This window comes from [Flexibacter] sp. ATCC 35208, from assembly GCF_001975825.1.
Classification (GTDB): domain Bacteria; phylum Bacteroidota; class Bacteroidia; order Chitinophagales; family Chitinophagaceae; genus Chitinophaga.
Genome location: NZ_MTKN01000062.1, coordinates 1 through 49,337, shown reverse-complemented (window position 1 = coordinate 49,337; position 49,337 = coordinate 1). Strand labels below are relative to the sequence as shown.

Here is a 49,337-nt window from a genome sequence, read left to right as displayed (position 1 = left end):
AGTGTAAACAACTTCATCATAAAGACGATCGTCTCGTTCTCCTTGGCCGTTCTTCCGGTTTTATCATCTTCAACAACTCCTGCCCTATCCCTGCTATCCTATTCAATGTACTATTCGTCACCTCCTTATACTTCGCCCTAAAAATACTCTCCGTAAACGGCTCATTCCTCCTCGCTGAAAAGTACTTCGGCAATAACCGAAACACTTCCTCTGCATGCTTATGCGACAGCTGCCCCATCGCTCTTAGCAACCTTACTATCAGCGCCATCATCGACACGGACATATTCGTCCGGATCTTCTCTGGTATTATCAATCCCCCCGGCTCCTCCTGCATTTTCCGTTCCAGAAAATTGATCTCTACAAACAGCCATTCCTGCAATAGATCCCTGATAGCCGGTGCATCCGGACAATAAGCCTGCCCTGAGCGAAGCTGCAACTGCTGCATATCACTATACGTCTCTTTCAACAGCTTCATCTGCTCTTCGAATGAATTCGCCAGATGCATTTGCCTTGTCAACCAGGTCGTACAATAGTGATAAAAATCAGTGGTATTACAGTTCAGGCAAAATAACACATACTGCAACTGGTGATGTTGTAAATTATAATTCTCCTGTTCCAGTAGGCGTAGTAAATGCTGGTGTAGCTGTACTAAAAAATGCAGTTTCGCATCATTCAATTGATAAGGCAATGCCGGATCCAATTGATCAAACAACTGCATAATCAAATTCTGCAGGTCATGGCAGCTATCATCCGTTATCTCAAACCACCTTTTAATCAGCGGTATCCCGGGTAGCAATTGTTGTCTGATGATTTCCCTGTGAATATTCGGTAACGGTAGCAACCGGTTGAAATATTGAGGAAACGTATCCCTCAGGTAAACCAGGAATTCATCCAGCTGAAAACAAATATCCGCACGTAACAGGGCCGTGTTTTCCTGTATGGTATGTGATGATGATAGTTCTGTATTCAACCAGGATGTCGGCAATTCAGCAATCACGGTACACAGCCTTTGCTGACAAATGAGGATGTAACGTTGCATGGCCTGTTCATGCAGCCCGTTTAACCGGCATGTTTCGAGTGCTGCTTTCAGATGACTGATGGCATTGATGGTACCCTGGTGTATGGTAGCGATCAGTTCATACGGTGTAATATTGTCCTCGGGCTGTTTAAGGAATTGCAGGCTTTCTACCAGCTGATTCAGCGGGTTCAAGGGAGTTTTCATAATGTGCTAGTGCTAATGGTTAACAATAGTAAATTTTATTCATAGTTATTTGGAGGTTATCAGGTATAGGTGATCCTGATAGTAAATGCAATATATGAAAATATCAATCATACGGCCTGTTCATTTCGTTCATTTTTTCCTAAGTAGCAGTAGAGAGATGGCGTGCTGGTAAGGATTCGTATGAACAACAATTATTTACGAATAATAAATAATATGAGTAAAAGGGAAAAATATGAGATCATTAACTCCGCATTAACCGAATTCTGAGAACAAAAGTCTAGCATTGCACATTGATTGAATTTTTTAGTCTATATCCATATGGCCGGGCATTCTTGCCCGGCTAATTTAATTATATTCATTGATCAGATTTACGACGACCTGGGCCATGATATCTTTTTCATCCGGTTTGCTTTCTGCTATCATTAGTGTGAGTGCAACCAGGGCATTGTCTGCAATTCTTTTAGAACCGTCAGTCCGGTAAAGGATGCCGTTTTTTTCTAAGAACCATACAAAGAGAAAGGCTGCAATACGTTTATTTCCATCGGAAAATGAATGGTTTTTTACGACGAAATAAAGCAAATGCGCGGCTTTTTCTTCTATACTGGGGTAGAGGTCGTTTCCTCCGAAAGATTGGTAAATATTGGCGATAGAGCCTTTAAAAGAGTCGTCTTTTTCATTGCCAAAGAGGCTGCTGCCGCCGAATTTGTCACGCAGGCCTTTGATGGCGTTCATGGCGGAGTCGTAGGTGGCCACAAAAGAAGCGGTGGTATGTATACCACTTATAGTAAGGGTACGGTGATCGTATTGATCAAGAATATCGAGTGCGTAAGTGTAGTCGGTGATCACTTTGTGCAATCCATCGGCTTCGTCACCCACTGGGGGATTAACAAATTTTATTAAGATCTGACTGGCCCAGCTGCGGAATGCCGGGTCGTTGGCGAGCTTTGTTTCTATATCAATGATCTCCATTTTGGCTTGTTTATTCTATAAAATTAGAAGAAATGAATAAGCAAACCAAAAAATCATCATACGATCAATCTGATAAAACCCAATACCATCAAGCATCTCCTACTGCTCTCTTCGCATCAGCATCACATTACACTCATAGTACGCATCCACCTCTTTCAACATATCTATTGCATTCCTATACCCCGTCGACGCCGCTATCATCCCCAAGGTAAGCGACTTCTGCATGATACTATCATATATATGCATCATCCTCACCATATTAATAAACGGCGTGATCCCTATACAAAAATTATGTCTGAACCCCTGTGCCAACTGCGCCCCCGGCATATTAAACATATTCGCCAGTTCCGCTACACTATGCCTCATATGCGGGTTCGTGGTCACATAATTAAACACCTGGTGCAACATCACCGTCTGTATCGGCGTAAACAACTGTAACGATGGCGGTGGCGTGGCATCCTGCAAGGCGAAGTTTAAAAACAAATCCACACAACACCTATGCATATAATACTGCGCCATCTCCTCTACATACTTACAAGATAATATATGCTGAACAAGATAGTTACACACGGCATTTATCCGGTAAGGCCTGTCATTAATCACGCCACTGATCTTCTCCAACCGCTTATTCGCCAGATTATACAACCCCGGATACTGCTGCACCAGCTTCGGGATATTCGCCGGCATGATATTGATATGAAACGATAATACCTTCTGCCCCGCTTTCATGGGCACCCGGTGCATCTCTGAGTAAAGATTGAATAAATTACACTGCCGCTCTTCCAACATAAACTCCGGTATAGTGATCGTTTCCGCCCGCAATGTATCCTCATACATAAAATGCAACGCCCACAAATGATAGGGAGAATATGGACAAAGAACAATATCTTTCTTCGCAAATATATCATGTAACCACACTGAAAAATAACCCAGCTGCATATGCTGAGATAACATATCAAAGTCATTATCCGACTCAAAATACAGCCCTCCGCTCGGAATTACCAATTGTAAATACTCCGTCGGCACATGACCAGCATGAACATATTCGGTAATGAACCGGTCAATTAAAAGCAGCTTATTTTCGTCGTGCAATACTGGGTACATAATCGTGTTTTTTTAACGGCGATTTTGTTTACACCTTAAATGGTAGTTAACACTTTCACATGAAACATGAAATATGAAACATGAATATGATGATCAAATTGCCAGGTAGTGTGTCAGCCGGGTTTGAACAATGCCAGGTATTCAAACTGTTGGGGGTTTAAGACGCTCCATTACAGCAAATAGTATGTTCCAATACCGGAATAGTTAGTTATCTATGCCTTCTAATGACTACCTTTCTTACATGCATTGACCAGCATTTTGCTAAACTAACAAAATGATTGGGGTAAGTGGTTAATGACTTGTTAATGAAACAAAAAAGATAAAAATGATAACTTAAGACTGCTTGGTGAGTAAGGGGGGGCCGATGTAAAAGTAGATGTTAATTAGTTGATTATTATTAAGATAAGCCGGGCACTGTCACCTTGTGTACCTGTGCCTGAACACACAATGTATGTAAAAAATCGTATACCTGTTGAAGTGTATCCACCATCTTATCGTGTTGATCTCCCCCAATAGTCGCTACCCGCAATACCGTCTTCTGCATGGCGATCACAGGCTCAAAAGTAGTATACTCCTGCAGCAGCTTGTCTTCGTAATGATTCCACGCCTTTATACCGGTTGTGGTTACATTGATGACAAACTCTCCCGCAGGTTGTGTACGCGTAACTATGAACCCTGCTTCTATGTTGATAGAAGGTACGTCCGGCCTGGTAAACTGATAACAAATATCCAATCCGTCAATATCCGTCCAGCCATGATCGGCTGTGCGCTGGCGAATACCTTTTTTGATTTCACGAATACGGTGTATCTGTTGACGGGTGTTTTCCAGGTTCCACGCATCGTACTGCTGAATCAGCTGGTCTATGGCGATGGCATTGTCGTAAAAGAAATGAGATAATTCGTTGGGGGCCTGGGCTTCAAATATCCGAATAAGGTCTTTGTGCATGCTGGCAAGTTTAATTTCTTACACTAAACTAATTTTGATTTCTACACTAAACTAATAAAGTAAAATTTGGGTTTCGTTAAGAATTGGTTAAAGGTGCGTTTTATTTTTTTAATGATTGTGCAACGCGCTTTTGCGGGATCTCCTAACTTTATATTGAATCAAATGATTAAATTCCTGCCGTATGATGAGAATGCGATACCATTACTGTTTCTTAGCAGGAGTTACAATGGTCCTGCAATTTATTTTGATCAAATACCTGTATCCGTATCCTAACTTTATGCAGGACTCCTACAATTACCTGCGGAGTGCGGTTACCAATATCGATGCTAATTTATGGCCGGTAGGGTATGCTAAACTGATCCGTTTTGCCGGGTTCTTTTCCCATAGTGATACTTTGCTGGTTTTTATTCAGTTCTTCATCTATCACATCTGTGGTCTGTACTATTTTTATACCTTACTGGAACTGCGACCCTGTAGCAAATGGCTGCAATGGACCATGTTCGCCGTTATCTTTTTAAACCCCGCTATTCTTTACTTAAGTAATTATGTGACCAGCGATGTGTATTTTATCGGGATCAGTCTGGTGTGGATGGCGCAGTTATTCCGGTTGACTTATAAACCTACCTTCCTGTTATTGTGCGTGCATCTCGTTGTGCTGTTACTGGCATTTACGGTGCGTTATCATGCGTTGATTTATCCCGTGATCAGTATGACGGTGATTGTGTTTTGTCAGTATTCAAAGTGGGTCAAAGTGTGGGCGGTCGGAATGGCGGTTTTCCTTGTAGGCGCGTTTATTTTGTATACCACGAGACAGACGGAGACTCATATGGGCAGGCGACAATTCTCTGTTTTTAGTGGTTGGCAAATGGCGAATAATGCGGTGTATGCATATGTACATATGCCGGTAAGATCCAAAGATACGGTGCCTAAACAGTTCTCTGACATTCAGGCACGCGTGGATCAATGGCTGGATTCTGTGCCTATGGCTGATAGACCCAATCGCCCTATTATGGCTTATTTTATCTGGGATCCGGGTTCGCCACTACAGCCAGAACCCGGTGCACTACACATCTCTGACAATGCAGGACATCTGCGCAAAATGGCGGAGATCGCACCATTGCTGAATGATTATGGTAAGTACCTGATTGCACGGTATCCTGTGCCTTATATCCAGTATTATATCTGCCCGAATTTATTGCAGTATGTTTTTCCACCTGCGGAGAATCTGAGTGTGTATAATGATGATGTGGATACTATTCTGCCGGTGGCCAAGGAGTGGTTTCAATATAAGGATACGCATGTGTTTAAGCGTGCGGGTGAAGAACTGCGGCTGTTTAATTTTTATCCTTATCTGATGGTGATCACCATGCTTGTTTTTCTCATCGGCTGGATCCGGTATTTATACCAGGAAGGCCGTGCTATTGCGAATGAACATTTCAGGTATGCGTTGACAATTGTTACTTATTACTGGTTGGTCAATGTTGGATTTAGTGTGCTGGCTTCGCCGGTGGTGCTGCGGTACCAGTTATTTAACCTGATTGTAGGGGCTACGTTCGGTGGAATGCTGTGGGATATGAAGGTGTATGGAAAGTGATGGGTAATTACCCCACTCATCCCAAATGTTTGGAAATACAGGATATTCCCACTACCTTATTGTCGTAATGAAAAACTAACGCGCCAATGCTTGTATCCAGACGAACCGTTTTAAAACAGGTCCTGTTCGTATCTGCCGGTCTGGCTATTTTACCCTCATGTTTCAATGAGAAAAAGCCACCGGGAAAAAAACTCAATAATTTTGTACTTAGCGCTGAGGAAACAGGTTCTCTTGCAGCACTTGCTGACACCCTGATCCCCGGCGGAGATAAGCCCGGAGCTATCCAGGTAAAGGCTGATCAGTATGCGCTCACGCTGGTCGATGATTGTTTCACAAAAACAGACAGGGAAAAATTCCTTACCGGTATGAAAGCCTTCCAGAAAGACTGGAAAAAGGGAGATGTCGCTTACCTGAAAAAGATGGAAGAGACTACTGCTGAGTCAGGAGATGCTTCCGCTTTCTATCACACTTACAAAGGCTTATTAATCCAGGGTTATACCGGCTCTGAATATTATCTCACAAAGGTATTCCCCTACGAGCTTGTGCCAGGGCGATTCCACGGAAGTGTATTGGTCAATAAAGGATAAATTGTATGCCAAATATAAATACTGGCGATACCAGCCACAACTTTGATGCGATTGTGATCGGATCGGGTATCAGCGGCGGCTGGGCAGCCAAAGAGTTCACGGAAAAAGGATTGAAGACTTTAGTACTCGAAAGAGGTAGAGACGTTAAACACCTGAAAGATTACCCCACCACCAGCATGATGCCATGGGAATTTGCGCATCGTGGGCAACTCACCGCACAGCAAAAAGAAGATAATCCGGTGGTGAGCAAATGTTATGCATTCAAGGAAGATGCCCTTCACTTCTTTGTAAAAGATAAGGAACATCCATATGTACAGGATAAGCCATTTGACTGGATCCGCGGTTACCAGGTGGGTGGTAAATCACTCCTGTGGGCAAGGCAGACCCAGCGATGGAGTAACTACGATTTTGAAGGTCCTGCAAGAGATGGTTTTGCGGTTGACTGGCCTATCAGGTATGAAGATATTGCACCCTGGTATAGTTATGTGGAAAAGTTCGCCGGCATTTCCGGGAACAAAGATAACTTACCCGGACTACCGGATGGGGAGTTCCTCCCTCCCATGGATTTGACGAAAGTAGAGCAGTACTTCAAGGACTTTGTCGGCAAAAACTATACAGACAGGCATGTGATTTATGGACGTTGTGCGCACGTGACTGAGCCACAGGAAATCCATAAACAGCAAGGTAGAATGCAGTGTCAGAAGCGTGACCTGTGTCAGCGAGGCTGTCCGTTTGGTGGATATTTTAGTAGCAATGCTTCTACTATTCCATGGGCGGAGAGGACAGGAAATCTTACTTTGAAACCTGATACTGTCGTACATTCTATCATCTACGATGCACAGAAAGGCAAGGCCACTGGTGTACGTGTGATTGATGCAAAGACGCATGCTGCTACTGAATACTTTGCACCGGTGATATTTGTAAATGCCGCTGCGGTGAATACAAATATTATCCTGCTCAATTCTACTTCTGATCGTTTTCCGAATGGTATTGGTAATGACAGTGGTTTGTTAGGAAAGTATTTTGCTTTTCACAATTACCGCGCTGTGATCACTGGTAAGTATGAAGGCTTGCTGGAATATACGACTGATGGCAAACGACCTACCAGTGCATATATACCGAGGTTCAGGAATCTTGTGAAACAGGAGACTGACTTCCTGAGAGGTTATGCTGCCGGCTTCCATGCCATGCGTCCTTCGTTTTCAAAACCAGATGGATTTGGTACAGCGCTGAAAGATAATTTGTTCAAAAAGGAGTTAGGTCCGTGGAGTGTGGGTTCTCATATGATGGGAGAGACGATTCCTAAAGAGCAGAGCCGTTTATACCTGGATAAGGATCAAAAAGATGAATGGGGTATTCCATTGTTACATACTGATATTGGGTATGATGATAATGATGAGAAAATGGTGAAGGATTTCTTTGAGCAGATGACGGATATGTATACTAAAGCAGGTTTTACTGATTTGAAAACACGTGATTCCAAACAGGCGCCGGGATTGGATATTCATGAAATGGGCGGTGTGAGAATGGGGCATGATCCAAAGACGTCTTTACTGAATAAGTGGAACCAGATGCACCTGGTGAAGAATGTGTTTGTGACAGATGGGGCGTGTATGACATCGACCAGTACGCAGAATCCGAGTCTGACGTATATGGCGCTCACGGCAAGAGCGGTGGATTATGCGGTGAAGGAAATGAAGAAAGGAACGATATAATGATACAAGGCCTGTGAGCATTGCTCACAGGCTATCATCTTCTATCTCGCCATGTAGTAATTCTATATCTTGTTGGGTAAAGTCCATTGATTTAACACCATCACCCAGCCATCTTAATTTAAATAACCCAAGGGCAATGATCCCCGCCTTTCCATGCATTTCTAATCCCATTTCTTTTGAGGTATTTACATTGATATTTGCTGCGCCTAAATTCAAGGCTTTCAGTGCTTTTACATCACCACTAAAAGTGAGGTCGGTATCTGCTGCGATGGTAGAGAAGATGGCTGCATCTTGTGCGTTGTATAGCTGGTGTACGACTTTCCATTTTCTCTTCCAGCCTTCAGTCGCTTTGAGCTGTATGCCTATCTGGTGAATGTTCTGCATTACTTTTACCTGTATCACGGGGGATTTTACAAAGAAGGAACCTTTCCGGCCGAATTTCATGGTCACTTTTGCATCGATGGCTGTGGGCGGGATCACATCTACCTGTGCGTCTCCTGAAAAGTTGATTACACTGGTTTCGGAAGAGGTGAAGTTGATACTGCTATCCGGGCCTTCGGCGGTTTCATACGTAATACCAAATTCTTTGATATTGCCTAGTTGCATAAATACACCGTTGGAGAAGATGCCGTAGTCACCTAGTTGAAAGGTGTTTGTAATCGGTAGCCAGGCGGCATTGACATTGAGGTGGTCTTTGATGATGTCGTTGAATGCTTCAGGGATCTTCATGGGTTAAAATTTTATTGAGATAAATATAGAACTATTCCGGGGGATATTAATTGTTGGTGATAATTTATGTGGACACAACATACTATCTTCGAATCGATGATCCGTTGAGGTGATCTGTTTTGTAATCCTTATGGAAGGTGGAAATTGGTGAGGGTGGAAGAATGAGATAATTTTATTTCTCTATGTCTACATATTTAAAGATTAGTCTTATCATTGTTTGTATGGCTGCCGCTGTTGGTTGGCGGTCGTACCATATGTCTACAACTTTTGTCGCTTACCAACCGCTTGGATTGGATGCCAGAAGAACGACACATGTCATATATTCACCGATAGCAGATTTTAGAAAATGTCTGCTGCTGGTATTAGATAACTATCACATCAAATACAAGATTGATGATTGGGATTGGATCAATATCCCTCTGAAGGTGGATCGCGATACAGCGCTGGTCAGGGAGTTGACTCAAAAAGCGGATGACATTGCGTGGGTGTATGATCACACCAAACATCCTAATGCTTCATTTCTTTGTAAGGGAGCAGGATATGTCGCTGTGGTATTTCAGGATTCTATTAATGTTACCTGCGAAGATGTACAAATTGCAGAGCAGATTTTGCAGGGGGCAAATACTAAGCATCAGTTATCTAAATTTTACCGTCAGTATTTTGGGTATTTGAATGAGAAAGGTGAGCGATGTGTCGATATCGATTTATATAGTAAAACAGATTGTGATTATTTCCGATTTCTAAAAGGTAGGTTAATAATGGAGGATGGGGGAAATGGTTTTCTTCATGCAGGTATCAACCTCACCCGTAAGCACTTTGAAGAGATTATCCCGAGTAGTAAGGGTTGAAATTTATTCCCTACTTTTATACCATGAATTCCATCCTTCATCAACATACACAAAACAACAAACTCCCTATCCGTATCATCTCCCCTACTTTCGGGAGCCTTCCTCCGGAAATTCTGGGGCCCCACTCGCCTGCTCATCGCAAAACACATTACCTGTTCCTCTTTGTGCTGGAAGGCACTACCCGCCATGGCGTAGACTTACAGCATTTCGATATACAGGCAAACGAGCTCCTCTTTGTGTTGCCGCACCAAATTCACCATGTACCTGATTCAAAAAAAGGGATTAACTTTTTCAAACTGGGCTTTGAGGAAAGTAGTCTGTCGCTCTTACCAAGACAATACCCTTTCCTCATCAATCCTCTCAACAACCAGAAAATCTACTTCACCCCTCCCGCAGCTGCCAGACTGAAATCCATCTTTGAAATGCTACTCGGATTGCTCAGTACTATGGATACCGATCCCGACCTGATACTGGCGCATCTCAATAGTTTATTAACAGAAATCAATTCTGCGTATTTCGCTGTGGATAAACAGCCTGCGGATGACAAACTCGCCAAGTACATCAATTTTAAATTATTGATAGAGAACAATCTCACGGATCATCCCAGTATTATTGAGATTGCAGAAGAACTTGCTTTGAATACAAACAGTTTGTATAGCATTGTAAAGCAATATTCAGGTTTGAGTCCGAAAGAGTTCATTACCAACCGGCTCATACTGGAAGCAAAGCGTAGGTTGTTTTATGCAAGAAACTCTTCTATTAAGGAATTGGCTTATGACCTGGGGTTTAATGATCCCGAATACTTCTCCCGCTTATTTAAGAAGGTCACTGGTCAGACGATCGCAATGTTCATTCAGGATTTGTGATGGGCTGCTGGGTGAAGACCGTTATCACTTTTATGCAGGATTTTTGAGAGGATTGTTCCGGTAGTTACTGTCCTTCTTCTATGTTCAGGATTTGTCAGGGAACTGTGGTGGGCTGCTGGGTGAAGACCGTTATCACTTTTATGCAGGATTTTTGAGAGGATTGTTCCGGTAGTTACTGTCCTTCTTCTATGTTCAGGATTTGTCAGGGAACTGTGGTGGGCTGTTGGGTGAAGACCGTTATCACTTTTATGCAGGATTTTTGAGAGGATTTTTCCGGTAGTTCCTATCCTTCTTCTTTATTCAGGATTTGTCAGGGAACTAATACGTTTTGTCCGGGCCCTCTCATGTGGTTCTTCTGAAATTTGTACCATGAATAGAAAACTTGGAACAAACGGACCACTCGTATCATCCATCGGTCTTGGATGTATGAGTTTATCAGGCGCCTACGGCGTAGCCGATGACCAGGAATCAATTAAAGTGATTGAAAGAGCACTTGAGCTGGGACATAACTTTTTAGATACCGCTGATTATTACCGTACCGGTCACAATGAAGAATTGATCGGCAAAGCGATCAAAGGCAAGCGCGACAAAGCGTTTCTCTCAGTAAAGACAGGGCAAATGTTCGCCCCTGCAGCGAATAAAGGATTTGGTTTTGGCCCTGTCAATGCGCATCCTGATTATTTAAAGAATGCTATTCTCTACAGTTTACAAAGATTAAAAACAGATTACATCGACCTATATACACCGGGGCGTGTAGATCCGAATGTACCTATTGAAGATACGGTGGGTGCACTGGCGGATATGGTGGATAAAGGCGTTATCCGGTACATTGGTCTTTCTGAAGCATCTGCGTCTACCATCAGAAAAGCGGCGACGGTAGCGCCTATTACAGCGTTACAAATTGAATATTCTCTTTGGAGTAGAGAGATTGAAGCAGAAGTGCTACCTGTTACCCGTGAATTGGGAATTGGTATTGTCGCTTATTCGCCTTTGAGCAGAGGATTTTTGACTGGTGATATAAAATCACCTGAAGATCTGAAAGATAACCGGCCAAATATGCCACGTTTTCAAGCGGAGAATTTCTATAAGAATCTGGAACTGGTGGAGCAAATCAAAATATTGGCTGCGCAGAAAGGGTGTACACCTACACAGTTAGCACTGGCATGGGTGTTGGCGCAGGGGGAGCATATTATTGCTATTCCGGGGACGAAGCGGATACATAAACTGGAAGAAAATATTGCAGCAGAACAAGTGCAGCTTACGCAGGAGGATTTGCAAAGTATAGAAGCGATTATGCCGGCGGGAATTGCGGCGGGGACGAGGTATCCTGAGTTTTTGATGAAAGCGTTGAATGGGTAACCTGTGTGACTGGTGAAAGTCTTGAATGGGTGATCTGGGTATCTGATGGAAGCGTTAAATGGGTAACCTGGGTGATTGGTGAAAGTCTTGAATGGGTGATCTGGGTATCTGATGAAAGCATTGAATAGATAATCTGAGTGACTGATGAAAGTCTTGAATGGATAACCTGATTCCCTGATGAAGCCCTGATCCCGCTAATTCAATCTTCTAAACTCACTCGGCGCATAACCAGTTTTCTGCTTAAACAACCGCGTAAAATGCGAAGCATGTTCAAAACCCAGTGAATACGCTATTTCACTAATATTCTTCTCCGTACTCCACAGTAGCGATTTTGCCATATCTACCACCTGTAGATGAATATGCTCCTGTGTCGTCTTACCTGTAAACCGTTGCAATAAATCAGATAAGTAATTCGGCGAAAGGTGCAGCTGCTTTGCAAAGTAAGCAACCCCTGGCAGCGCTGTATGCTCCTGAGCAAAATAATCTTTGAGCAGTTTTTCAAATTGCTGTACCATATCGGTATTGACCTTTTCATGCGTATAGAACTGCCTGTCATAAAACCGGGTACAGTAGTCTAACAGCAAGGCGATATTCGACTGAATCAAACTATTGGTATGCTTATCGATACGTTGTGAATATTCTTTCCGGATGTTGTCAAAACAGGTCGTGAGAATTTGTTTCTCCTCTTCTGTCACGAACAGCGCCTCATTGGTTGCATAATGAAAGAAGGAGCAATCAATGATCTTACGTCCCAACGGACTATTATTAATCAGGTCAGGATGAAAAAATAATCCCCAGCCTTGCTCGACATAATCACCAGGGCTGGGGGTCATTACCTGGCCAGGAGCGGTGAACATCAATGAACCTTCACCGAAGTCGTAATAGGACTGACCATATTTTAACTGGCCAATGTATTGTTTACATAGAATACTATAGCAACCCAACCTGTAGGAGGAGTTGGATGGGGTAGGTTGTCTTACACCCGTCATTTCAATGGCAGCCACAAGCGGGTGCGTCGGCTTCCCAAGACCTGCAATCTCGTGCAGGTCAGCAATAGATTTTATATCTATGATTGCCATGTTGTTGTTTTTATATTGCTATAAAATTCAGCATCTTCTTCAATACATCTGTGATTGCCATGTTATTTGCTGGTTGTTGTTTATATTGCTATAAAATCCAGCATCATCTTCAATACATCTGTGATTGCTATGTTATTTGGTTGTTGCTTTTATATTGATGTAAAATTCAGCATCTTCTCCAATACATCTATGATTGCCATGGTATTTGGTTGTTGTTTTTATATTGATATAAAATTCAGCATCATCTCCAATACATCTGTGATTGCCATGTTATTTGGTTGTTGCTTTTATATTGCTATAAAATTCAGCATCTTCTTCAATATATCTATGATTGCCATGGTATTTGGTTGTTGTTTTTAAATTGCTATAAAATTCAGCATCTTCTCCAATCCTTCTATGATTGCCATGGTATTTCCTGGTTATTTTTTTCCCTGATATAAAATTCAGCATCTTCTCCAATCATATATCTCAGCCGGTCTGTATTGTCTGTCGCTGCTTCGTAGATCAATTGCGCTACATCTGCTGCTGTGGTTGGTTTCATAGGCGCTGTCAAAGCTGATAAATTACCCATGAAAGTTGCAAAATGTTCATTGTAAGCCGCAATTTCATTTTTGATCAACTGTACGTTGTTACGGAAATTCGTATCGACAGAGCCCGGTTCGATGAGTTTTACACCAATATTTAAAGGCTTGAGCTCATGATGTAAAGATTCTGAAAATCCTTCTACTGCAAATTTACTACTCACATACGGACTCCCAAAAGGGAAACCAAATACACCTGCAATAGAGGAGAGGTTAATGATCGTACCATGTCCCTGCTCTCTCATATAAGGCAGGATAGCCCGTGTCACGTCCATGAGACCGAATACATTCACCTTGTACATTTGTAGTAACTGCTCGTGGGTAGAAGATTCGAAAGCGCCCATCACACTATATCCTGCATTATTGATGAGCACATCTATTTTGCCAAAGCGGTTCAACCCTTCGTTCACCGCCTGTGTAATAGAAGTCTGGTCCTGTACATCCAACCTGGTAACGAGTACATTTTCCAACTGCTGCAACTCCGCTTCTTTGTCAGGATTGCGCATCGTCGCGATTACATTCCAGCCGTGTTGCTGAAATAATTTAGTCGCCTCACGGCCAAAGCCGGTTGAGGTGCCGGTGATGAAGATTGTTTTTTTCATGCTACAAAGATCATGGCACCGACGTTCTAAGACTTGACGATTTCTTCGAAATGTTTAACACTATTCATTAATCTTGATCAGGGAGGTGAGTGCAAGGGATTTGGAGAAACCGTAGTTGTTCCAGTAATAGATGAATGTGTCAGGTGGTATTAAAGTCACGACTTGTTGGAAGAGGCTTTTCTCTTTGCCATAACTAGTCATGAAGATATAATTCTGGTGGTAGACGTAGGTGAGTTCTGCGTGAATGCTTTGGGTGGGTTTGATAAATGGATGGCCATTTACACCTGATTTATGGGGCGGTTATTTATATTGGAGGTGGTGGGAGGAGTACGCATTATGCACTGAATATTTAAATTTTGAAGAATTTTTTTAAGGAGATCGATATCCTGATGACCAGATTTTTTTATGTAGATGTTTGTTCGTTTTAATAATAAAATCCTGCATTTTAACAATGCAGGATTTTATTATAGATACATCGCTATTCAAATTTATTGCTTTGCAATAAAAGCATTTGTAGATGCAATCATTATATCAATTGCTTCGGATTCCACTTTATAAATGTAAGAGAGAGCTCTGTAGTATCTGTCCATTTTGTTTACCAGCGCGTCTGTTTTTTTAAAACCTCTAGGAACTCTTCTGTTTTTCTTTTTAGAAATTTTCCCGGTCATAATTTTCTTTTGCATATGAAGCCAGTTTGGTTAAAAAAATCGATCTTGATTAAGTTTATATTTTTTAGCCGGATTATCTCCTTTTAGATCAATGCATTCAGGGGCTTCGTTTAGATTAACATCTGTACTAATAGCTCCAAAGCTGCTGAAAAATTCCTGTCCTTTCTCTTTCACTAAGTAATATGTCAGCAGCGGGTCGTTTCCAACCTGATCAAATATATACCCCAGTGGAACATACCTTTTGGTAGTATTAAAACGATGTAATGCCCTGATGGTGGCTTCTCTCCGTTTTAGAGAAACTAATGTTAAGTTGACCTGATAGTCAATTTTAGTCAGCGTTTCGGCGAGTTTAATTATGGATTTTGGATCTGGTCCAACTTTAGGAATTACCAAATTGTTTCCATTTTCAATAGCCCGGTTATATAATGATTGAATTTTTTGTGGATTGTTTTCTCCAAAGCCAAAAACAATTTTATTGGATTCTTCCTGAACAAGGGTTGCCCCGCAGTCATATTCAAATTCAGGCAATTTCCTTTTGGCGAAATCAGAATCTAAGATGATAGCACCTTCATCTTCAGATATAGCATTTGCTATAGAAGATTTTCCTGATGCCGGAGGCCCTATTAGTATGAAGGCTCTTCTTTCTGATCTTACAGGTATGCGAGGTAAGGCACCTCCTGCCCCCAGTGTTGTTTCATCCTCATTCCCCAATCTTTGTAGTGTATACAATTCGGAAATAATACGTTCTCTTAAGTTCCATCTATCTAGTTCACTTACATAATCTCTGTCTCTATGCTTTGTACTAATTAACGTGTTTTCTTCCTCCTTAAAATCCATCAACATTTTCTCACTTGTCACAATTTTCCTGATGATTTTTGGAGTAGTTCTGAATTGAAGAACTTTTTCAATAAAATGTTGTACTAAGTCGTCATCCCGAAGGAGTCGAGAATAATTTGCACTCATAAATCGTGGTGTATTGGCTAATGAACCCTATTACAGGGCCATTACAATATTAAGTTACATCAGGAAATTCAATAAAAAAGGGAATTTTTACTTTTTTATTATGATTAAGAATTGCATGATTAATAATGATGTAAGAGTGAGAAGTCTGACCTTAGTAGTGCACAAATGATAGCTTTGTTAGCTTCCAGATTCATAACCATCGCCCCCATTTTCACATTCCTTGATTATTCCTCTTGTGATGCACTGTTAGTTTTCCCCCGCAAAAGATGAAACTAACATTGTTATTAATCAGGGAGATCGATACTCCATAATATCATTTAAAGTGAGAGGGAAAATGAAGGATTAAAGAACCTGCTATAGATACTTGATCATAAATGGCCGGTTATTTGACAAATCGGATAGCACTTCTCATTGTATTTAAATGATAAGCTATTAAGCAGGTATGGATTTACCCGATTGCATTGAGTAAATAAGTTGCATGTAAAGCAGTATTCTGGGATTGAACTATACAGAGAAGGAGATTCCTGTATCTAAGCATAGAAAGAGTGCGGTAAAAGCAATGCTAAAAACATACACGTGACCCCACCACTAAAAACATAACTCCACTAGAACATTAATTAAAGGGGGGGCTCTCCCCTTTAATTATTCTTGTTCTTTGTCTTCTTTTTTAACTTTCTCACGTTCCTCTGGCGGAACCGTTGTCAGATTGCCATCCTCATCCAGGTAAGCCATCATACTTTCCAGGCCTTGTCCTTTTGCAGAATTCGCTTTCCTCTCCTGTTTCCTGTCCTCTTTCTGCTGCTTTGCAACCTTCTTTTTATTCTCTTTTGTCTTTTTATTCCAGCTTATTGCCATAGTAAAAAAAATTGGTGATAGAATAGATCAAAAGGAATTGATCGATGTTAGTAATAAATTTAATAGAAAATGGCATCCCCATACGAGGCTAACTATCATCTCAATAGATAAGTAATAGCAAGGTGTAGTATTAGTCTGGATCGCTGTTAGTGTTGGATAATTTAGTATTATATAATAGTGCCAGACAGATGCTAAATTATAGCAAAGGTACGTTTTATTTTTGGCTATAAAAAACATAAGCGCTGTTGCCAGCGCTTATATTAACTAAATATCGTTCTTATAGGGAGAACCAGTCGCTGTCTGCCCGATAGTCGTCTACCGGAACTGACAGGTTCGGAATGCCGAGATTGGATACCAGGTGCGCTATTTCTATCCGCACGTTGCCAATACAGTTCTCTACCAGGTCTTTTCTGAACCCTGCATCTTCCATTTCCAGTGTATAATCTGTACAAATGAGTCTGCTGATGATTTTACCCAGATCCACCATTTTACGTTGGGTCAGGGTCGTGGATATATCGCAGGCAAGCTGTTCTTTAAAGTATTCTGATGATCGCTGTGTCAACGGGAAGGTAGACAGGAAGTCGTACAGACTGCTGGTATGATGGCGCTTCATCTTCTTCATCACCACATCCGCGATCTGTGTGTACAACATCTCGTTGGAGCCTTCAAAGATCTGGAAAGGCCGGCTGTCTACTATACCTCTACCCGCAATATGGCTGATCTTATAGCCGTTGGCGCCGGACAACTGCAAACACAGCTGGGCGGACTCGTGCATCAGGTCGGTCACGAGGGCCTTCATACTGTTCGCTTCCAGTCCTTCTGTAGCCAGGTTATTTTCAATACCGCTGATCTTGCTGCTTTTGTAACACATCGCAGAGCAGATGGTAAACGCTGTTTGTATACGTGACAGCTGGAACTTAATGGAGTCCATGGCGTAGAGGTTGCCCGCACCTACCATCCTGTTCTTGGTATGATCCAGAGCTTCGTCCAACATTCGTTTGATAAAGCCCATACCCATACCCGGGAACTGCATCCTACTTCTGTGCAGGATGTCCAGCATCATCTTAATACCAGTACTTTCCGGAATCAATATCTGTTCCTTAGGCACCTGTATGTCGATTTTATTCAGTCCATAGGGAATCATATACAAACCAAGATTATTGTAATATGACTCCACAATGATTTTTTGCTCTTCCTTACAGTTGTCTGCCATGAAGAAATCAACGTCTCTTGACAAACTGCCATCTTCCTGTTCCTTTCTGGCAGCAATCAGCCAGTAGTTTGCCTGGCCGGTCAGACCTTGCCAGTGCTTGGAACCTTTGATGGCGAAAGTGTCACTCAGCTCCTTGTAAGCCGTCATCATATTCAAGGCATCACTCCCAAAATCAGGCTCCGTGATCATGAGGCCCCCCATACTCTGGTGGTGCAGGAAGTTGTCAAATACTTCCTTTTTTATTTTGTCATTACCGTATTTGGCCAGCGGCTCCAGGAACAAAGCGATATTAATCCCAAAGGTCAGCGATAGCGGCAAAGACTCATAAGCCGCGGCAGACAATAATGAAAGACATTCTTTTACAACCGCTCCTCTACCTCCGTATGCCGTTGGTATGGCTACAGAAAGAGGCGCCATGTCCATAATATCCTTCCATATATTATCGGGTAAGCCCCGCTGAAGACTTAACTGATTAATATCGTTTTGTTCATAAAATATTCGTCTAAGCGCCCGCTCAAAATCAGCGATGAACTCCGTTAGACTCCTTGAATTTTCCATATTATCATCCTTTAAAAAAAGCAATCGGGGCCTAAATATAGGATTTTGACCGTTGTCTTGCCAATATTAATCGATGATTATCCGGAGATAATGTCTACTTTTTTGTGGTATTTATAGTGGATTCATAGTGATATTTACCGCTTCCGACTTCCTCTTTCCCTTCTTTTCCAGGTACATAGATTTCGGCAGTGGTGTTAACAGGTATCTCTACATCCATGATAAATTTTGTGTCCTGAATTTTCCAGTCTACGCCAATTTTGCCATATCCACTCTCATAACTGGCCTTTGCATAAGTCAGGTTGCCACCCGGTCTCGGCATAATTCTGATCTTTTTAAAGCCGGTGGTGGATGAGTCCATATTAATCCCTGTGATGTTTTTATACATCCAATCTCCGATGGCGCCATAGGCGTAGTGGTTAAAGGAGTTCATGTCTGTTGTCTGGAAGGTACTGTCCGTTTTCATGCCATCCCAACGCTCCCATATCGTGGTCGCCCCCATTTTTACAGGGTATAACCAGGACGGATAGGTTTCTTGCAATAAGAGCTTATAGGCAACATCTGTATAGCCAAACCTGGTCAACGTATTTGACAATAAATAGGTACCCAGGAAACCGGTGGTCAGGTGATTATTATAGCTGGCAATGTCATCCACAAGATTCTTTGCCGCCATCGCCCTGATGTTTTCTGGTAGCATGTCAAATGCCAGCGCCAGTACATAAGAGGTCTGGGTATTAGACATGATACGACCATTGGGGGTCACATACTCCGCACAAAAGGCGTCTTTGATTTTTTTCAGTAAGGCGGAATATTTTGCCACATCATCCTGTTTGCCGAGCACTTTGGCTGCGTTAATCACGAGTTGGGTGGATAACGCGTAGTAACATTGGGTGGTGATATAAGTATAGGTGTCGGCATAACGGTTCTCTGATTTATAAGATAACCAGTCGCCAAAGTGCGAGCCACTAGCCCACATGTTATTGGGAGATTGCAGTTGGATGAAATCAACCCATCCTTTCATAGAAGGATATTGTTGTTCTAAGAGGCGCTTGTCGCTGTATACCTGGTACATTGTCCAGGGCACTACGGTGGCGGCATCTCCCCAGCCGGCAGAACCAGTGGCGTCATTGCCTAGTACGTTAGGAATCACGTAAGGCACGGAACCATTTTGTAACTGATCAGCTGCCAGGTCACGGAGCCATTTAGTAAAGAAGGTATTGACGTTGTGATTGAAGGTAGCAGTTTGCACAAAGGCCTGTGCATCGCCTGTCCAGCCAAGACGTTCATCACGCTGTGGGCAATCGGTCGGAATGTCTACGAAGTTGTCCACCTGGCTCCATTGAATATTATGCTGGAGTTGGTTGATCATAGCGTTGGAGCACTCGAAATCGCCGGTAGCGGGTGTGTTTGAATAAATGGCTACTGCTTCTATGCCGGTCATTTTAGCTTTGGTCCTGACTCTTACGTACCGGAAACCATGGAAGGTAAAATGTGGTTCGAAGTATTCTTCCCCTTTGCCGCTGAGTACGAAGATGTCTTTAGCAGCAGCGGTGCGGAGGTTGGCATTGTAGAAGTTGCCTTTCTTGTCCAGGATCTCGCCATGTTCGAGGATGATGCTGTCGCCGGGTTGACCGCTAGCTTTGAAGTGAACAAAGCCGGAGAGGTTCTGGCCAAAGTCGATCACGTTTTCACCGGCAGGAGTTTTGATCATCTTGATATTGCTGAAGACCTGGTGTTTGGTAACAGGAGGCGCCACGCTTGCTACTAGGTTGTTCAGGGGAACGTCGATCACTTTCACACCTGTCCATGTGGTTTCTTTGCGGTTATCCTGCCATTCGCCGTTATAGATCTCGGAGTAGGTGATCTTGCCGGTGCCTGATTTCCAGTGTTCGTCGGAGATGATGGTTTCTTTAGTGCCGTCGGTATAGGTGACTTCCATTTGGTATAACACACCCAGTGTCTTACCATATTTATTATCTCCCCAGCCGATGGTGCCTCTGTACCAACCGGAACCTACGGTGATTTCAATATTGTTATCGCCTGATTGCAGGAGGTTGGTAACGTCGTATGCCTGGTATTGCAGGCGTTTGTTATAGCTGGTGAAACCGGGGGTGAGGAAGCCGTCACCTACTTTTTTATCATTGATGCGGGCTTCGTATAAACCATGACTGGTAATGTAAGCGATAGCCGAAGCTACTTTCTTTCCATTACGATAAGTGGTTTTGAAAATAGGACATGGGCGGTTAGTGGCTTGTTCGGTGTAACCGGGTTCTATCCATTTTGCTTTCCAATCTGTGATTCCCATGCGGAAGTAAGCGGGTTCGGTAGAAGCGCTGTTATGACCATGGTTATCCCACACCTTTACTTTCCAGCTATATAGTTTGCCGGGAGTGAGGGCGTCACCTTCATAGGGGGCATGCAAAGACTCGTCGGAGGTGATCTTACCACTAGTCCATGTGGTCTTCTTTCCATCCATCACGGTGATTTCATAGGCCGATTGAAGGGTATTCTTTTGCTCCGTGCTGAGTTTCCAGCTGAAGCGGGGATGAGCATTGTCAATAGTTTGTGGATCTTTTAGCCCTTCCGTGAGCAGTTGTTTAACCTGTACCTGTGCGGAAAGGGAAAGATAGAGTGCCTGGGCTAAGAAAATAAGACTGATATGCTTATTCATAAGAGCATGAGGTGGAATGTGTGAATGAATTTAGACCTGTGGAGATAAATTTATCAAAATGAATTAGAAAATTATAATTTTTTCTGTGTGGTGAACATATTCTTTTTCGAGACGTTAAATATGTTGATTATGGAAGCCCTCATCTGAATAATGATCGATTAAGGTATCATTTTATAACATATTTATAACCACAACTCAATCACCTTCACGACCCTAACTATTTCATTCTATGAGAAGTAGCATGCAGCGACATTTATCATTTCTGCTGGATCAGGCACGTCCTGAAAGAAGGGGTGTTACAGCCCTGAGAGCAGCAGCGTTTATTAGTACGGAAGGTACGGCCGAAGCTGTCTCCGGATTTATTACGGGAGATACCTCTACATTTAGTGCGGAAGGTATTACCGCAGGCCCGCTGATTCCGCCGGAATTCAATCCTAAGGACTGGTTAACTTATATGCTCCATGTGGATGCGGAGTTAGAGCACAGTCTTATGGTGCAATATTTGTATGCCGCCTACAGCCTGGGTGGCGACCATGTGCCTGACGCACAGAAAGACCTGGTGAAGAGTTGGCAGGAAGTCATCATGGGTATTGCGAAGGAAGAGATGGGGCATTTTGTATCTATTCAAAATGTATTGCGGGTGATAGGTGCGCCACTGAACTTTGCCAGGCAGGATTTTCCTTATGATTCATCTTTGTATCCGTTTGATTTTATATTGGAGCCATTGTCTAAAGCATCGCTGGCGAAGTATGTATATGCAGAGTCACCTGCAGGATGGCTGAATGTACAGGATAGTGATGATGCAGAGACCAAGGCGATCAAGCAGGAGATTAAAGCATTGTTGCCTTCGGCGAATATCGGTGATCCGATTAGTGTGTTGTTTGAAAGCATCATTGAATTGTTGGAAAATGAAGAGATGATACCTGATGATGTCTTTGGTGTGGAGACTTATCCTTTTCAGGCGAAGCCGGATGAATGGCAGCGTGGGTATGATCATGGCGCGAGGGGGAATTCAACGCATGCGAGTCCGGCGAATACACCGAATGTGTTGGTAGTGCCATTAACTTGTCGTACAGATACCGTTGCTGCTGTGAAAGCGATTGCAGAGCAGGGGGAGAACCCGGATGCGGATGATGCAGATGAATCGCATTTCCAGCGTTTTTTGAATATTTATAAGGCATGGCGGAAATTGCCTGAAACGTTTAATCCTTCTAAGAATATTCTCACGAACCCTTATGTATCTCCTGAACAGAGTGCTATACCGAGTGATGGGGTGAGTATGATTACGGATTTTCAGACGAAGTTCTGGGCGAATTTATTCGATGTGCGTTATCGGATGTTGTTGAATTTTTTAACGCATAGTTTTTTGTTGGGAGAAGGGTATAATGATATGGTCAATTCACCGAGAGGGATGATTATACATGCGACGTTTGGGGAGATGTATAATTTGCGAACACTGGCGAATGTGTTGATGAATTTGCCTGCGGGTGGGGGAACGGATAAGAAGGCGGGACCGCCGTTTTTGTCACCTTATACGTTGGATCTGCCATTTGGGGAGAAGAATAAGTGGCGGGTGCATAAGGATTTGCTGTATGCTTCGTCGGGGATTATATCAGCGTTGCTGGCGTTTGGGAATCAGCAGTATAGTACTTATTTGTATTCATTGCAGGCGGCGGATAAGAAGTTGATGGAAGTGGCGGATGCGATATTGGCGGGGGATAAGGTGTGTATGAAGTAGGGATGGTGGCGATTAAGGGGCAGTTTAGTTTTTTAGGAAGGAATTGATCTGCGTAACTGTTTGATTTTTTATGATAGGATGGATAGAAGTAGCCGATATCATCACTGGCGTAACTGTTTAAGTTTTTACAGGAAGATTGATGGAAGTAGCCGATATCATCACTGGCGTAACTGTTTAAGTTTTACTGGAAGATGGATGGAAGTAGCCGATATCATCACAGGTGCAACTGTTTAAGTTTTTACTGGAAGATGGATGGAAGTAACCGATATCATCACTGGCGTAACTGTTTAAGTTTTACAGGAAGATTGATGGAAGGAACCGATATCATCACTAACGTAACTGTTTATTTTTTACCGGAAGATTGATCGCATTTCCGAATGTCATCATTCTTGAAACCATTTAATTCACCCACATAAACATATTGTATGCAAATTTCTGGTTTAAGGATTTTGCCTCCTATCGCTATTGGGCGATTGGGTTCCTCTTCATTGCCTATGGATGCTTTTATGCTGGATGTAGACCCGACAAATCCACTTGATTTTAGAAAAATTACAGTAGAGGAATCTTATAAAGTAGATCCTGCCACAGGGATCATGACAAAATTCACACCTGATAAAGTCATCTTCAAAGATGCGATTAACATAGATGTGAAAAATGGTACGGTGCGGCCTGTAGCACCTTTCCTGGAAGTGTTTGCGATTACAACAGACAATCCGGATCAGTTGGTTCCTCTGACGACAGACCTGTTGACAAAAGCGGGTTATAATCTGGATAGTATTTCATGGCATGTACATCTGGCGAATATTAAATTGTATCGTCGTACACAGAGTGAGAAGGATAAGATCAATGCGGAGATCACTTATATACAGTCGCATCAATTGATACCAGTGGAAGGAGAGTGTGCCAACTTTGTTTCGGGTAGAAAATTACCATTGGGCCATGTGCAGTTTATTCAGCCTACGACTGATTTTCCTCAAATTCGATTTAGGTTCACACCCGGGCCTGGAAGGATCTATGGTTGTTCTACCACGAGGATTCCTGATGACGGTAGTGCGCCGGAGCCAGATCCATTGTATTTAAAATATGGAGATGACTTCTTATTGTATAGTAAGGATGGAGATTGGTTCAATTATGTGGAAGGTAATCAGGAAAGACCGATTTTGACTAATCCTGCGGGTATTTTTGCGGGATATGATCAGGGTAATAACAGGGTGAGTTGGGGATATGTGGATGATGAGTGTGATGGCAGAATCACCATTGAGTTGAAAAAATCAGATGGAACTTTGTTGACAGCAAGTGCGCATGTATGTGCAGGACCACCAGCGTATGCACCGGATACCTTGCCGGTACGTGTGGTGACAGATGAGATAGAGCAAATCTTATTAGGTCCGGATGTGGATAAAGAAGTGCCTATAGAAGAAGCGCAGGAGATCGTAAGAAGAGCGTTGGAAACGGTACGCCTCATGAATACCGCTATCATGAATGGGAATAACTATTATGGCAGACCACGACCTGCGAGTATGATGCCTGCACAGGATTCAAATGACTTTGGCAGGATGTATGAACCGATCATGGCCCCTTCTATTGTGGATAATCTGGCGGTGAGGGCGATTCATGAACGGGTATTTAATGGTATTGGTACACCCTCTACGAGTACGTGGTTTGACAGTGCTTTGCGCAGACCGGATACCATTGGTAATTTATCCAATGAGGAAAGACGTAAAATGCCAGCTATGATGCGTGGTGCGGATGGTAGAGCGTTGTGTTTTACTTACAGACAGATTCATACGATTATTCAGAGTGCGGCGTCGGCTATGTTTCAGGCAGGTGCGACGAAGTTGAATACCAGTACGACGACTAGTATTCCTGTGGCGGATGTATATGGTCAGTTACATTATAAAGGGAATGGGAATCCTTATTCTGTGATGGCAAGGAGTGCGATTTCAAATTGTTTTCCTGGATTGGAGATGGACTTTAGAAACTTGTGGAGACGGGCGTTTAAAGGGATCACTTTGATTGAGAATAACAACTTCATTGTGGAAACGGAGGAGGAATTTTCACATCTCTTGTATCATCGGTTAGTTGGGGTACAGGGTAAACCGACTATGGTGCCCACACAAGGACCTACTTTCCCACGGAGCGGTAATTTGCCTTTGATCAATACATTTAATCCAAATGGGGTGTCTTTTATGGAGTGGTCTAATGGGCTGGCATATGTATTACAAAATCAGGGGAAGGAAGTAGAGTGCTACTTTACGAAAGATGAGTCGAATACAGAGGTGGTGGTGAGTGCGGCTGATCTGAATACAAGTAATGCTAACCTGGTGCGGGTGGTGATGACGGTGAATAATTTCTTTGAGGAGAATAGTACGGCAATTAATAATGATATTATTAAAGCAGGTGAATTGACACAGGGGTTATGTGCGCCATGGCAGAATGATTATAGAGAATGTGCTTGTTATTACTGGGCGGCTTCCCGTCCTGATTATGTGAATGTGGTGCCGGGTCCGGATGGGATTAGTCGGGGGGATAACTGGATGGCGAAGAAGCGGAGTGGGAATTATATTCCGGATAATCGGGCTGATAGTCGTTTGCTGACTTATGATGATTTGTTTTTGGATTGGGAAGGGGAGTTGAATTTTTTGGTGAAGGGGAATGATGCGTTGGATTCTGATGGGGGTAAAAAACAGGTGTGATGGGGAGATATGGAGAGAGTACAAAGAAAACTGGTTCTGAAAAACCGGCATAATGGGTACATCTGGTGAGCCTGGAAATAAGCTGGTAGTGGAGAATGCAAAGAATACTGGTCCTACAAAAATAAGCATAATGGGTATATCTGGTGAGCTTAGGAATAAGCATTAGCGGAGAATACAAAGAACACAGATCCTACAAAAACAGGCATAATGGGTACATATAATAAGCTCGCCACTAAGCTGGCGGCCAAGATTGCAAAAGATGCAGCTCCTGGATCTGCGCATGTCCATATGATACCAGGTAGTGGTGAGCCTTTAATCTTTTTACCAAATGGCAGCCGTCTGTTCAGGGGAAACCCTGAGCAGACGGCTTTTATCTCTTCATTATTATCTTCTAAAGATGATGCATCTATTGCTTTAGGGCTATTAGGTATGGAGATGGATGGACCTGTGCTGATAGATGATACTATCCCTGATCCTCCTTTGCATGCTTTGTCATTGGCGATATCGCAGAGTTGTAATATGGGATGTAGTTATTGCTATGCGGGCCAGGGAGAGTTTGGAACTGGGGCGGCGAGTAGTATGAATGCGGAGATGGCTTTTAAGGCGGTGGATTTGTTGTTGAAAGATAAGGTTGCCGGTGATAAGGTACAGTTATCTTTTTTAGGTGGTGAGCCACTGATGAACAGGGCCGGGATACGGATGGCTACTGCGTATGCTGCAAAGCAGGCTTTGGCACGCGGAGTGGATATTGGATTTTCGATTACTTCTAATGGTACTTTGATTAGGGAGGAAGATGCTTCTTTTTTTGAAGAGTATGGTTTTGCGGTGACGATTAGTTTAGATGGGTTGAAGGAGGAGCATGATCGGATACGAACTTTTAAAAATGGCAAAGGTACTTATGACCAGGTAATGGCGAATATCTCGCCTTTGTTATCATTACAAAAACGAATGCAGGTATCTGCTAGGGTGACTGTTACGCCGATGAATATGGAGTTGCATACAGCGTTGGATACGTTTATTAATATGGGCTTTCATAGTGTGGGATTTTCGCCATTATTGCGGGCGGATAATGGGGCGAATGAAATGAGTGCTTATGATCTCGAGCATTTATTAGCGGAGATGATTGCATGTGGATTACAGTTTGAAGAGGCGGTGCTGAATGGCAGGCGATATCCGTTTTTGAATATGGTGAATGCTTATAAAGAAATTGCGAAGTCTACACATCGACCTTATCCTTGTGGAGCTGGTGCGGGGTATTTGGGAGTATCTGCAAATGGGGAATTGGCGGCTTGTCATAGATTCGTGAATGACTCGCGGGCAGAGATGGGGAGTGTGGATAAAGGTGTGGATGCTGCTTTACAACAGGCATGGTTGACAGAGCGACATGTGCATCATCAACAGCCATGTAGCGGTTGTTGGGCGAGGTATTTATGTGGAGGTGGTTGTCATCATGAGGTATTGGAAAGAGGTAGAGGTGCTTGTGATTATATCAGGGGATGGCTGCATTATACATTGCAGTCTTATGAAAGGATAAACAGATTGATGCCTGGTTATGACAAAGTATGACATTTGTATTTTCGGTGGAGGACCGGCTGGGAGTGCGATGGCAAAGCGGCTGATTGAGTTTGGGTATAGTGTGGTGGTGATTGAGAAGGTGCCGTTTCCAAGGCCACATGTAGGGATATCTTTATCGCCAGGTGTGGAGCATTGGTTGAAGGTATTGGGAGTGGATGTTAGTGTAGGTGTAGGTGTGGGTGCAGGTGTGGGTATGGAAAAGCGTTTGTCTCCCCGTTCTTTAGTATTATGGGAGAGTAATGAAGTGGTGGAAAAAGAAGGTGGTTGGCATGTGGATAGGGGATGGTTTGATCAGTTATTATTGAATGCATCAGGTGCGCGTGTGATTTTTGGTAATGCGTATCCGATAGAGAACATACATGGTGAGTGGGATGTTTTTATAGAACAGGAACAATCATTTTCAGCAAGATTTCTGGTAGTGGCTACAGGACGGCGACCTCTCTTAAAGGGGCGCCGTCGTGCTATATTGCCGGTAACGGTGGCGGCGTATGCGAGGTGTTCTTCATCTATTGAGACTTTTATTGAAGCGGGAGAGAGTTGTTGGTATTGGGGTGGAGGGGGAATGGGATTTGTGTTTGCAGATCCGGGTGAGGTGCAGAGATATAATTCAGTGCAAGCGTTTTTTGTGGATAAGATGGGACGTTCTCAATTGATGCGGAAGTTTTTGTTGAAGGATTCTCAATTGATGCGGAGGTCTCAATTGACGAAGGATGTTCAATTGATGAGATATTCTCAATTGATGAAGGATGTTCAATTAATGAGAGATTTTCAATTGACGAGGGATATCCAATTAATGAAGGATTCTAAATTGATGAATGATGTTCAATTGATAAGGGATTCTCAATTGATAAATTCAGGCCACTTTGGCGAAGTAAAGATGTGTACCGCTACTGCTTATGTAGATGAATCGCCCGTAGGGAAGAATTTTATTAAAATAGGAGATGCGGTGTTTACCATGGACCCTTTATCTGCACAGGGGGTGCAAAAGGCATTGAAGACTGCCGTGCAGGGAGCGGTAGTCGTAAATACAATATTAAAAGGAGATGCAGCAGCGGGGATAGCGTTTTATGAAAACATGGTGGCAGATGAGGTGAGTAAGCATGTGAAATGGACGCAGCAATTTTATCAGTCACAAAATATTTATGACAGTCCGTTTTGGGAGAAACGAAGCAAGGCGCTTTTTATTGAACAGGATCAGGTATTGAAGTTAAGTGCAGATGATCTGTTAATAACAAACCCTGCTGCTATCGTAGAACAAATCCCTGTATTAGGAAAAGAGCTCATTCAGTATGAACAAGGCATCAGGATACCCGGTCATGAAGCACCTTTTGTATATGTGAATGAAAAGCCGGTAGTAGAGATGGTTCATCTCTTAGACAGGCGAACCGCTAAAGAAGGCATCCAATTATTAGGAATGGACCTTATTCGATGGTTAGTATATAACAGGGTAATGATGAAGGCTGATCAATAAAATTTCGTATCTTTTTATTGTTAAACCTCCAGCATGCCCAAACAGCGTCAACAACCCAATTCAACCTTTGCCACCCGCAGTAACTCTGCCAATATTAGTGCCAAAGGTGCGCAACGCCCGGCACAACTTCGCCTGAAAGCAAGGACATTCAGCGATTTAATCCATGCTATTGTAACAGCCAAATGATCATCATCAATCCCTTTTCAAACTTATCACCGGATTCACCATCGCTGCTTTTAAGATCTCAAACCCCACAGTCATCCATGCGATGGCTAACGCTGTTAATGGCGCTATTACAAATACCCCCCAGCCAATATGTACATGGTAGGCAAACGTCTCCAGCCAGCGATTGATTCCTAATATAGAAATAGGTATAGCGATAACGACAGCTATTAGTACTAATCTGGTGAAACCCGTAGTCAGCAGGTAAATGATGTTTAGGATAGAAGCTCCTAATACCTTTCTTACACCAATTTCTTTCGTCTTTTGTTGTGCCAGGAAGGCAGAGAGACCATATAATCCCAAACTGGAAATGAAGATTGCCAGGATAGAGAATAGATTGAAGATCTTGCTCATCTGCTGCTCTCCTTTGTATTGATTAGCCAGGTCCTGGTCCAGGAAGCTATACGTGAAAGGATAAGAAGGGTTCAGGTCTGTGTTTATTTTTTCTAAGGCTTTGATGGTCGCTTCTGTACTACCTGGCTGGCTTTTGACTACTGCATACCCGCCATATTTATTAAGCCCTAAGATGAGTGGTTCAATGACCTGTTGTATAGGTTTGAAATTGAAATCTTTTATCACTCCTATGATTTTGCCACTGGTACCATTTAATGATAGTGGTTTGCCTAGGGCGTTATCGACTGTCATTCCCATTAGTTTCACAGCCGTTTCATTGATCACAAAATTACTTGAGTCATTAAATGCGGTAGAGAAGCTTCTCCCTCTCAACACGTTTATTTGAAAGACCTTTGTAAAGTTTTCACTTACGCCCATGCTGGGGATGACTACCTGCAAATTAGGATCTCTCCCTTCCCACATTACATTCATATTCCCACTGATGATATTGATAGGCAATTCTGATATGATCGTATAATTAGCTGTATGTGGATTTTGTTCTAATGCAGTTTGTAATGCCTTTGTTTTTTCTGACAATTCACCATTGATGGGTATATAGACCAGGTTAGATTTGTCAAACCCCAGGTTACTGTTTCTGATGTATTGGAGTTGTTTATACACGACTACTGTTCCTATTAGAAGTACAATAGATACCACAAATTGTACGATCACCAGCCCATTGCGGAAGATTAAATTTCCGCCTGGGAGGTTGTTATTCCCTTTCAACACTTTGATAGGTTGGAATCCTGAAAGAATAAGTGCGGGGTATATGCCAGACAGCAGGCCGGTGAAGAGCGCGATACCTGATAGGATACCTATATCCTTTAAATGGAGTGTAAGATCTTTATCCGCCAGTAAATTGAATACAGGGAGGAATAAGCAGACAATTATTAAAGCCAGTATCAATGAGAAGAAGGATATTAATAATGACTCAGCCAAAAACTGTCTGATCAATTGACCTCTTAGCGCACCTATTACCTTGCGTAATCCCACTTCTTTTGCTCTTCTGGCAGAACGGGCTGTAGCGAGGTTCATGAAGTTAATACAGGCGACTATCAATATGAATATTGCTACTATAAAGAAGATATTTACATATTGTACATTCCCATGACCGGGCAAATCCACCTGAGCTGCAGGAGATAGGTGAATGCTGGTCAGGGGTTGTGCTGTGTATTCGGCTTTCATGGTGGGCACATGTTGTTTAAATACCCGGGTAATGTCTGCGTTTAGTTTGGATAAGGCTGCTGGTGTAGGGATAAAGCTTTTATCCAATTGTATATAGGTATAGAAATTAAAGTTGGTCCAGGTGTTGTTGATTAGGTCTGAACTGATTTTCGCTATTGCAGACATTGGCAAAATGAAATCAAATTGCAGGTGGGAGTTAGAAGGGATGTTAGCTAAGACCCCAGTTACTGTTATTGAGCTTCCATTATCTATTTTGAGCGTTTTCCCAATCGCATTCTCCGTACCGAAGTACTTTTTAGCCATATTCTGGGTGATGAGGACACCGTCAACCCTATTTAGTGCTGTTTTTGCATCTCCCTTTACAAAGGCAAAGTTGAATATCTCCAAAAAGCTCGGATCCGCATAGAATACCCTTTTCTCTTCGAATTTCAGTTCATTGACCTGGAAGAGGTGGTGTTCTAAATGGCTCAACCTTACTGTATTTTTTATTTGGGGGATTGCTTCCTTTAACCCTGCAGGCATCCCGGCAGGGTTTACCGCTGCTATAAAGTCGCTGGCGTTGACGATGACCCTATAGGTCTGATCAGCGTTTTTATGAAACCGGTCATAGCTCTTTTCATGCTGTACCCATAGTAATATCAAAATGCTGGAAGCCATGCCGACTGCAAGGCCTAATACATTGATAGTAGTATAGGACTTATGCCGGATAATATTGCGGAATGCGATTTTGATATAATTTCTGAACATGGGTTGGATTTTGGCTGGTAGGATGGGCACAAAAAGATGGCCACTTTTTAAGTATTTATAATATTAAGGATTAGATATTATAAATATTTAGATGGTGTTCGGATTTGAGAATAGGGTGTTCGAATTTGTATATTTGGTAGTCAATTTTATACTGCGAAATTATGCTAATACCCAAAGAGAACTACTTCAAAGAAGACATTTACAAAGCGCTATCAGTACCAAGAGAAAGACAAAAAGGCTCTTGGAATACAGGTTACGTAAAGTACGAAGGCAGCTATTATATTTTTGCAAATATTGGTGTAGCGGGAAGAACTGGTCATAACTACGACAATCATTGGGAAGGAGAAAATATGTTAGTTTGGTATGGAAAGAATGAATCACATGTAGGCCAGAACACCATCCAAGAAATGCTAAGTAGAAAAGTACCTGTGCATATTTTTACAAGAGAGCAGGATCGGAGTCCATTTTTATACCGCGGATGGGGAATTGCCATTAGACATGAGAAGACAACCCCTGTACAGATTGTGTGGGATATCATACAGCCATTAGGGGAAAAGGGCACAGATGAGGAAATTGAAGAATTGATCACGCATACTGAAGCGCCTAATGATGTGGTCAAAAAAATGGTGGCTAATATTAAGCGTTTAAGAACTGGACAAAAAGCTTTGAAAGACGGACTCATGAAATTATATGAAGGACGCTGTTGTATAACTGGATCCAGCATAGAAGAGTTGCTGATTGCTTGTCATGTTGAACCACATAAGGAAAAGGGTAATAATCATTCTACTAATGGGCTGCTCATGAGGGCAGATTTACATATTTTGTTTGATGCTGATTTGATTGGGATAGAGCCAGATACATTGAAGGTACGGATAGGGAATAAGTTGAAGGGGGGCGAGTATGAGTATTTAGATGGGATATTGTTAAGGCAACGAAGAGATAGAATGCGGCCTGATAGAGATGCGCTTGCAAAAAGATGGAAAAAGTTTATAAGTGTTAGTGTTTAATTGATAGATGTTTAGAATGTAAGTATCTATTATTATATAAAATTATAAAATGAAACATGAACTAATCCCTTCTTCCGATCGATGACAACAATGATTAGTTTATGCTTTGCAAATTAGTTTATCAAACATGTTGTTTGGTCCTACTAGGAAGATGGCAATGCCATATGATGATATCGCCTATTAATGTGTATATATCATTATGTTCTGCCCCAAATCTAAGCGTATTAGATGTTTGATTAAATGACCCCATATCATGAATTATTCCCTGGGGGAAAAATAACCCTGGATTATTGCTAGGCTCGAATTACCAGAGAATGATTTGGGGCCCAATAGCCCGAAAATGTGCTTCGCTCGAAGTGTCATCCTCAACTGATTCTGGTGTTCTTACATGATTAATTATATAGCCGTCATAACTCATTAGCTTAAGAATGATAGCATTGGCCAGCGTCATTAACCTCATCCCTAGTTCCAGTTCTTTCATCTCAAACGTTTGTCTATCATATGGGATGAGGCTCACATTTCCATGCAATAGCGCATTCCTATACATTAGTGCTTTGTCATCTTCTTTTGTTAATGGAATATTTAATATCTCAAACGGTATTTTTAATCTGTCTCTATTGGTTGGACTGTTTATAGCATTGAGCTTTTTTTCAATCACGAATGTGTTTACATCCGGATCATCTTGATATGGGACCAAAGTAGCTTTCATTTGATCAGCTATTTGCCGTGCTTTTGCTTTGTTTTTTATGGGGACTATCGCTTCTGGGAACCACTCTTCAAATAGCGTTGCTAATGCTTCCAGTGCAATCGCGAAGCCTGCAGGCATCATTAGTAAGGATGAATTTTTTGCCTCGACTATCAAGAGTATAACTATCTTATGTTCATCCTTTTTATGGACCCAATTACATAAATTACTCAGAACTTCTTTATTAACTTCTTTTGTTTTATCAAAGTAGCTCTCAGCTAATTCAGTTTTATTAGATCTGATACGTGCATATGGATTAGATGTAACGGGAGTATATATAGATCGTAGACAGGGGCGTAGCTTTTCATAGCTTATACTTGTAGGTAGGGCCATGTCTGGAGTTGGGTAGCTGAATATATACTGCTCATTTTGCCATAATTGCCCAGTGAAAAATGCCAGGGCTATTGAAATCGTCCAACAATATTGGCTAAACTGATTATAAGATAGTGGCTGAAGACTTTCTATTATTAAGTATCCAGCATTCAATATATCTGTGGCATAAATATAAAATTTGTTATTATCCATCTCTACTTCTAGAAGACTTTTATTTACACCATTATAGTCATTGTGGATTGTTTTAATTTCAAAGATGAAATAACAATTAAACCCTTCTGAAATTGGTATAATTGACCTCAAATAACAGTTTGATTCAAACTGTTCTTCTCCTTTTCTGAAATTTAAGATAGTATAACTTCGGGATGTATAGGCCTTACGAGTTTCTTTATTGAATTTGGTTTGATGTTTTCCTTCTATTAACCCATCTAGGATGAATTGATTATTGCTAGTTGCCAAAGTGATAGGGCCAACTGCAAGATCATCATGATTAATTCCATTTTGGAAAATGGTTAACTCAAATCCACTTTTCTCACTGTGCTTTAATATTGATGTAGCCTTTCCCATTACCCTGCCGCGCCAGGTGTTAGTTTTAAGCTCTTCAATCTGTTTGATGGCGTGAGCAATAGTTTTTGTCTGTCTGGTGGTCATTGATTTGAATTTGGGTAAATAAGTGCAAATATTGGTTATGACTGCGCAGTTATTTTGCGCAGTTATAAGGTGAAGTAAATAATTTAGCTTTTTATACAGCTGCAGGCCATATAACGCAACTCCCTAATTTTGATAATTCCATTTTTTCTATTATCTTATCATTTGTTTTTAACCTAATTAACCCAAAATAATTGTTTTTAACTCGTTGAAAATCTACCACTAGCGGACAAATAACCTATAAAAAACACATATGGCAAAAAAGAAATACTACACGGTTTGGATTGGCCGGGAAAAAGGGGTTTATCATACCTGGGCGGAATGTGAAGCACAAACGAAAGGTTTTACTGGAGCCAAACAGAAAGCCTTTAATACCCTACAAGAAGCCGAAGAAGCATTTAAAAATGATTACAACCTGTACTTTGGTACCAAAGAATTTAAGAGTGAATTATCTGAAGAGCAACTTGAATTAATTGGCCAACCCGATTTGAATAGTATATCTGTAGATGCTGCTTGGGACACAATAACAAAAGAGGTAGAATACAAAGGAGTAAATACCAAAACCAAAGAAGTATTGTTTAGTGAAGGACCGTTTAAAGGAGGAACCATTAATGTAGCTGAATTTCTGGTAATCGTTCATGCATTAGAATACTGTAAAAAGAATAATCTTACAATCCCAATCTATTCTGATAGTTACAATGCTATTAAGTGGGTCAAAGAGAAAAAATTAAATACCACCTTACCCCTAACTGATGATAACAAGAAGCTATTTAGAATGATTGAAAGATCCATTCAACTCCTGAATGAAAACATCTATATCAATCAAATCCTGAAATGGGAAACCAAAGCCTGGGGAGAGAATCCTGCTGATTTTGGGCGTAAGTAATAAAGGAGTTGGATTATAACATACTCATTAACATTCTATTAACTCTTCTGGTTTTTAATATCATTAACTTAGCATTCAACCTAATTGTCAATGTAAAATGTTTGAAGACCTGACAGGTTGTTTCCCTGTTTCTACGTGAAGTCTTGCCAGGTCTATGCCTATATATTATGACCCAGGAACAATTACCATTTGATTTTATTAGAGAAGTACAAAAAGATTCCAACTTTGCCGCGCTATTCCCAGAAGAGCAGGCCATGAGAGCTATGCTATGGATCTACGGAAAGATGATGACGGGGGCTATTCCAGGAGAACGTTTCAATGAAGAGATGATATATACTGCTTTTCAGGAAACCAACCGGGGGCAGTACGAGCGTGTTCCTGCTTCTAAATTTAATGCCCTCATATCTGGGTTGCAATATTATTTTCTTAGATATGACGAGGATGAGCAGATTTATACATTCAGGGATTACGCTAAAAACATCTTTAACGCAGTATTAACGACACTTAATGGAAGCTTTAATCCCACAGAAATTGAAATCATTTGTACAAAGCTATATGAAGATCTCGTTCAATGTGGTTCTACCAAAGAGCTAGAGTCCTGGATGCATCTTAATTTTTCTGCTTTTGAGCCCAAAATGAATACCCAGGTGGATAACCTGGATCGATATATTGATAAGACGGTGCGTGCTATCAGAGAAACTGCTCAATTGCAGGAAGGTGATGCATTAGAAACGTTAAAAAATATTAATGTGGAGCTAGAAAAAGTAAGAGAATATAATTTGGAGCTAAGAGCTGCATTTTCTCTTATGAAAGAAATCAATAGAGAGCTTAATAAGCATATTAATGGTATTGAAAATGCAGAATTGCTCGATAATATTGAAAAAGTACGTCAATACTTTCCACATGTTAAGTACAGATTGGATTTGATCGATAAAAAATTGGATCGCTTACAACCCAGAATGAGGCAGCTTTTTAGTGGCTTAAATAAGCCATTATTCAATACTAAAGTTGAAAAGTTCCTTCGTTTTATTTTGGTAAACGCTCACCTGGAACAGAAGAATATTGTATTCCCATTGGGAATTACTTCATTTAGAATTTTTCAGCAAACACCGAATTTTATATTGGTAGAACGAAAAGATGATTTGTTCCCACCCATGGCACGTAAACGTCCTGGTAATGATCAATCAGAAGAACATGTGCAGGAAATCCATAAAGGATTAAATAAAAAAATAGTGCTGCAAAGCCAGATAGATAAGCATGTGCAAGCTATTCTGGATAAATGTAGGCGAGACGGCGAAGTGTTATTCTCTTCTTATTTCTTCCAAATAATAGAAGAGGAAAATAGTTTTGAATTGGCAGTGAGAGTTGCTCATCGATTGGTTCGCCAAATTCCTTACCGGAAAGATTTCAATTTTGTTGTAGATAATTCGATTCCTATTCAAATAAATGGTATCACAATATGGGAAATGATAATCATGAATTGCCGGTAGAGATACAATTCTTAATGCATCGGGATGCAAATGAACTGTTCGCAGAATTAGATTTTCAATTAAAAGATGGAATGCACTTTCAACATATTGATGGCCAATACCCATTCTTTCAATTTATTGAAGAAAATGAGGAGAGCTTAAAAAAATATTACCAAAATTACTTTGGGGTGCCTTTGGTAGTTGGTGGAGAAGGCCTGGAACGTTATTATTTTTTGGACTTAAATTCAAAAAGCAGAAGTGAAATAGATAGTTCCCGACGTGATTATCTTAAGAATGAGTATGTCATTATTGGTTTTTTGATTTATAAAGTCATTTTCATCGACCAGCATATCGCGTTATCCTCGGTTCGTCTACTACAAGAAACCATTCGTAAAGACTATGAAGAATTAAAAGGTGATCTATATCGATTAATAGCCAAGGCCAAAAAAGAAAGCCCTTCTCAGATGAATGATAATGAGATGGATGATACAGTATTGAGAGCACTGAAAGAGTTTAGGAAGATTGGCTGGGTTACATTAGATGGAGATACATTCGATCCCAATCCATCCTTTCATCGAATACATAAAATATATAGCGATTATATCAACAATATTGATGTGCTCATCAAAAAATTATCTGAACAATGAAGCATTATCCAATAATTTATAGGTTATCCACATTAGGACTGCGTCAACATCAGGAGTTTGATTATGATTTTCATGAATTTAGAACTGATTTCATTGGTGAAAGCGGTTCAGGGAAAAGTATGATTGCAGATTTGTTGCAACTGATATTGGTAGGTTCAGATGCATTCGAGTCTGCAACTGCAGCAATGGGTGGGCCAAGAACACCAGATGGAATGGTATTGAAGACAAGAGATGGTAGGGGTACAGACATTGGGTATGCTTTTTTAAATATTCAAATTGCTGCGTCTGAATTTGTGGTTATAGGAACTTATATCCAATCTTCCACTAGAGGCGCAATTCCTTTTACCATTCAACATGGATATGATGAGACAACATTAATACCATTGAAACAACCATTGTCTTATGTAGAATTATTGCAGGATGATAAGGTTGTTCCATTGGATGAATTGGTGGATTATTTGGAGACAAAGGAATTGGTATGTAAGCCATGGCAACGTAGGAAGCAATACCATAAGTTTTTATACGATCATCAATTGTTGGAACTAGATCTTTCTGAGAATGAAAAATTGCTGAATGATTATGCTACTATTATTCAATCTTTTTCAAGAGGAAACACTCCAGAAACGCAAAAAGGAGATGCATTGAAGAACTTTTTATTTGGAGCTGCGGGGGGTAAAAAGATTTTTGCTAGTTATCAAGTAACTGTGGCGGATTTAAGAGAGGGCTTTGAACAATATGCAAAGAATAAGTCTGATATTGATTTAATTACCCATAAGCAGCAACGACTTGGTATCATTTTAAATTTGGAAATTGAGACAGAAAAGGCGAAGTATCAATCGTTACTCCATGATTTACAATTTACGCATCAGCAAAAGGAACATTGGAACAGAGAGCTTTTAGAACATGGACGTATCACAAAAACTAACTATAATTCTCTATTGCTACTTGAAAATGTGCTAAAGCAATTAGGAGATAATTCAACAATAGACCTTGAAGTTAAGCAAAGAGCATTTGATGATGCACAACGGGAATATGGTATACAACAAAGGAGAAAAGGCATTATTGAGTCGGTAGATTCGTGGTTAAAAAAATATGATACTACTATTGGGGAATTGCTTTCTGTCTATCAAAAAAATGCAAGGTTAAAGAAATACGCCGATATATGGAAAGAAGGGAATCGCGCCCTTGAAAGAAAAGGGTTGCAAGATCTGTTGACATCTCTAATGCCATCAACGTCTGCCAGAGCACTTATTGAAACTTTGGACGATATTATTGCCCGTACGCAGGATGCTATTAAGGAAAAAGAGGGCTTTCAACAATTTATGGATATTAACAATACAGGTTCTCTTGGTCATTGGGCATTGAAACAAAAGCGAGCGTTTAATTTAAAGGAGGAAAGTGTCATTATGCACTTTAAAACCTTGTCAACTCATAAACCAGGTACGATTAAGCCATTTGTTAGATATATTCCTGCGCCTGAAATTTTATTTCGGGAGCTAAGTATCACAGAATCGGACGATGTTGGGGGATGGCTTCATTTGAACGGCATCCGGGAGCATATTCATTGGGTGAAGAAGCAAATTCTGTCTAAAGAAAATATACAGCATATAGAGCAATTCTTTCAGCAAGAAACCCAGAATATTAAAGAACAGATTCAGCATTTGGAAAGGGAAGTTCAAATTCATAAACAATTGAAAAGTATTGTTATTGAACTGGATTTTGATAGTTATTTACAGGCAATTAGTATTCTTGATGAATTGAAGCATTTGAATGTTGACGATGATTTTATGAAGCAGAGCGAGGCGATAGTCAAAGATTATATAGAAGACTATGAAGATAAGGAAAATATTCTCCGGGATTTTGAAGATAGTAAACTAAAAATGGAAGAAACATTTCAAGAGAAGGAAGCGGCCAGAGGATTTAATGGTTTTGTTAGCACAAAGTTGAAAGTTTTAAATACAACGTTGCGAGGAGAGAGCTGGAAAGATGAATATAGGGACGTGCTTGAAATGGTACTTCCTACATCTGAGCAAGAACTTGTTCTGGCAAACCAGCAGCAATCCTATCTAATGCTGGAACTGACGCAAAAAAAAGACAAAGCCAGTTTTCTGGAAGAGAAAATAGAATTTTACAGGACTGGACTGAATACATTTAAATTCATGGACGCGTGGGATAAGTTTAAAGTGGCTGAGGATAGTTATCAAACAGCCCATTCATTTTACGTGAAAGCCTATGGTGATATACCTGCTGATGTATTTGAGGACAAAACTTATAAACAAGAAGGAAGTCACTTAAGGATAGATTACCAGAATAGGAAATATGAATTTGAGCATGAATACAATGCAGCGGTCCATGATTTTATTAAAAATGATGCGTATCAGTACGAGAATATCTTTGATACTACTGGGCTAAGTAAGGTGATGTTACCTGGAGCCTTTCCGGGACTTGAAGTTAATAATAAGAATATTATAGAACTCATCAGTAATTTACTTGATAAGATCAATGAGAAAAACAGGGATTTGAACAGGCGTAAATTTCAGAGAATTAGTGATCTCCTTGATCAGGTTTTAGATGAAGTACAAACTCGGTTATCGATGGTTAAACGGATAGATATATTCCTGAATAAAGAAGACAAGGAAATTACTGGTGGGCATAGAGTTCGTCTTCAATCATCTATGTCAAGAGAGTATCCTGATGAATGGATCACGAATTTTCAAGCGTTGTTGAGAGATGATAATGAGAACCTAATAGATACCAGGCTTGCTGAAAGCCCTAGCCTGGATGACAAGTTACTGGCGGCATTCGGCGCTTGTTCTGGGAGTAGAACAAAACCTAAGATTGAAAAAATACTGGATCCTAACTCATATTTTGATCTTGAGTTTACAATGAAATCAGAGAGTGGGGCTGTCAATAAGGGAAGTAGTGGGCAAAGTTATGCTGGCATTGCTTTGCTTTGTATCGCCAGATTGCATATCATTGGTGCTGGAGTTGGGGCCAGAGGTAGAAATGGCATTAAGTTTATGCCTGTGGATGAAGCGGAGGGACTTGGTAGTAATTATGATATGTTGTATAATATTGCGAAAGAGTATCATTATCAAATTGTGTCATTTGCAATTAATCCATTAGGCGCATTTACAGAAGGAAATCTCTATATGTATATGTTATCTAAGGATTTGACTTCAAAAGAGGACATTAATTATATACCATTGGCTATTCGATGTGAGCGGGATATGGATTTGGTTAAATAATTCGTGATAAGATGATAAATAGAGAATTAAAGTGGCCTCATCTAAAAGGATTGTATGAATTGTATATAACAGGGCAAACATCAGATAGTATATTGAAGAATGCATTTGTACGCAGTCTTAAAAACCGGAAGTTGATAGGGCCTAAACCTGGCCGGTTAAATACTTTAATGGATAAGCCAGGTTATAAGGCATACTATGAGGCAAAATTTTTGCCGGCTTATCAACGATATGTAACCTTTCTAGAGGCTAATAATATTCCATTGGACGGTAGGCAGCGATTTGATGAGTATGATTTGGAGACATTTGCGTTTATAGTGGAAAGAAAAGATGAGATCCTAGAGAGTGTACCTAGTATCCGTCAGTTTTCTAGTAGGGTGTTTCATGAAAAGGGCTCTAAGTATCTTGAAGATCATCCAGGAATAGCCAGTACGGTATTGCGCTTGTTAGGCCTTGATAGTTTTCCTGGGAGTGATCCAAAGGAGAATCAATGGCGCTTTGTTATAGATCCTCCATCTCCCAAATTGATTGTGCTCTGTGAAAATATTGCGAATTTAAAAAGACCCTGGATAGCTATAGCCCATGAGATAGAACTTTGGTATGTAGGTGGTAGCAATACCGCTATTCTTGAAAATATATCCTTTGATAAATTACAACTTCCATTGTTTTATTGTTGCGATTGGGATCAGGATGGGATAGATATTTATAAAAGGATTTATAAGATTTTTGCTGAAAAGGGGAAAGATATTGGGATATTGACGCCTTATGATCAACAAGCTGCTATTCCTGAAGTTTCAGAAAAGCACGAGAGTAGGTGGAAGGAGGTGGATATGGTTAAACAATGGCCCGCGCATCCTTTTAATGCGGAGCAGGTAGAGTTATTATCCAAGCTTTTTCGAAATAAACAGTGGATAGAAGAGGAAAGCCAAGACCTGGTTGAATTATTGCGTTATAATGAACTTATCAAAGCATAGCCGGATACACAGATTGAAATTGTTTCCAATCCTTGAAATCAGAAAATACGGCAACATGACTTAAGAATTATCTAGTAGTTCAATATTTTAGCAACTGGTTATGCTTCTCTTTTGTTATGGCTAGTAGGATTGCCGTCTAGGAATCGAACCTCTTATCCAGGAAATTCTTTATCATAAGATAATCTCAAATAGACTATTTCAGGATCGTTCCCATTTACCCCAAATACCCGTGCAATGATATAATTAATGGGCTCACTTTCTATAAACCTCCATTCGGAATTGCGCCAAAAAATCTCTGTTTTTTCATGCTGGAATTTGGCTCTCGTTGTAGACTTCGCATCCACATAAAATATTACCTGCTGTAACGCAATATCCAAAATTTCAAAATCATAGGCATCTGTGGGAGTTATAACAGTCGGGTTTTCGGCACTTGTCCATCTAACCCTACTGACTCCAAATCTTTTAATCAAATCTTTATAAACGATTTCTTCACCTAGATAGCCTGAATTAATACGCGCACCTTCGTCGCCGAATTCCCTATCAGCAAGCTCCTCTAACTGATCCATTGGCACCCTACCAATCAGTGCTAAGAAACGCTGTAATTTTTCAGGTGTATAGTTATGTAGGAGCCGTTCAATATCACCCCATCCATTTTTTATTATCCTTTGATCTCCATTTTCTTTAAGTTGTTCTTCTATGTTACAGTATGTAACAAAATCTTCATTATTCAACCCTTCGTCAACCAAACTACGTAGCAAGGATGTGAGACTACTCTGAACATTACTATTAACATAAATTTTGTTATCCGACATCGCCAAGTCATTCTCATTGAATCGAACAAATATGTAATCATCAAATCCTTTGATCTTGGCTAATTGAGGAAGCGTACCTGGAAATAGAAAAATTAAATACCTATCATTCACGATCTTCTTCCAAAGTTGATATACTTCATTCGTAAGCTCCACACTCGCTAAATCAAGTGTGTTAAAATCAAATTCTTTTATAATCTCAATTGGCTCTAAAACTTCCTCCTCAACATCTTCTTCATCATCTGAATCCACATTTGCTTCATCTGATTCAAAATTTTCGTTGATATACTTATTAATGTGGCTGGCCATTTTCTCCAAACTCCTAAGCTCATCTATTCCAGTCAAGGATATATTCTGTTCTTTCATCCAAACCAACGTATTATTCAGCAACATTTCATTGACATCCTCTATTATTAATGATAATGAACCATGCTTTTTTAATTGTTTTCGAATGGCCACAATATTAGCGAGAGGAGTATTAATCTCTAAATCACTAAGAAAACTATCAGGAATCTGATTTTGTAAGATCCAATCTAAGAAATACGCCGGGGGTAACTCCTCCTCAATTGCTAAATCTTGAACTATCATACAGACAAGTGGATTGAACCCTAATAATTCCCGAGTAGAAACACCGCCAATTCGCGACCAGTCAACAAATCTAAAATAATTTTTGTCTTCATTATTCCACAGCTCAAAAATATATTGAAGAAGATTAAGCTTATCATAATCATCCAACGAATCTTTAATATCGAAACAAACAAATGAATTATCATAAATATTTGGCTTGCTAAAAATCTTACCACCATCATTTTTGAGAAAAATTGCTTTCCCATTAAATATCGTTTCGATAGCTTCATACTTAAAGTCAAGACTTGCAAATGGCTTTAGAAAATTGAAGTGATGTATGAAAAAATTATAGGTCAAATTATATTCTCCATCTAACGTGAGGACAAAGTATTCAGTTAAATCCAGGGACGTGATTTGGTTGTGATAAAGAATTATAAACGCAAGCTGATATGCATTTTCTAATTTCTTTGGGATAAGTTCCAATATCTCTATTAGATCAGTCTCAAAATGAATATTGAGTAGTGCCTTGAGTTGTATTTCATTAATTCCAGCAGTCACCAAATTGGATATTATTCTATGCAATAACCCTGTAATGGAAAAACCCTGAGGCAATACATCAGCAACGTATAGCTTTATATCACTACCAAGAAAAGTAATTTCTTCAGCGGATGAAGGAATAGTGTTCATGCTGACCTCTTTTCCATCGACAATTAATCTAATTTTATTTCTGAACCAGTGGCTTTGTATTTCCTTACTCTTTAGTTCACCACATGCCATGTCAAGTACTTTGTACTCGAAAGTATCTTTATCATAGGAAACATCGGCCGATAAAACAAGCTTATTTAGTTTTTCAAGAAAAGCGATTTTAGGACCAGAATAAGATATGAAATCTATTAATGTCTCGGCAAAAAGGTCAAAATCAATATGTTCAAGTAAAAAATAGTAAAATTCTTCTCCAGATAGAACACCTTCTTTATTTTTAAGATCATTAAATTCCGCAGGCAGGATCTTAAAGGTGACGTCTGCTGATGCATTGCTATTAATTATATCCCTTAGGTATTTTGCAGTGGCAGTCGCTACATTTACCTGGTGTACAGATGCTGATGCTTCAGTAACCATAAACCCGGAATCTTCTTTCTCAACACAAAATTTCTCAAAAAAAGTTTCATGGTTTCTTTCGCAAAAGTTAATAAGCTCACGAACATCCGACACGTCTAACAGGCAAGGTTCAATCGGTAAATCACCAAGATATTCTGTTTTTAGAATAAACAGTGGCGGCTTGAGAAATACAAGAGTATTGTAATGAGGTATGTATTTCCCGGTAAGGCTAAAAATAATATTAGCAAGTGTCGTATAGTTTGATGAAGATTGCAGCTGTTCACTGAAAAAAATATCTTGTGAATATACAAAGCGTTCCTCCCCACTTTCATCTTTAATAAGCACAAAACGTTCATTTTGCAACGGCGCATTTTCCGGATCTAATGAAAAATAATATTGAACTTTTTCGTAAAATGAATCCTTCTCTTCAATTTCAGCAATAATACTTTCCCAATTGCGTAATATAAAGGTTTGATAAATATTCTTTTCGGGAACCAAATAATTATTAAGTTCCGGAAAGTATTCTTGTGGGGATATTTTAAACTGGTTGAGCCACTCAGGTACTTTAGTAGTTGCGGGTAGCATAGCTTCTAGCGGTTTTACTCTATCTAAGGTATCCTTGAAAAGTTGTAATTTACCTAATGTGGCATCCGCTACGCCAATAAAGCGTGTCTCTGTACCTATAAAGTTCAGGAACAAGTTTCTTTTTCCTTCTGAAGAAAGCAGATTGGTTTTCTGTATTTTGTCAGCAATTCTTCTATAAACATCCTCCGGCTTCAGCAGATCAGAAGGTAGCTCTTTAGTGAACTTCAATTCTGATACATTTCGTTCGGAAATGGAAAAACCAATAGCGCATAGTTCTTTATTTATCCTGGCTGTTTGTTGGGTGGTAGCAATTAAGTCTGTATTGGTCATAACGTCCCGAAGCGAATAGAATTTACCGTCTGAGAACTTTAATAACTTTATATTTCCCAACCTGGATTTGACGTCATCTGAAAATTCAATATCTTGAATTTCTTTCAGAAAAACATTATAATTAGTTGCCGACTGTATGGTAATCCAATTATTCAGCAAAGAAATGTTAGCATTGAGGAGCACTTCCGCAATCGTCCATATTTCAATACCCAATTTTGCAACTGCAGCATCGACTAACAACTCATCCTTCTGACTATTCCATTCAAACCATTTAAGTCTGGGCATGCCTAGCTGCTGCATATCTAAATCAGTGCTAAATTCCTTTATTTTTACGTTTGCTACATCAGTTTCAAAACCATTACCAATAGGAATGTTTTGGCGAACAAACTCCATTAACGGCTTAAAAAAGAAATCATTGATATGTGGTTTTTTAATTGGTTCTTCAGATAATATTAATGCTGCATAAATAGCCAGGAAGTCCTTCCTATCCTCTAAACGTATTTTCTCTGCACGCTCCCCAAAAGCCTTAGTTATTGCCGGAAGTAGCCGTTCGTTTATTTGAGATCCTTGTTGCAATTTGCGCCGGTCATTATTCATATCAAACGCATTGCAGTGTAATAAGAACCTAAACCCATTCTTTTCTTCATCCATGGAAAAGAAGTTGTAAAAGTTCGGTGAAAGATTCAATGAGTCTGATTGCTTATAATCACTGTAGTAGGCTATGCTAAAGCGGATATCCCTATTGGGATTTCGTGGTTTTATTGCATTGAAATCAGCACTTCCCCGTTCAAATTTATCTTCAATACACCCTGTAAGTACCTGTTTGTTAATAAGCTCACCATTGACATATACACGCATCAAACTATTAAGAAAGTTCATTGAGTAAGAAATACCACTACGAAGATTATTAATGTTATCATGGATATATTTATATTTACCCGGACCAAGTTTCAGGAAAAAAATTGATCCTTTATTTATCTGTCCGCTTTCCCTATTCAGGATATTCATACTTTCAAGAGAATCAACTAATAATTTCCTCATTGCATTCAACTCTTCATCACTGAATACAATCCCTTCCGTTTCATGATCTTTTAATCTTATTTCTTCACCTAGTGATACTGGAAAACAGGTATAAATAATCTTTAGCAACCAAGGTAAACGGGAGTTATATTCATCTATTTTGTTATAACATAGACGCTTCCCTTCTATAAACATCTTTAGGTGGTGCGCCTCCGACCAACTAAAGATAATGGGACCTGCATAATCATTAATAATTGCATCCAACCCGTCATCTTCTCCTAACAAACGATGCAGGATTTTGAATCCGATTCCAAATGTTCCAATATCGTCTCCTTGTTTATCTGAATCGCCAATATTGAGAAGTGCTGACATATTGTTATCGGTAAAAAAAGCTCCATTATTTATGCATAATAAGTAGTCTTCATTGTAGGTTACGCTAAAAAATGTTGCACGGCTGTCATCAGCATTTTGTATTAATTCATAAATAGCCTGTTGATCTGCAGCAACATTTAGTGATGTACTACGAAGGAATCCACCAATATCATCACGGGTACCGTATATCAAATAAGGGAAACCTTTCTCTTTACGACTTGAGATAGGATGGAAAATGTTTACGAAGTCAGTATCGATAGATTTATCGTCGTTACGGGCTTTTACTTGTTTATACCATTGTCGGAATTTGGCAACGTTTCTTAAATATAGCATGGGCATCACAAAAAATGAATTAACGTTAAAATTTATAATTCGACATTGACAGCAGATGGGGGGATACTCAATTCTAATAAATATAAGAAAGAATTGGAAAACAATCCGTTAGTTAGCTATAGGATTTTAATACTCAGAGAGGATAATAGTATTTGGGTTCAATAAGTTTATTAATTGACAAGTTATTATACTTGTAAAATAATAATAGAGTATTGATGATTAGTTGCAGATGTGTGAAAACTAGAATCTGGAAAATCAGGATTCTGTTGGTTCCACAGATAAAAAAAGTTTCCAATCCTTGAAATCAGGGAATACGCCAACATGGCTTAATAATTTGTCTATTAATTCCTCCTTTTTGTCAGGGTTACTTTTAAATTCATAGTAAAGACCTAATAATTGTATACTACTTAATAAGCAGTGTTCTCGTTGTTGGGAATAGTTTAGCATTTGATGTGGGAAAGTATCTGTGGGTCTATCTTTAAGTGCTTTTTCTTTATAGGCATTTACTATCAATATTCCCTTGGGCTTGATTGCATTTTCTTCATAATAACTTGAAACCCATTTTTCTAATTGTGCAGCATGCTTTTCTGCTGCAGAGCCATTGACTCCTTTTATTTCTACTACTCCAAATGATGAGGTCATCTCTATTCTCTTTGGCAGAAATAATTTCAAATCCAAGTTCTTCGAATATGGATTGAACAATTTGTTCTAATTGATCGCCACTTGTCGTTAATAAGGATTTATGGTAATTATAAACTTGAAGATCGTCTTGAAGGACAGTTAGTTCTTTGTTAAGGTCGTCAATATTATTTATTGTATCATTAATCTTGCTAGCTGTAATATTTTCATTAGGCAATTTGTACTCTCCTAGACAATCGGGTATCTCGATTGTACATTCTGGAGCATGTTGACCCACGTCTCTGATTTATGTTGACCCACCATTCTGGGATGTTGCCCCACCCTGGTCCATTTTATCCGGAATATAATAAGATTGTCATTCTGGCATATTGAACCACCTGCAGGTAATCATTAGTAAGGGCTTTTTGCTATCATTTGCTCCTTAAAAATATAGGAGCATTGCACAAACGCCTATAGCAATGGAACAATTAAAACAGCTTTTACAACTTGAGAAAGACAGGGTTGGGATACTTACAGGATCTTACCAAACAGGTAGGAGAGACCTCCAAAGAAGTCGCCAATACTTCCAAAGGCTTTAAATCCACCTGGCAAAAGGATACCAGTGGTAATATTAAGTATGAACAAATACCTGATTATCGTAGCCGGCAGGAAGTTAGTATCAGCAAGAAACAGAAGTTAACAGTAGAAAACGGGGAATTTACCAATCTCTCCTGGGAACCTGTCACCAATTTTCACGCGCAGGTCTTTCCTTCTTTTATTATTGCCTGGGCAAGTTATACAGGAGAGAAGGATGTCGACATGGGAAGTAGTTTAGGCTTTAAGATCAAAAGCAATGTCTCAGGAGTTGTATTGAAGTGGGAGATAGAATCTGCAGATAAAAGTTATTTTAAAATAGACAGTGGGTATATCACCTGTAAAGGCTCAGGTGAGACATTGAATTTCATGCCCAAAGTCGCCTGGGATTTCAGACAACTGGGCAAGCACCAGACCTCGGCGCCAATGGATATCTATTTCAGATTGATAGACCCTGTCACCGGTGCAAGGGTAGAGAAGCTGGTAACTGCTACCTTGAGGAGTATTAACGACTGTATAACCCTTTACGATAATCAGTCTTACAACTTCATGTTTGCCGCCTATGTAAACGAAGAACATCCTTTAATTGACAAAATATTGAAGGAAGCTTTAGATACCAAGATGATTAGTTCCGTAATGGGATACCAGGGATTCAATAGGGGCCATGCGCTTTCATCTGCAGAAAGAGTGGACGCTATGAATTCGGTAGATCTTCAGGTAGCTGCTGTCTGGAGAGTATTGCATGACCGAGGATTTAAATATAGCAGTATTACTGATAATTCAGCCGCGAGACAGGACAACTATATTTTCTCTCAGACGGTACGCACCTTTGACAATGCCATGAATACCAGTCAGGCGAATTGTGTGGATGGTACGGTGTTGATGGCTTCTATTTTAAAGCGGATGGGATTGAGACCGGTATTAGTGCTGGTACCTTCACATTGTTTCCTGGGGTATTATCTGGATGTCGATTCGGATGATGAAACGGGTTTGACCTTTTTAGAAACGACCATGCTATCATCGAGTGGTATGATTGAACACCCTAAAGACGCAATATTAAAGAATAAGAAATTAATTGATGAATATACACCGGTGGGTGCAAAGCTTTCAGACATAAACAAGTGTTATTATGCCCAGTTCCTATTAGCGAAATTTAAAGGAATTGAAAATTATAAATTAAATAGACAGCTGGCAAGTGAGAATAAGAGTTTGATAGAATTGGTGGATGTCCAACAGTATAGAAAAATGATTGCTCCTATACCTATTTATAATTAATTGAGAGCCATTGCGATAAAAGCAATGGCTTTTTTGTCTTCGCCATCTATATTGAAGATAATTATCCCATGCTAAGGGATGAATTAATACCATTTTTAATAGAAGGAAGTACACCACCGATCAGCCACCGTTCCAAAGGAATATTCCTTTGCGGTGGCTGAATGGGTGACATGGGTAATGAATTCAAACAACTTTCAGGTTCGTTGTCTTCGTATAGTAAGACAACCGGTTAATAATGAGGTATATAGCTGTATGCAGCTTTTCCGCATACGTGACTCCTGGTTTTTATATAATGCCAGGTGCCTTCGAGGTTAAAAAGGGAAAGCAAAGAGCATGGCTGACATGAATATCAACCTGGTTCAATTTAGAGGGTATAAGTAAGACAATGCTGATGATGAAAAAGTATGAGCGGAATAGAAAAAAAGTTTAAATTTTTTTTGAGGGCAAAAAAAAGGCTTGAGTAATATAGAAATATTCTCAAGCCACTCTAATTTCAATTAAAACCAGATTCCTTTGAAACGATCAAAAGGAATCGTGATGTAAATATTCAACTAATTTTTGAAAAAAACACAAAATGTGTCAAATTATTTTGTTGATTTTCAAATTATTATCTATGAAGTTGTTTATAC

General features: G+C 40.3%; 36 protein-coding genes. 19 read left to right on the top strand and 17 right to left on the bottom strand.

The window, feature by feature from the left end:
• Positions 1 to 16 precede the first annotated feature (16 nt).
• The 4 genes from BW716_RS28230 to BW716_RS28215 form a co-directional block, all read right to left on the bottom strand.
• Entirely contained in the window at positions 17 to 1,222 is a 1,206-nt protein-coding gene (locus BW716_RS28230) for a hypothetical protein (protein ID WP_083729325.1), read from the bottom strand.
• A 345-nt stretch (positions 1,223 to 1,567) separates the two neighbouring features.
• Positions 1,568 to 2,191, bottom strand: coding sequence for a type II toxin-antitoxin system death-on-curing family toxin (locus tag BW716_RS28225; RefSeq protein WP_083729323.1), 624 nt, complete (start codon positions 2,189 to 2,191; stop codon positions 1,568 to 1,570).
• Positions 2,192 to 2,290: 99 nt separating this feature from the next.
• The gene (locus tag BW716_RS28220) at positions 2,291 to 3,295 is read right to left on the bottom strand and encodes a hypothetical protein (RefSeq protein WP_083729321.1); all 1,005 of its coding nucleotides are present in this window, start codon (positions 3,293 to 3,295) and stop codon (positions 2,291 to 2,293) included.
• 397 nt (positions 3,296 to 3,692) lie between these two features.
• Positions 3,693 to 4,241: a hypothetical protein gene (locus BW716_RS28215; RefSeq protein ID WP_083729319.1), complete on the bottom strand. Its 549-nt coding sequence runs from the start codon at positions 4,239 to 4,241 to the stop codon at positions 3,693 to 3,695.
• A gap of 181 nt (positions 4,242 to 4,422) precedes the next feature.
• Between BW716_RS28215 and BW716_RS28210 the strand changes: the two genes are divergently transcribed.
• The 3 genes from BW716_RS28210 to BW716_RS28200 all read left to right on the top strand — a co-directional run bounded on the left by BW716_RS28210 (position 4,423) and on the right by BW716_RS28200 (position 8,137).
• Entirely contained in the window at positions 4,423 to 5,835 is a 1,413-nt protein-coding gene (locus tag BW716_RS28210; protein ID WP_143709083.1) for a hypothetical protein, read from the top strand.
• Positions 5,836 to 5,921: 86 nt separating this feature from the next.
• Positions 5,922 to 6,422 (top strand): gluconate 2-dehydrogenase subunit 3 family protein, encoded by a 501-nt coding sequence (locus BW716_RS28205; RefSeq protein WP_083729315.1) that lies wholly within the window; start codon positions 5,922 to 5,924, stop codon positions 6,420 to 6,422.
• A gap of 5 nt (positions 6,423 to 6,427) precedes the next feature.
• The gene (locus BW716_RS28200; RefSeq protein WP_083729313.1) at positions 6,428 to 8,137 is read left to right on the top strand and encodes a GMC oxidoreductase; all 1,710 of its coding nucleotides are present in this window, start codon (positions 6,428 to 6,430) and stop codon (positions 8,135 to 8,137) included.
• A gap of 24 nt (positions 8,138 to 8,161) precedes the next feature.
• On the opposite strand, the gene BW716_RS28195 is transcribed toward BW716_RS28200, so the two are convergent.
• Positions 8,162 to 8,866, bottom strand: coding sequence for a hypothetical protein (locus tag BW716_RS28195; protein WP_083729311.1), 705 nt, complete (start codon positions 8,864 to 8,866; stop codon positions 8,162 to 8,164).
• 182 nt (positions 8,867 to 9,048) lie between these two features.
• Between BW716_RS28195 and BW716_RS28190 the strand changes: the two genes are divergently transcribed.
• The 3 genes from BW716_RS28190 to BW716_RS28180 all read left to right on the top strand — a co-directional run bounded on the left by BW716_RS28190 (position 9,049) and on the right by BW716_RS28180 (position 11,939).
• Entirely contained in the window at positions 9,049 to 9,714 is a 666-nt protein-coding gene (locus BW716_RS28190; RefSeq protein ID WP_143709082.1) for a hypothetical protein, read from the top strand.
• 23 nt (positions 9,715 to 9,737) lie between these two features.
• A complete protein-coding gene (locus tag BW716_RS28185; protein WP_083729327.1) occupies positions 9,738 to 10,580 on the top strand; it encodes an AraC family transcriptional regulator in 843 nt (280 codons plus the stop codon).
• A gap of 369 nt (positions 10,581 to 10,949) precedes the next feature.
• Entirely contained in the window at positions 10,950 to 11,939 is a 990-nt protein-coding gene (locus BW716_RS28180; protein ID WP_083729307.1) for an aldo/keto reductase, read from the top strand.
• Between the two features lie 194 nt (positions 11,940 to 12,133).
• Here the strand turns inward: BW716_RS28180 and BW716_RS28175 are convergent, their stop codons facing one another.
• On the bottom strand, positions 12,134 to 13,018 hold the full coding sequence (locus BW716_RS28175; protein ID WP_083729305.1) for an AraC family transcriptional regulator: 885 nt from the start codon (positions 13,016 to 13,018) through the stop codon (positions 12,134 to 12,136).
• Between the two features lie 54 nt (positions 13,019 to 13,072).
• Here BW716_RS28175 and BW716_RS28170 point away from each other — a divergent pair, with 54 nt between their 5' ends.
• Positions 13,073 to 13,378 carry a hypothetical protein gene (locus BW716_RS28170; RefSeq protein WP_143709081.1) on the top strand — a complete coding sequence of 102 codons (306 nt, stop codon included), beginning with the start codon at positions 13,073 to 13,075 and terminating at the stop codon, positions 13,376 to 13,378.
• Between the two features lie 34 nt (positions 13,379 to 13,412).
• Here BW716_RS28170 and BW716_RS28165 read toward each other — a convergent pair whose 3' ends face one another.
• The 7 genes from BW716_RS28165 to BW716_RS28140 all read right to left on the bottom strand — a co-directional run bounded on the left by BW716_RS28165 (position 13,413) and on the right by BW716_RS28140 (position 21,126).
• On the bottom strand, positions 13,413 to 14,201 hold the full coding sequence (locus BW716_RS28165; RefSeq protein WP_083729301.1) for an SDR family oxidoreductase: 789 nt from the start codon (positions 14,199 to 14,201) through the stop codon (positions 13,413 to 13,415).
• 60 nt (positions 14,202 to 14,261) lie between these two features.
• The gene (locus BW716_RS37090; RefSeq protein WP_179091307.1) at positions 14,262 to 14,402 is read right to left on the bottom strand and encodes a hypothetical protein; all 141 of its coding nucleotides are present in this window, start codon (positions 14,400 to 14,402) and stop codon (positions 14,262 to 14,264) included.
• Between the two features lie 287 nt (positions 14,403 to 14,689).
• Positions 14,690 to 14,884 carry a hypothetical protein gene (locus tag BW716_RS28160; protein WP_083729299.1) on the bottom strand — a complete coding sequence of 65 codons (195 nt, stop codon included), beginning with the start codon at positions 14,882 to 14,884 and terminating at the stop codon, positions 14,690 to 14,692.
• Positions 14,885 to 14,899: 15 nt separating this feature from the next.
• Positions 14,900 to 15,832, bottom strand: coding sequence for a zeta toxin family protein (locus tag BW716_RS28155; protein WP_083729297.1), 933 nt, complete (start codon positions 15,830 to 15,832; stop codon positions 14,900 to 14,902).
• Positions 15,833 to 16,474: 642 nt separating this feature from the next.
• A complete protein-coding gene (locus tag BW716_RS28150) occupies positions 16,475 to 16,687 on the bottom strand; it encodes a hypothetical protein (protein WP_083729295.1) in 213 nt (70 codons plus the stop codon).
• A gap of 277 nt (positions 16,688 to 16,964) precedes the next feature.
• On the bottom strand, positions 16,965 to 18,458 hold the full coding sequence (locus BW716_RS28145; protein ID WP_083729293.1) for an acyl-CoA dehydrogenase family protein: 1,494 nt from the start codon (positions 18,456 to 18,458) through the stop codon (positions 16,965 to 16,967).
• Positions 18,459 to 18,552: 94 nt separating this feature from the next.
• Entirely contained in the window at positions 18,553 to 21,126 is a 2,574-nt protein-coding gene (locus BW716_RS28140; protein ID WP_083729291.1) for a glycoside hydrolase family 78 protein, read from the bottom strand.
• Between the two features lie 229 nt (positions 21,127 to 21,355).
• On the opposite strand from BW716_RS28140, the gene BW716_RS28135 reads away from it, so the two are divergent.
• The 5 genes from BW716_RS28135 to BW716_RS37085 all read left to right on the top strand — a co-directional run bounded on the left by BW716_RS28135 (position 21,356) and on the right by BW716_RS37085 (position 28,792).
• On the top strand, positions 21,356 to 22,864 hold the full coding sequence (locus tag BW716_RS28135) for a ferritin-like domain-containing protein (RefSeq protein ID WP_083729289.1): 1,509 nt from the start codon (positions 21,356 to 21,358) through the stop codon (positions 22,862 to 22,864).
• Positions 22,865 to 23,289: 425 nt separating this feature from the next.
• Positions 23,290 to 25,560: a hypothetical protein gene (locus BW716_RS28130; RefSeq protein WP_083729287.1), complete on the top strand. Its 2,271-nt coding sequence runs from the start codon at positions 23,290 to 23,292 to the stop codon at positions 25,558 to 25,560.
• A 207-nt stretch (positions 25,561 to 25,767) separates the two neighbouring features.
• Positions 25,768 to 27,126: a radical SAM protein gene (locus tag BW716_RS28125; protein ID WP_083729285.1), complete on the top strand. Its 1,359-nt coding sequence runs from the start codon at positions 25,768 to 25,770 to the stop codon at positions 27,124 to 27,126.
• Positions 27,113 to 28,606 (top strand): NAD(P)/FAD-dependent oxidoreductase, encoded by a 1,494-nt coding sequence (locus BW716_RS28120; protein WP_143709080.1) that lies wholly within the window; start codon positions 27,113 to 27,115, stop codon positions 28,604 to 28,606. Before BW716_RS28125 ends, BW716_RS28120 begins: the two co-directional genes overlap by 14 nt.
• A 33-nt stretch (positions 28,607 to 28,639) precedes the next feature.
• Positions 28,640 to 28,792 (top strand): hypothetical protein, encoded by a 153-nt coding sequence (locus tag BW716_RS37085; protein ID WP_179091306.1) that lies wholly within the window; start codon positions 28,640 to 28,642, stop codon positions 28,790 to 28,792.
• A 6-nt stretch (positions 28,793 to 28,798) separates the two neighbouring features.
• Here the strand turns inward: BW716_RS37085 and BW716_RS28115 are convergent, their stop codons facing one another.
• Positions 28,799 to 31,153 carry an ABC transporter permease gene (locus BW716_RS28115; RefSeq protein WP_083729281.1) on the bottom strand — a complete coding sequence of 785 codons (2,355 nt, stop codon included), beginning with the start codon at positions 31,151 to 31,153 and terminating at the stop codon, positions 28,799 to 28,801.
• Positions 31,154 to 31,314: 161 nt separating this feature from the next.
• On the opposite strand from BW716_RS28115, the gene BW716_RS28110 reads away from it, so the two are divergent.
• Positions 31,315 to 32,160, top strand: coding sequence for an HNH endonuclease (locus BW716_RS28110; RefSeq protein ID WP_083729279.1), 846 nt, complete (start codon positions 31,315 to 31,317; stop codon positions 32,158 to 32,160).
• Between the two features lie 304 nt (positions 32,161 to 32,464).
• On the opposite strand, the gene BW716_RS28105 is transcribed toward BW716_RS28110, so the two are convergent.
• Positions 32,465 to 33,889: a hypothetical protein gene (locus tag BW716_RS28105; protein ID WP_083729277.1), complete on the bottom strand. Its 1,425-nt coding sequence runs from the start codon at positions 33,887 to 33,889 to the stop codon at positions 32,465 to 32,467.
• A 250-nt stretch (positions 33,890 to 34,139) separates the two neighbouring features.
• Between BW716_RS28105 and BW716_RS28100 the strand changes: the two genes are divergently transcribed.
• The 5 genes from BW716_RS28100 to BW716_RS28080 all read left to right on the top strand — a co-directional run bounded on the left by BW716_RS28100 (position 34,140) and on the right by BW716_RS28080 (position 41,107).
• Positions 34,140 to 34,772 (top strand): viroplasmin family protein, encoded by a 633-nt coding sequence (locus BW716_RS28100; protein ID WP_083729275.1) that lies wholly within the window; start codon positions 34,140 to 34,142, stop codon positions 34,770 to 34,772.
• Positions 34,773 to 34,939: 167 nt separating this feature from the next.
• Entirely contained in the window at positions 34,940 to 36,262 is a 1,323-nt protein-coding gene (locus BW716_RS28095; RefSeq protein ID WP_083729273.1) for a hypothetical protein, read from the top strand.
• Positions 36,232 to 36,888: a hypothetical protein gene (locus BW716_RS28090; protein WP_143709079.1), complete on the top strand. Its 657-nt coding sequence runs from the start codon at positions 36,232 to 36,234 to the stop codon at positions 36,886 to 36,888. Before BW716_RS28095 ends, BW716_RS28090 begins: the two co-directional genes overlap by 31 nt.
• Positions 36,885 to 40,136 (top strand): hypothetical protein, encoded by a 3,252-nt coding sequence (locus BW716_RS28085; protein WP_083729269.1) that lies wholly within the window; start codon positions 36,885 to 36,887, stop codon positions 40,134 to 40,136. The genes BW716_RS28090 and BW716_RS28085 overlap by 4 nt, the downstream gene beginning before the upstream one ends.
• 11 nt (positions 40,137 to 40,147) lie before the next feature.
• The gene (locus BW716_RS28080; protein ID WP_083729267.1) at positions 40,148 to 41,107 is read left to right on the top strand and encodes a hypothetical protein; all 960 of its coding nucleotides are present in this window, start codon (positions 40,148 to 40,150) and stop codon (positions 41,105 to 41,107) included.
• A gap of 152 nt (positions 41,108 to 41,259) precedes the next feature.
• Here BW716_RS28080 and BW716_RS28075 read toward each other — a convergent pair whose 3' ends face one another.
• The gene (locus BW716_RS28075; protein ID WP_083729265.1) at positions 41,260 to 46,227 is read right to left on the bottom strand and encodes a sacsin N-terminal ATP-binding-like domain-containing protein; all 4,968 of its coding nucleotides are present in this window, start codon (positions 46,225 to 46,227) and stop codon (positions 41,260 to 41,262) included.
• Positions 46,228 to 46,476: 249 nt separating this feature from the next.
• On the bottom strand, positions 46,477 to 46,899 hold the full coding sequence (locus BW716_RS28070; protein WP_083729263.1) for a hypothetical protein: 423 nt from the start codon (positions 46,897 to 46,899) through the stop codon (positions 46,477 to 46,479).
• 447 nt (positions 46,900 to 47,346) lie between these two features.
• Between BW716_RS28070 and BW716_RS28065 the strand changes: the two genes are divergently transcribed.
• Complete coding sequence (locus tag BW716_RS28065; RefSeq protein ID WP_143709077.1) at positions 47,347 to 48,708, top strand: hypothetical protein; 1,362 nt, start codon at positions 47,347 to 47,349, stop codon at positions 48,706 to 48,708.
• The last annotated feature ends 629 nt before the right edge of the window (positions 48,709 to 49,337 follow it).

Excerpts from the sequence above, each read along its gene's own strand:
- BW716_RS28155 (WP_083729297.1), bottom strand. The coding sequence starts at position 15,832 with ATGAGTGCAAATTATTCTCGACTCCTTCGGGATGACGACTTAGTACAA.
- BW716_RS28075 (WP_083729265.1), bottom strand. The coding sequence starts at position 46,227 with ATGCCCATGCTATATTTAAGAAACGTTGCCAAATTCCGACAATGGTAT.
- BW716_RS28120 (WP_143709080.1), top strand. The coding sequence starts at position 27,113 with ATGACAAAGTATGACATTTGTATTTTCGGTGGAGGACCGGCTGGGAGT.
- BW716_RS28105 (WP_083729277.1), bottom strand. The coding sequence starts at position 33,889 with ATGACCACCAGACAGACAAAAACTATTGCTCACGCCATCAAACAGATT.
- BW716_RS28210 (WP_143709083.1), top strand. The coding sequence starts at position 4,423 with ATGATGAGAATGCGATACCATTACTGTTTCTTAGCAGGAGTTACAATG.
- BW716_RS28150 (WP_083729295.1), bottom strand. The coding sequence starts at position 16,687 with ATGGCAATAAGCTGGAATAAAAAGACAAAAGAGAATAAAAAGAAGGTT.
- BW716_RS28115 (WP_083729281.1), bottom strand. The coding sequence starts at position 31,153 with ATGTTCAGAAATTATATCAAAATCGCATTCCGCAATATTATCCGGCAT.
- BW716_RS28110 (WP_083729279.1), top strand. The coding sequence starts at position 31,315 with ATGCTAATACCCAAAGAGAACTACTTCAAAGAAGACATTTACAAAGCG.
- BW716_RS28230 (WP_083729325.1), bottom strand. The coding sequence starts at position 1,222 with ATGAAAACTCCCTTGAACCCGCTGAATCAGCTGGTAGAAAGCCTGCAA.
- BW716_RS28100 (WP_083729275.1), top strand. The coding sequence starts at position 34,140 with ATGGCAAAAAAGAAATACTACACGGTTTGGATTGGCCGGGAAAAAGGG.
- BW716_RS28205 (WP_083729315.1), top strand. The coding sequence starts at position 5,922 with ATGCTTGTATCCAGACGAACCGTTTTAAAACAGGTCCTGTTCGTATCT.
- BW716_RS28190 (WP_143709082.1), top strand. The coding sequence starts at position 9,049 with ATGTCTACATATTTAAAGATTAGTCTTATCATTGTTTGTATGGCTGCC.
- BW716_RS28090 (WP_143709079.1), top strand. The coding sequence starts at position 36,232 with ATGGGAAATGATAATCATGAATTGCCGGTAGAGATACAATTCTTAATG.
- BW716_RS28130 (WP_083729287.1), top strand. The coding sequence starts at position 23,290 with ATGCAAATTTCTGGTTTAAGGATTTTGCCTCCTATCGCTATTGGGCGA.
- BW716_RS28095 (WP_083729273.1), top strand. The coding sequence starts at position 34,940 with ATGACCCAGGAACAATTACCATTTGATTTTATTAGAGAAGTACAAAAA.
- BW716_RS37085 (WP_179091306.1), top strand. The coding sequence starts at position 28,640 with ATGCCCAAACAGCGTCAACAACCCAATTCAACCTTTGCCACCCGCAGT.
- BW716_RS28215 (WP_083729319.1), bottom strand. The coding sequence starts at position 4,241 with ATGCACAAAGACCTTATTCGGATATTTGAAGCCCAGGCCCCCAACGAA.
- BW716_RS28080 (WP_083729267.1), top strand. The coding sequence starts at position 40,148 with ATGATAAATAGAGAATTAAAGTGGCCTCATCTAAAAGGATTGTATGAA.
- BW716_RS28145 (WP_083729293.1), bottom strand. The coding sequence starts at position 18,458 with ATGGAAAATTCAAGGAGTCTAACGGAGTTCATCGCTGATTTTGAGCGG.
- BW716_RS28165 (WP_083729301.1), bottom strand. The coding sequence starts at position 14,201 with ATGAAAAAAACAATCTTCATCACCGGCACCTCAACCGGCTTTGGCCGT.
- BW716_RS28185 (WP_083729327.1), top strand. The coding sequence starts at position 9,738 with ATGAATTCCATCCTTCATCAACATACACAAAACAACAAACTCCCTATC.
- BW716_RS28125 (WP_083729285.1), top strand. The coding sequence starts at position 25,768 with ATGGGTACATATAATAAGCTCGCCACTAAGCTGGCGGCCAAGATTGCA.
- BW716_RS37090 (WP_179091307.1), bottom strand. The coding sequence starts at position 14,402 with ATGACTAGTTATGGCAAAGAGAAAAGCCTCTTCCAACAAGTCGTGACT.
- BW716_RS28160 (WP_083729299.1), bottom strand. The coding sequence starts at position 14,884 with ATGCAAAAGAAAATTATGACCGGGAAAATTTCTAAAAAGAAAAACAGA.
- BW716_RS28220 (WP_083729321.1), bottom strand. The coding sequence starts at position 3,295 with ATGTACCCAGTATTGCACGACGAAAATAAGCTGCTTTTAATTGACCGG.
- BW716_RS28200 (WP_083729313.1), top strand. The coding sequence starts at position 6,428 with ATGCCAAATATAAATACTGGCGATACCAGCCACAACTTTGATGCGATT.
- BW716_RS28225 (WP_083729323.1), bottom strand. The coding sequence starts at position 2,191 with ATGGAGATCATTGATATAGAAACAAAGCTCGCCAACGACCCGGCATTC.
- BW716_RS28140 (WP_083729291.1), bottom strand. The coding sequence starts at position 21,126 with ATGAATAAGCATATCAGTCTTATTTTCTTAGCCCAGGCACTCTATCTT.
- BW716_RS28085 (WP_083729269.1), top strand. The coding sequence starts at position 36,885 with ATGAAGCATTATCCAATAATTTATAGGTTATCCACATTAGGACTGCGT.
- BW716_RS28180 (WP_083729307.1), top strand. The coding sequence starts at position 10,950 with ATGAATAGAAAACTTGGAACAAACGGACCACTCGTATCATCCATCGGT.
- BW716_RS28195 (WP_083729311.1), bottom strand. The coding sequence starts at position 8,866 with ATGAAGATCCCTGAAGCATTCAACGACATCATCAAAGACCACCTCAAT.
- BW716_RS28135 (WP_083729289.1), top strand. The coding sequence starts at position 21,356 with ATGAGAAGTAGCATGCAGCGACATTTATCATTTCTGCTGGATCAGGCA.
- BW716_RS28175 (WP_083729305.1), bottom strand. The coding sequence starts at position 13,018 with ATGGCAATCATAGATATAAAATCTATTGCTGACCTGCACGAGATTGCA.